Consider the following 55763-nt stretch of genomic DNA (forward strand, 5'->3'; position numbering starts at 1 on the left):
TTCGGCTTGCTGTTCGAGCGCTTCCTCAATCCCGACCGCGTCTCGATGCCGGACTTCGACATCGACTTCTGCCAGTACCGGCGCGAAGAGGTGATCGAGTACGTCAAGCATCGCTATGGCGAGGAGCGCGTCGCCCAGATCATCACCTTCGGCACCTTGCAGGCGCGCGGCGTGCTGCGCGACGTCGGCCGCGTGCTGGAGATGCCCTACGGCCAGGTCGACAAGCTGACCAAGCTGGTACCGCAGAATCCGGCCAAGCCGATCACGCTGCCGGAAGCCATCGCCGGCGAGCCGAAGCTGCAGGAGGCCGCAGCCGAGGAGCCGGTCGTCGGTCGCCTGCTCGAAATCGCCCAGAAGCTCGAAGGCCTGCACCGCCACGCCTCGACCCACGCCGCCGGCGTCGTCATCGGCGACCGGCCGCTGGAGCAGCTCGTCGCGCTCTCGGTCGATCCGCGCACCGGCATGCGCGTCACCCAGTTCAACATGAAATGGGTCGAGCAGGCCGGGCTGGTGAAGTTCGACTTCCTCGGCCTGAAGACACTGACGACGCTGACCATCGCGGTGCAGCTCATCGCCCAGCGCGGCATTTCGGTCGACCTGGCGCAATTGCCTTTCGACGACCCCAAGACCTACGAGATGCTGGCGCGCGGCGAGACGGTCGGCGTGTTCCAGGTGGAATCGGTCGGCATGCGCAAGGCGCTGGTCGAGATGAAAGCCGACCGGATCGAGGACCTGATCGCGCTGGTGGCGCTCTACCGTCCCGGTCCGATGGACAACATCCCGACCTATTGCCGCCGCAAGCTCGGGCTGGAGGAGCCGACCTATCTCCATCCCGGCATGGAGCCGTTCCTGTCCGAGACGCATGGCATCATCGTCTACCAGGAACAGGTGATGCAGGTGGCGCAGGCGCTGTCGGGCTATTCGCTCGGCGAAGCGGACCTGTTGCGCCGAGCCATGGGCAAGAAGATCAAGGCCGAGATGGACGCCCAGCGTGACCGCTTCGTGAAGGGCGCGATCGAAGGTGGGCTGAAGCAGGACGTCGCGTCGGAGATATTCGACCTGCTGGCGAAGTTCGCCGACTACGGCTTCAACAAGAGCCACGCGGCGGCCTATGCCGTCGTCGCCTTCCAGACCGCGTATCTGAAGGCCAACTACCCTGTAGAGTTCCTCGCTGCGTCGATGACGCTCGACATCGGCAATACCGACAAGCTCTCGGAATTCCGGCGCGATGCGGAGCGTCTCGGCATCAAGGTCGAACGGCCCTCGATCAACCGCTCCGGCGTCGATTTCGACGTTGCCGACGGGGCGATCCGCTATGCGCTCGGCGCGATCAAGGGCGTCGGCCGCGCCGCGGTGGAATCGATCGTTGCGGCGCGCGCCAAGGATGGCCCGTTCCGCGACCTTGCCGATCTCGCTCGCCGGATCGATACGCGCCTGGTCAACCGCCGCACGATCGAGGCGCTGATCTCGGCCGGTACGCTCGACGAGATCGAGCCGGAGCGGGCGAAGGCGATGGCGGCGGTCGACGGCATGCTGGCGCTCTCGAACCGCGTTCGCGACGAGGCCGCAGCCGGGCAGCTCGATATGCTCGGCAGCAGCGGGAGCTCGGAAGCCTTCCGCATCCCGCCCTTCGAGCCCTGGGCCCCGGCCGAGCGACTGAAGCGCGAGCACGAAGCGGTCGGTTTCTTCCTCTCCGGCCACCCGCTCGACGAATACGAGCATGTGCTCAAGCGCCTGCGGGTGCAGAGCTATGCCGACTTCGCCCGCAATGTGCGCGCCAGCGGCACCTCGATCGCCAAGGTCGCGGCCTCCGTCATCGACCGGTCGGAGCGGCGGACCAAGTCCGGCAACAAGATGGGCATCGTCCAGCTCTCCGATCCGACCGGCCAGTTCGAGGCGATCCTGTTCTCGGAAGGGCTGCAGCGCTATCGCGAGTTGCTCGAGCCGGGCGCAGCGCTGGTGATCCGGCTCTCGGCTGTGCTCGACGGCGAAGAGGTCAGGCCTCGCATCGAGGACGTGGAGCGGCTTGATGATCTCGCCGGCCGGCAGAAGCAGGACCTCTGCATCTTCCTGCGCGACGACAAGGCGCTGTCCTCGATCGCCGAGCGGGTGAAGCCCCGCGACGGCGTACGCTCCGATGGCAAGATTTCGCTGGTGATGATCCTCGACGACGGCGCCCAGGAGATCGAGATCGAGTTGCCGGGGCGCTATCCCGTCAACCAGCAGCTCGCCAATGCCGTGCGCGCCGCGCCGGGGGTGGTGAACGTCGAACTGCGCTGACCGGCCTCGTCAGCGCAGAGCCTTGCGCTGCCGGCGGCCAAGGCATCACAGTGCGCGCGAGACAACGATGATGTCCGGGGGGACGATGAAGCAATATGTCGCGCGCATTCCGATGAGCCTTGCAGTGCCCGAGGCAATGCACTGGGCGATCAAGGACGTGCTCGAAGGCGAATACGAATGTGGTTTCGATGGCGTCGGCCTCGACATTCTCGACATCGGGGCGAATGTCGGCTCGTTCGCGCTCTGGGCGAGCGCGCGCTGGCCGGGCAGCACCGTGACCTCCTATGAGCCGCATCCCGGCACCTACGAGCTCTTGAAGCGCAACACCGACCGGCGCCGCGACATCGTCACGATCAACGCGGCGCTGTTCCCCGGCGGCCAGACAACCGCGACCTTCCTCAGCCGCTTCGCCGGCGACGGCGAGTCCGGGCTCGCCTCCTATGCCGGCGACACCTTTGTCGCCGGGGCCATGGTCGAGCGCTATCAGGTCGCGGTCGTCGACCCGGCGAGCCTGCCCTCGGCGGATATCGTCAAGATCGACATCGAAGGCGGGGAAGGCGACGTGCTCGACCATCTCGACCTCTCGAAGACCTCGCTGGTGCTGCTCGAATACCAGAATCGCAAGAATCGCCTGCAATTGGAGGCGCGTCTTGAAGCCGATTTCGAGTTGATCGACACGGTCGAGCACATCTGGGACCCGCTGCTCGAACAACGGTGCTATCGCCCCGATCTCGCCGGCGACGTCTATGGCCGCATGTTCGCCGCGCGCAAAGGCATCACCCGGATGGCGCGGACCGCAGCGGCGTCAGGGTGAGGGCACGCCCGTGATCGATGTCTGGACCGCGCTGATCGTCGTCGACGTCCAGAATGATTTCTGCCTCGGCGGCAGCCTGGCGGTCGCCGGCGGCGACGAGATCGTTCCGCTCGTCAACGACCTCGGCAAGCGCTTCGCCACGGTCGTGCTGACGCAGGATTGGCACCCGGCCGGGCATTCCTCGTTCGCATCGAGCCATCCCGGCAAGTTGCCGTTCGAAAGCATCGCCATGCCCTATGGAACGCAGGTGCTGTGGCCGGATCATTGCGTCCAGGGCAGCGCGGGCGCGGCCTTCCATCCGGGGCTCGACCTTTCCATGGCGCAGGCGGTCATCCGCAAGGGGCTGCCACAGCAAGGTCGACAGTTATTCCGGCCTGGTCGAGGCCGACCGCACCACGCCGACGGGCCTTGGTGGCTATCTCAGGGAGCGCGGCATCGCCCGTGTCGTGCTCGCGGGCCTCGCCACCGATTTCTGCGTCAGCTGGACGGCACAGGACGCAGCCCGGCAAGGCTTCGAGACCATCGTCGTAGAGGAAGCCTGCCGCGCCATCGATCTCGACGGCTCCCTGGATCGGGCATGGGCCGAGATGACGGCGCTCGGCGTCAGGCGGGCGCGGCTCACCGAGCTGAACGGCTGAGCCATGTCGCGTTCCGAGCGCCTGCTCGACCTCGTTCAGGTGCTGCGCCGGCATCGCCGGCCGGTCAGCGGTCGGAAGCTCGCCGAAGAGACCGGTGTCAGCATCCGCACGCTCTATCGCGACATCGCGACCTTGCAGGGGCAGGGCGCCCCGATCGAGGGCGAGCCCGGGCTCGGCTATGTGCTGAAGCCCGGCTTCATGCTGCCGCCCCTGATGTTCGACGAGGACGAGATCGAGGCGCTGGTGCTTGGCTCGCGCTGGGTCGCGGGGCGGGCGGATGACCGTCTCGCCGGCGCGGCGCGCAACGCCATGGCCAAGATCGTCGCGGTGCTGCCGGCCGATCTGCGCGAGAAGGCAGACGCCTCGGCCCTGCTCGTCGGCCCCGGCGCCAGGATCGCCGACACATCCGGCGTCGATCTCGTGCTGGTGCGCAAGGCGATCCGCTCCGAGCGCAAGCTGGCTCTGACCTATCAGGACGGCAAGGCGGCGGCTTCGCAACGCCTGATCTGGCCGTTCGCCCTCGGCTTCTTCGATCATGTCCGCGTCGTCGTCGCCTGGTGCGAGCTGCGCAACGACTTCCGGCATTTCCGCGCCGACCGCATCGCGCAGGCCGAGCTGGTCGACATCCGCTATCCGCGCCGGCGCCAGGCGTTGCTCAAGCAGTGGCGCGAGCACGAGGGAATACCATCGCCGGCTTGAGATACACTGCCGGAAATTGGCAGCATCTGCAGCGATCATGCACCGGTCCTCAAAACCGGAGACCGCCCCCATGCTCGATGCCAACTTCATCATCCTCTATGTCGACAGCCCCGAAGCCAGCGCCCGCTTCTATGCCGACCTGATCGGCTCAGAGGCACTGGAGACCTCGCCGACCTTTGCCATGTTCGCGCTGCCGTCAGGGGCGAAGCTCGGCCTGTGGTCGCGCCATACCGTCGAGCCGGGCGCGCAAGCCGCCGGAGGTGGTGGCGAGATCGCGATGGTGGTCGGCAGCGGCGAGGCTGTCGATGCGACCCATGCCGACTGGCAGCGGTGCGGCCTTGCGATCCTGCAGGCGCCGACAGATCTCGACTTCGGCCGAACCTTCGTCGCGAGCGATCCGGATGGCCACCGGCTACGTGTCTTCCACCCGTTCGGGAGATAGGACGCTCACCGCGCCAGGGCGCGAATCTGGACCTGGACCCGGTCGCGGCCGAGGCGCTTCGAGCGGTAGAGCGCTTTGTCCGCCTGCTCCAACAACGCTTCGAGCTCATTGCTCGCGGCATTTCCCTCGGCGACGCCGATGCTGAGCGTCGGCTGGAGGGTGACGCCGTCCCTGTCGGCGAGGGCGCGTCCGAAGGCGGATCGGATCCGGTTGGCGACGCGCACCGCGTCCCTGGTCGACATATGCGGGAGGAGGGCGACGAACTCGTCGCCGCCATGGCGCGCCAGGACGTCGCTGGCGCGCAATTCGCTTCGGGCCGCCTCGGCGAAGAGCTGCAGGATGCGGTCGCCGGCGGCATGGCCATGCGTGTCGTTCAGGCTCTTGAAGTGGTCGATGTCGATCAGCAGCAGGGTCAGCCGGCCCGGGCGCTTGCCTGCATCGGTTGCGATCCGGGCCATGGCGCGCTCCAGGCCGCTGCGGTTCATAGCGCCGGTGAGCGGATCGTGCTGGGCGATCGCGACCAGCGTGTTGCGGTTGCGCTCGGCGGCGAGCAGCAAGAGTGCGCTGCCGCGCAGGAGCAGGAAGGCGGTGCCTGTGGCGGCAACCCACTGGTTGGCATCGTTGGCGGGGAACAGCTCGGTTCCAAGCTGCCCTATCGCGGCGAGATAGCCGCGGATGGCGAACAGCACCACGGTCGGCGCGAACAACGCCGCCAGGATCGCGCCGGAGGCCAGCCGCTCGCGCCGCCATAGGAGCAAGCCTTCCCGGACCAGCAACATGTCGCAAGCCATGACCAGGACGGCGACGAGGACGACCCGTTTGACGAAGCCGTCCGGCTCGTTCCACAGGAACAGCGGGAGGGCGGCGGCGGCGACCGCAAGAAGATAGAGCGGCAGGCGCGCCGGCCGCCCGGCGAAGCTCCTCACCCCGAACAGGATCAGCAGATAGCCGATCCAGCTGACGGTGTTGGCGAGCGGGATCGAGACGATGTCGGGGATGATGCCGCGCAGGCCCACGCCGATCAGGCCGAGGCCGATCAGGATGTTGCTCAGCCCCCACCAGAGCGGCCAGCGCTCGAATCGGCCGGTGGCATAGGCGGACAGCTGCACGAGGCCGAGAATCACGCAGGTGAGAGCCCCTGCCAGATAGATTGTCCTCAGATCGAGCAACACGTCAGGCCATCCAAGTCGACTGGCTCGAACGCCTACCAGGTCGGCGTGAACGGAGAGTTCACAGACCGGTTGCGTCGGTGCGACCAGCCTGGGTTTCGGCCAGCATGTCCATGAGCCAGCCACGGAACAGCCGTGCCTTGCGAGGCAGCTCTGCTCCGGCCGGGTAGTTCAGGAAGTAATCCGCACCGATATGGACCTTCATGGGAAAGGGTTGTGCCAGCCGGCCCTGCGCCAGGTCGTCTTCGACCAGCGCGGCGAAGAACAGCGCAACGCCATGTCCGTCGCAGGCGACGCGGCGCAGAGCTTGAGAATCGCTGAGCCGCAAGCTCTCGCCCAGCGTTGTATCGGCCCTGCCTGCGGCCTGCGCCCAGGCACGCGCCACGGCTGTCGGCGAGGTTCGCTTCGATGCAAAGGGCGACAACCTGCAACCAGGCTTCGTCGTCTATCGCTGGCAGGGTGGTAAGTCGGACTATGCAGAGGGCATGGGCCGGCAAGGCAACTGACACGACCTGTCACCGCTCCGACGGACCCAGGTCTTGACCTCAACCGTACTCGAGGTTGCATAGACCCGGCTCCTGCATCTGCCTCGAAGGAGCTGGGCATGCCCGATCAACCGGTCGTCAACATCAGCGTCATCACGCCGAAGCCCGAGCGCTTCGCCGAGTTCATGGAGCTGCAGCTCGCCCAGCACCATGCCGTCCGCGGCAAGGTCGAGGGTTTGATCGGCGGGCGATTGTTCCGCTCGCGCGAGGATCGCGATGTCGTCCTGGTGACGATGTTCGAATCCGAGGAGGCAGCGCTGCGCTTCGCCCATGACGAGCGTTTCACCAGTCATATGGCACGCGTTCGCCCCCTGCTGGAACGCGCCGTGCCGGGAGCCTATGACGTCGCCTACGAGGTCGGGTCGCTCTGACGAGCCGACTGCAAGCCTTGCATTCCGGCGCCATGGCGTGTAAGGCGCGCCTTATCCCACATGGGGAGCATCACCTCGACACCGAGGCGTTCCGGTGACCGGCCAGCTTATGGCCGGCTCATTCGCTCCCCAGAGGCTCAACCGGAAGGACAAGAATACCATGGCTCTGCCCGATTTCTCCATGCGTCAGCTGCTCGAGGCCGGCGCCCATTTCGGCCACCAGTCGCACCGCTGGAACCCGAAGATGTCGCCTTTCATCTACGGGACCCGCAACAATATCCACATCCTCGACCTGTCGCAGTCGGTGCCGATGCTGTCGCGCGCCCTGCAGGCGGTCAGCGACACCGTCGCCCGCGGCGGCCGCGTCCTCTTCGTCGGCACCAAGCGCCAGGCGCAGGACGCCATTGCCGATGCCGCCAAGCGCTCGGCCCAGTACTATGTCAACTCCCGCTGGCTCGGCGGCATGCTGACCAACTGGAAGACCATCTCGGCTTCGATCCAGCGCCTGCGCAAGGTCGACGAGCTGCTCTCCGGCGGTGGCTCCGGCCTGACCAAGAAGGAGCGCCTGATGCTGGCGCGCGAGCGCGACAAGCTCGAGAAGGCGCTCGGCGGGATCAAGGACATGGGCGGCACGCCCGACATGATCTTCGTGATCGACACCAACAAGGAAGCGCTCGCGATCAAGGAGGCCCAGCGCCTCGGCATCCCGGTCGCTGCCATCATCGACTCCAACAGCGATCCGGACGGCATCACCTTCCCGGTCCCGGCCAATGACGACGCCGGCCGCGCGATCCAGCTCTACTGCGACCTCGTCGCCCGCTCGGCCATCGACGGCATCTCGCGCGCTTCGGGCGACCATGGCATCGACCTCGGCGCCGCCGAGACCCCGATCGTCGAGACGGCCATCGACGAGCCGGTGGCTGTAGAAGGCCAGGCTCAGGCCTTCGAGCTGCTGACCGGGCCGCGCGGCGCGCCGGACGACTTCATGAAGCTCTCGGGCATGGGCCCGGAGATCGTGCAGAAGCTCAACGATGGCGGCATCTTCCACTTCTGGCAGCTCGCTGCCATGAGCCCGGCGGATGTCACCAAGGTCGATCACGACCTGAAGCTCGCCGGCCGCATCGAGAGCCAGGGCTGGGTTGCCCAGGCGCGCGATCTCGCCGACGCCTGATTGGTCGAGACCGCGGCGCGTCATCGGGGCGTCGCAGTTCGATACCTGATTGAAGCTCAAGCAGCGCCGACGCCGGAAACGGAGCGTCGGCGTTTGCCGATCGAGGCTTCGCTTTTTCGACGATGCGGCGCGCCGACGGGTGAAGGCCGCACGAGCGGGATGCGGGAAAGTGGGAACCGGTTTTCCGCGTCAATCCCGCTCTCATTTTTGGAATCGATCACGTTCATGGCTTTGGATCGATCCGATCCACAATCATCGTGATCCAAGACAGCAAGGACGACGCAAATGGCTGCGATCACCGCCGGCATGGTGAAGGAACTCCGCGACAAGACGGGCGCGGGCATGATGGACTGCAAGACTGCACTCTCGGCCACCGACGGCAACATGGAAGCCGCCATCGACTGGCTGCGCGCCAAGGGCCTGTCAAAGGCCGCCAAGAAGGCCGGCCGCGTCGCCGCCGAGGGCCTCGTTGCCGTCGCCGTGCGCGGCCATAGTGGTGTCGTGGTCGAGGTCAACTCCGAGACCGACTTCGTCGCCCGCAACCTCGAATTCCAGGCTCTGGCCCGCACCATCGCCGATGTCGCGCTCGAGCGCGGCGGCGATGTCGAGGCGCTGGCTGCCCATCACTACCCGGGCGGCGGCACTGTCGCCGACGCGATCGCCAACGCCATCGCCACGATCGGCGAGAACATGACGCTGCGCCGCGTCGCGCAGGTCTCGGTTTCTGCCGGCGTGATCGGCTCCTATGTCCACGGCGCCGTCGCCGACGGGCTTGGCAAGATCGGCGTCATCGTCGGCCTGGAGACCAGCGGCAAGGGTGACGAGCTCGCCGCGATCGGCCGGCAGATCGCCATGCACATCGCCGCGACCAACCCCATCGCGCTCGATCTCGCTTCGGTCGATCCGGCGGTGCTGGAGCGCGAGAAGGCGATCCTGGCCGAGAAGAACGCCGGCAAGCCCGAGCATGTGCTCGCCAAGATCGTCGAGAGCGGCCTGAAGAGCTACGCCAAGGAGTACTGCCTGCTCGAGCAGGCCTATATCCATGACGGCTCGAAGTCGGTCGCCCAGGTGCTGAAGGAGGCCGAAGGCAAGGTCGGCGGTCCGCTCAAGCTCACCGGCTTCGCTCGCTTCGCGCTTGGCGAGGGCATCGAGAAGGAAGAGACTGACTTCGCTGCCGAGGTCGCGGCCGCCGGCGGCACCACGGGCTGACAAGCCCGTTGATAGGACACAGAAAGGCCGCGCCTCGCGCGGCCTTTTTTGTAAGTAGAGAAGGTCGGCCCGCCGATTCGGTTGGGCTGGACGATGTGGCAAGGAGTGGAGAGCCCCGATGAGACCTAAACGCGTTCTCGTGAAGCTCTCCGGCGAAGCCCTTGCCGGACCTCAAGGAAACGGCCTCGACGGCGCGACGCTCACCGCGCTTGCCGCCGACATCTCCCATGCCTCGCGCGAGGGTGTCGAGATCGGCATCGTGGTCGGCGGCGGCAATTTCTTCCGCGGCGTCCAGGGGCTCACCAAGGGACTGGACCGCACCAGCGCGGACTCGATCGGCATGCTGGGCACGGTGATGAACGCGCTCGCGCTCGAACATGCGATCGAGAGCGCCGGTGCTCCGGCGCGCGCCATGTCGGCGGTACCGATGCCCTCGCTCTGCGAGAGCTATGCCCGCAAGCGGGCGCTCGACCATCTCAGCAACGGCAAGGTCGTCATCCTTGGCGGCGGCACCGGCAATCCTTATTTCACGACCGATACCGGCGCGGCCTTGCGCGCGGCCGAGCTCGATTGCAGCCATCTCCTCAAGGCGACGCAGGTCGACGGCGTCTATTCGGCCGATCCGAAGAAGGATCCGAGCGCGACCCGCTACGACACCCTGACCCATGAGGACGCGATCAAGCGCGACCTCAAGGTGATGGACACCGCCGCCTTCGCATTGGCGCGCGACGCGGCGCTCACCATCGTCGTCTTCTCGATCGCCGCGCCCGGCATGCTCGCCGCGGTGCTGCGCGGCGAGGGCAGGGCCACCTACGTCACGCCTTGACGGATCAGTAGTTCGGCCAGTTGCCGGGCGTCATGATCTCGAGCAGATGGCCGTCGGGATCGCGGAAATAGAGGCTTGTCCCGCCGCGATTCCAGCGCATGCGGCCCTCGATCGCGACGCCGTGCTGCCCGAGCCGTTCCTCCCATGAGGCGAGATCGTCGGCGTCGACGGCAAAGCAGATATGGAGCGGGCCAGTGCCGTCATGCGGCGGGATGCTGCCGCGCTCCGACACTTGCGTCTCGACCGAGGCTCCGCGCAGAAACAGCAACAGGACGTTCTGGCCGCCGATGTCGTAGGCGAACAGCGTCCTGGTCCTGAGCATGGACGAGAGTCCGAGCTTTCCCTCGTAGAACGCGGCGGCGCGGTCGAGATCGTCGACATAGAGCGCAGTTTCGACGATGCGGTTCAGCCGGGGCATGGGATCCTCCTAGCGGGGCCGGGACCGTTCGTGCGGCCCTGAGCTTGAGCTAGGATGTGCTTCTGGTCTCGGCCAGAACTCAGGCGATCCTGCCGGCCATGCGAAAGCCGCGGAATTCCGATTCCGCTTGCGGACCAGTCGAGGAAAATGCTGTTGACGCATAAATCCTTGACCCTGCGGCGGCTGCTCGCCATGGTCGCGCGCATTTCCGGCGTTGCGTTTGCCGGGTTTCGACAAGGTTTTGAAGACGATGGCCCAGACCACTTTCGATCTCGCCGACATCAATCGCCGCATGGACGGCGGCGTGCAGAAATTCAAAAGCGACCTGGCTTCGCTGCGCACCGGCCGCGCTTCGGCCAATGTGCTCGATCCGATCACGGTCGAGGCTTATGGCGCGCGCACGCCGCTGAGCCAGCTCGCCACCGTCAGCGTACCCGAGCCGCGCCTGCTCTCGGTGCAGGTCTGGGACCGCAGCATGGTCCAGGCGGTCGAGAAGGCGATCCGGGAATCCGATCTCGGTCTCAACCCGCAGACCGAGGGGCAGGTGCTGCGCATCCGCATCCCGGAGCTCAACGAGCAGCGCCGCAAGGAGATGGTCAAGGTCGCGCACAAATATGCCGAAGACGCCAAGGTGGCCGTCCGGCATGTGCGCCGCGATGGCATGGACCTGATCAAGAAGCTGGAGAAGGACGGGCATATGCCCAAGGACGACGTCAGCAAGCAGACCGACCTCGTCCAGAAGGCGACCGACAAGCATATCGGCGATATCGACCAGGCGCTTGCCGCCAAGGAAAAGGAAATCCTGCACGTCTAAAGTGCGAGGCAAAGCGCTGTCCTGTATCATCGACGCATGAACGTTCGGCCCAGAAGAGGCATTTGATGTCAGACGGCGCGCGCCCGGCAGTTCCCGCCCATGTCGCCATCATCATGGACGGCAATGGCCGCTGGGCGCAGATGCGTGGCCTGCCGCGACAGGAAGGGCATCGGCGCGGGCTCGAAGCGCTGCGGCGGACGGTGCGCAATGCCGCCGATCTCGGCATCGGCGTCCTGACGCTCTATTCGTTCTCCACCGAGAACTGGCGCCGGCCGATCACCGAGGTCTCCTTCCTGATGGGGCTGCTGCGCCGCTTCGTCGAGAACGACCTCGCCGAGCTGAACGAAGCCGGCGTACGCGTGCGGATCATCGGCAACCGCGAGAACCTCCCGCCCGACTTGCGCGCGCTCGTGGAGCGTGCCGAGACGATGACCGAAGGCAATAACGGCCTCACCCTGGTCGTCGCCTTCAACTACGGCTCGCGCGACGAGATCGTGCGCGTGGCGCGGCGTTTGGCGCAGGAGGTGGCGGCTGGCCGGCTCGCTCCCGAGACGATCGACGAGGCGATGCTGTCCTCGCATTTCGACACCGGCGCGCTGCCGGATCCTGATCTGGTGATCCGGACCTCGGGAGAGACCCGCATCTCGAACTTCCTGCTCTGGCAGGCGGCCTATGCCGAGTTCATTTTCACGCCGGTGCTCTGGCCGGATTTCGACCGCAAGGCGCTGGAGGATGCGCTGGCCGAGTTCCATAGCCGCGAGCGCCGCTATGGCGGCGTCGGCCAACCGGCCGAAACCAAGAAGGTGGGGGTCGCGTGAATGCGGCCGGCGCCGGCGCGGGCGCATCCGAGCTTCGCCTGCGGGTCATCTCCGCGCTGGTGCTCGCCGTGGTCATTCTCGGCGTCACCGTGCTCGGTGGCTGGCCCTTTCGCCTGATCTGGACCGCCGTCGCCGGCGTCGTCGCCTATGAATGGCTGACCATGGTCGGCCGCACGAACGCGGTCGCGGCTGGGATCGGCGTCGGGCTGGCCGGGCTCGCGCTCGGCTTCCTGCCCGTGAGTGGCGCGGCGCTCGCGGGGGTGTCGGCCTTCGCCGGTCTGATCGCCGCGATCGCGACGACGCAGACCGGCAACCGGCGCCTGCTCGAAGCCTGCGGCGTCGCCTATGCGCTCTGCTTCGCGCTGGTGACGCCGGCGCTGCGCGAGACGCCCGGGCTCGGGCTCGCCTTGATCATCTGGACCTTCGCGGTGGTCTGGCTCACCGATATCGCCGCCTATTTCACCGGGCGCGCGCTGGGCGGGCCGAAGCTGCTGCCGCGCGTCAGCCCGAAGAAGACGTGGTCGGGCGCGCTCGGCGGCGCCCTGGCGGGGACCTTGTGCGCCACGGCGGTCTGGGCCTGGTTCTTCCCGGGGTTGCCATCGGGCCTCTGGCCGGTGCTCGCGGTCTCGCTCGCGGCGTCCGTCGCGAGCCAGGCCGGCGATCTCTTCGAGTCGTCGATCAAGCGGCGCTTCGGCGCCAAGGATTCGGGCCACCTCATTCCCGGCCATGGCGGCTTCCTCGATCGGCTCGACGGCTACTGGGCCGTGCTGGTCTTCGCCGGCCTGCTGCTTTATCTGGCGCGCCTGGGACACTGAGCACCAGATGCCTCGCACAGTCACGATATTGGGGGCGACCGGCTCCATCGGCCGCTCGACGCGCGCCGTCATTGCCGAGAATCCGGGGCGGCTGCGGATCGCTGCGCTGGTCGCCGGTCGGGATGCGGCCGGGCTGGCGCGGATTGCCCGCGAGACCGGTGCGAGCTTCGCCGCGATCGCGGATGAAGGGCAGGCCGCGGCGCTCGCCGCAGCGCTGGCCGGCAGCGGCATCCGTCATGGCGCCGGCCGTGAGGCGGTGCTCGAGGCGGTTTCGCTCGATAGCGACATCGTGGTCAGCGCCATCTCGGGGGCGGCCGGGCTGGAGGCGACCTTTGCGGCGCTGACGCCGGGCCGGGTCGTCGCGCTCGCCAACAAGGAGAGCCTGGTCTGCGCCGGTGCCGCGGTGATGGCGCGGGCAAGCGCCGTCGGCGCCCGCATCCTGCCGCTCGATTCCGAGCACAATGCCCTGTTCCAGGTGCTGGGGGCCGAGCCGATCTCGGCCATCCGCACGATGACGCTGACTGCCTCGGGCGGGCCGTTCCGGACCTGGCCGGCGGAGAAGATCGCCGCCGCCACGCCCGAGCAGGCGCTGGCTCATCCGAACTACGCGATGGGCGCCAAGATCACGATCGATTCGGCCAGCATGATGAACAAGGGGCTGGAGCTGATCGAGGCCTCATTCCTGTTCGGGTTGGGCGCCGACCAGCTCGACGTGCTGGTCCATCCGCAGCAGATCGTGCACGGGCTCGTTACCTTCCGCGACGGCTCGGTCAGCGCCGGCATGGCCGTGCCGGACATGCGCGTCGCGGCGGCCCATTGCCTCGGGGTCGATGGCAGGCTCGATGCGCCGCCAAGCCGCTTCCTTGATCTGGTCGCGGCCGGCCCGCTGGCTTTCGAGCGTCCCGATCTCGCCCGCTTCCCGGCGCTGCGCCTCGCCATCGCGGCCCTTGCGGAAGGGGGCGCCATGCCGGCCGTGCTGAACGCCGCCAACGAGATCGCCGTCGAGGCCTTCCTCGAGCGACGCATTGCCTTTCCTGCCATTCCGGCCCTGGTCGAGGCCGTCTGCGTGCAGATGACGGGTGCCTTCCTGTCGCCGCCTTCCGATGTCACGGAGGCGCTCGCCGTTGACCACGATGCGAGAAACCGGACCCGCTCGCTCTTGTCCGGGGGCCGTTTCACTGTCACTTAGTGGCGGAAACCCGGAGAGTTTTATGGATATCGTCGGATCGGTCTGGCACGCGGCGAGCTTTCTGCTGGGCTATCTGCTGCCGTTCCTGTTCGTGCTCACCCTCGTCGTGTTCGTGCACGAGCTCGGCCATTTCCTGGTCGGGCGCTGGTGCGGCGTCGATGTGAAGACCTTCTCGATCGGATTCGGCCGCGAACTGTTCGGTTTCAACGACCGGCACGGCACGCGCTGGCGCTTCGCGATGATCCCGCTCGGCGGCTACGTCAAATTCTCGGGTGACGCCGACGCCACCAGCTCGACCACATCGGATTCGCTTGCGACCATGAGCCGCGAGGAACATGAGCGTACCTTCCCGGCGCAGTCGATCGCGGAGCGGGCGGCGATCGTCGCCGCGGGGCCGATCGCCAATTTCCTGCTCGCCATCCTGATCTTCGGCGGGACGGCCTATTTCGTCGGCAAACCCGTGCTGGCGCCGCGCGTCGATGCGGTCACGGTGGGTGGAGCCGCCGCGCGCGCCGGCCTTCAGTCGGGCGATCTGATCCAGCTGGTCGATGGTCGGGAGGTGAAGAGCTTCGCCGATCTGCAGCGGGCGATCTCGATCCGCCCGGGCGAGACCTTTCCGGTGACGGTCGAGCGGGGCGGCGCCCCGGTCGTCCTCTCGGTGACGCCCGATCTGGTCGAGACCTCGTCGCCACTGGGCAAGCAGCGGCTCGGGATCATTGGGGTCCAGGCCTCGGCCAAGCCCGAGGACTGGACGACGCAGCACTTCAGCCTGGGCCAATCCGTGCTGCTCGGCATGAGCGAGACCTGGTTCGTGGTCGAGCGGACCTATGATTACATCGCCAAGCTGATCAAGGGGAAGGAATCGACCGACCAATTGTCGGGGCCGATCCGTATCGCCCAGGTCTCGGGCATGGTCGCCTCCAGCGGCGGGCTCCTGGCGCTGATCAACCTGGCGGCGCTGCTTTCGGTCTCGATCGGGCTGATGAACCTGTTCCCGGTGCCGATGCTCGATGGCGGGCACCTGCTGTTCTATGCGATCGAGGCGTTGCGGGGAAAACCGCTGAGCGAGCGCGCGCAGGAACTCGGATTCCGGCTCGGACTCGGGCTCGTCCTGATGCTGATGCTGTTCGTGACCTGGAACGACCTCGTCCACGTCCGCTCATTGCTGTGAGCCCCGTCAGCCTCGTGCAAACCAGCTTGCACGGGGCGGACGCGATCGGCGGCCAAGGCCGCCTGAAGCGATGGATTGTGGCTTTTTATGGCCTGTTTTCGCAGGCTGGGGCGGTTTTTCGGCCGGCGCGCGTGACCTACCAGCAACGACCCCCGCAAAAATCTTTTGTTAACGACAATGGCGGTTTGCACCCCGCGGGAAACTTTGTAGAAGCGTTTGGTCTTCAATGTCACCGAACCTCGCCCGTAGCGGGGTTCCCCGTTCGCGGGGAGGTGACCCAAAGAATGGAATAGGCGACCCGATGACGTCGACGCTTCAGAGCCGGTCCTTGCGCATGCGGCTCTCTCGATCAGTCGGACTTGCGGCCGTCATGGTGGCCGTCAGCGGCGGCGTGGTGTTCGCGCAGTCCGTGATTGTCCAAGGCAACCGTCGTGTCGATGCGGAGACGATCCGCTCCTATGCGACAGGTCAGGGATCGGGCAGCCCGCAGGAGATTCGCCAGAGTCTCATGGCGACGGGCCTGTTCTCCAACGTTCAGGTCAGCCGCCGCGGGGCGCAGACCGTTGTCTCCGTCCAGGAGAACGACACGATCAATCGCGTCGCCTTCGAGGGCAACCGTCGCCTCAAGGGCGAGGTGCTGCTGGGTCAGGTCCAGTCCAAGGCGCGTGGTCCGCTGAGCCAGCAGCTCATCGATGCGGACGTCGAGCGCCTCAAGGAAGTCTATCGCCGCGCCGGCTATGGCCTCGCCACGATCAGCGGCCGCATCCAGCCGCTGCCGAATGGCCGCTCGGACGTGGTCTTCACCATCTCTGAAAGCGGCAAGACCGGCATCAAGTCGATCAATTTCAGCGGCAATGGCGTCTATTCGTCGTCGCGCCTGCGTGGCTTGATGACCTCGACCGAGTCGAATTTCCTGAGCTGGATCAAGACCTCCGACGTCTATGATCCCGATCGGATCAATTCCGATCTCGAGCTGATTCGCCGCTATTACCTGAAGAACGGCTATGCCGACTTCCGCATCGTCTCGAGCGATGCGCGTTTCGACGATGCGGCTGGCGGCTGGGTCGTCGACGTCACCGTCGATGAAGGCCCGCAATACAAGGTCGGCAATGTCGCGGTCGATTCCCGTCTGCGCGACGTCGATCCGGCTGCGCTGCAGTCGCTGGTCAACACCTCTGCCGGTGACACATACAATGCCGAAGCCGTCGAGCGCTCGCTGGTCACCTTGACCACCGAGGTGGCCAAGCGCGGCTACGCCTTCGCGCAGGTCCGCCCGCGCGGCGAGCGTGACGCGGCCGGTCAGCAGATCGGCATCACCTATGTCGTCGAGGAAGGTCCGCGGGTCTATGTCGAGCGCATCAACGTGCGCGGCAACACCCGGACCCGTGACTATGTCGTTCGCCGCGAACTCGATCTCGGCGAAGGCGACGCCTACAACAAGGTCTTCGTCGACCGCGCCGAGCGTCGCCTGAACAATCTCGGCTTCTTCAACAAGGTCCGCATCACCAACGAGCCGGGCAGCGCGCCCGACCGCGTGATCGTCAACATCGACGTCGAGGACAAGCCGACCGGATCGTTCTCGATCGCCGGCGGCTACTCGACCTCGGACGGCATCATCGGCGAAGTCTCGCTTTCGGAGTCGAACTTCCTCGGTCGCGGCCAGTTCGTCCGCATCGCCGGCACGCTGGGCCAGCGCACCCAGGGTGTCGACTTCTCGTTCACCGAGCCGTATTTCCTCGGCCATCGGATCGCGGCGGGCTTCGATCTCTTCTCGAAGTTCAACGACAATACCAATATCGGCTATTTCGAGAGCCGGGTGACCGGCGGCCAGGTCCGCTTCTCCTTCCCGATTACGGAGGAGTTCTCGATCACGCCGCGCTATTCGATCTACACGACCGAGATCAAGATCCCGAACACCGCTGCGAAGCCGTATAACGACTGTTCCATCCCGCTCGAAGGGATTACCCCCGGGACGACGGGCGCCTCAGCGGCTTCTGTGAACGGTTTCAACTGCTTGACGAACGGTGAAGCGACGGTCGCGGTCAAGGAGGCTCAGGGCTCGACCCTGACCTCGCTGGTCGGCCTGAACTTCAACTACAACTCGCTCGACAACTACCAGAACCCGCGCAATGGCTTCGTTGCCGAGATCAAGCCGGAGTTCGCGGGTGTCGGTGGCGACTCGAAGTTCCTGCGCGTCAGCGCCGATGCCCGCTACTACAGGGAGTTCCTGGAGGACTTCGTCGGTATCGCGCGCATCCAGGGCGGCCATGTCCAGGCGACCAGCGGCGATCTGCGCATGATCGACCACTACTTCCTCGGACCGACACTGGTGCGTGGCTTCGCGCCGTCCGGTATTGGGCCTCGCGACGTTTCGAACGACCCGACCGCGAACGCACTCGGTGGCACTACCTATTTCGGTGGCTCGCTCGAGGTTCAGTTCCCGATCTTCGGTCTGCCGCGCGATCTCGGCCTGAAGGGTGCGATCTTCGCCGATGCCGGCACGCTGTTCAACTATGACGGCGGCTCGAAGAGCATCACCAACGGAGCTTTCCTGGGCTGCCCGGCCGGTTCGGAGGGGCGTCAGTTCAACGTGTCGACCAACTCGGTCTACCAGAACAACATCGCTTGCGTGCGTGACAAGAACGTCATCCGCTCGTCGATTGGCGTGAGCTTGCTCTGGCAGTCGCCGCTTGGCCCGATCCGCTTCGACTACGCCTACGCGCTGTCGAAGGATGATGGTCAGATCGGAACCGATCCGCGCACTGGCATCACTGCCAAGTACGGCGGCGACCGTACGCAGGCCTTCCGTTTCTCGGGCGGCGCCCGCTTCTGACCGGCGGGGCGCTTCCGCGCCCTGCAACGGATCAATTTATGGCAGATCCCAACTTCTTTCCGATTGCGACCTCGCTGTCCTTCAGCGAGGTCGCTGCCTTGTCGGGTGTCGCCTTGCCCGAAGGCGTCGATCCCGAGCGCCGGATCGAGGGCATCGCGCCGCTCGAAACGGCAGGTGGCAGCGATGCCGCCTATATGGACAACCCGAAATATGTCGCGGCGCTGACCGCGACAGCGGCCGGGCTCTGCTTCGTCTCCCAGCGCTTCGCCGAGCGGGTGCCGGCCGGCACCGTCGCGCTGGTCACGCCGACGCCCTACCATGTCTTCGCGAAGCTGCTGTCGACCTTCCATCCGCAGGCGCTGCGGCCGGGCTCGATGTTCGGCTCGGCCGGTGTCGCTCCCGGTGCCTTCGTGCATGCGACGGCACGGCTCGAAGCCGATGTCACGGTCGATCCCGGCGCGGTGATCGGCCCGGGCGCGGAGATCGGCGCCGGCTCGGTGATCGGCCCGGGCGCCGTCATCGGCCCTCAGGTCCGGATCGGGCGGCAATGCTCGGTCGGCGCCGGCGTGGCGCTGCAGGCGGCCTTGATCGGCAACCGCGTCATCATCCATCCCGGCGCACGGATCGGTCAGGACGGTTTCGGCTTCGCCATGAGCCCGAAAGGGCACATGAAGGTGCCGCAGGTCGGCCGCGTCATCATCCAGGACGACGTCGAGATCGGCGCCAACACGACGATCGACCGCGGCGCCAGCCGTGACACGGTGATCGGCGAGGGCAGCAAGATCGATAACCTTGTGCAGATCGGCCATAACTGCGTGGTCGGGCGCCATTGCGTGATCTGCGCCCAGGTCGGCATGGCCGGGTCCAGCACGCTCGAGGATTTCGCCGTGCTCGGCGGGCAGGTCGGACTGGCGGGCCACCTGACCATCGGCATGGGCGCGCAGATCGCGGCCCAGAGCGGTGTTGCCGGCGATGTCCCGCGCGGCGCGCGGTATGGCGGCTATCCGGCGCAGCCGGCATTGAGCTGGGCGCGCGAGGCTGCCTTGCTCAAGCAACTCGTGGCCAAGCGCGGCAAAGGGCCGAGCGGCGGCGAAAACGCTTGATCTCACGCCGACTTCCGGCAAAAGCAGCTTGGCATGACAGGTGACGTGCTTTTAGCGCGGGCGCAGGGCGTTCGAGGAGAAACGACACGATGACGGATGCGACCAAAGCGCTCGGCGTGGCCGATATCCAGAAGATCATGGCCTGCATCCCGCATCGCTATCCGTTCCTGCTGGTCGACAAGGTCGTCGAGATCGACGGGGACGCGTCCGGCGTCGGCATCAAGAACGTCACGTTCAACGAACCCCAGTTCACCGGGCATTTCCCTGGCCGCCCGGTCTTCCCCGGCGTATTGATGATCGAGGCGATGGCGCAGACGGCGGGCGTGCTCGTCGTCAGCGCGCGCGGCAGTGACGATCTCGCGGTCACGACCGTGCTGTTCACGACGATCGACAAGGCGAAGTTCCGCAAGCCCGTCATTCCGGGCGATACGCTGCGCTTCCACCTGACCAAGCTGGCGCATAAGCGCAACATCTGGTTCTACCGCGGCGAGGCCAGGGTCGACGGCGTGCTTGTCGCCGAGGCCGAGCTGTCGGCCATGGTCGTGTGAGCGGGGGACCGCGATGAACGCTCCCGCTTCCGACCAGCCGCAGGATTTTGCCATGAGCACCTCGATCCATCCGATGGCGATCGTCGACCCGTCCGCCAAGCTCGGGGCCGGCATCAAGATCGGCCCGTTCTGCACGGTCGGTCCCGATGTCGCCCTTGGCGACGGCGTCGAGCTGATCAGCCATGTCGTCGTCGCCGGCCGCACCACCATCGGGCCGCGCACCAAGATCTATCCCTTCGCCTCGATCGGCCATCCGCCGCAGGATCTGAAGTACAAGGGCGAGCCGTCGACGCTGACGATCGGCGCCGACTGCGTGATCCGCGAAGGCGTGACGATGAATCCGGGCACCGAGGGCGGCGGCATGAAGACCGTCATCGGCGATCGCGGCCTGTTCCTGGCCAACTCGCATGTCGGTCATGACAGCGTGATCGGCAACAACGTCATCTTCTCGAACAACGTCATGTGCGCCGGGCACGTCACGGTCGGCGATTTCGTCATCGTCAGTGGCGGCACCGGGCTGCAGCAGTTCGTCCGGATCGGCGATCACGCCTTCATCGGCGGCGGCTCGGGTGTCCTGCTCGACGTCATCCCGTTCGGAATGGTGCGCGACAATCCGGCCCATCTCGCCGGGCTCAATCTCGTCGGCCTCAAGCGCCGTGGCTTCTCGCGCGAGCAGATCCACGAGCTTCGCCGGGCGTATCGCCTGCTCTTCGCCGATGAAGGCACGCTCTCGGAGCGGGTCGAAGACGTCGCTGCCGAGTTCGCCGAGCATCCGCTGATCCACGAGATCCTCGACTTCATCCGCGCCGGCGGCGATCGGGGCATTTCCGTGCCGCGCGACGTGAACGCGCCCGAGCGGTGAGCACAAAGGCGGCCGATGCGGCAGGACGGCCGCAGGGGCGGCGTATCGCTGTCCTGGCCGGTCGTGGTGACTATCCGGTACGGGTTGCGGGCGCGGCCGTGGCGCAGGGCGCCAGCGTCTATGTCGCCGTGCTCACCGGTGCGGGCGATCCGGCCGACTATGCCGCCTACGATGCCAGGGAGTACCGCCTGGGTCAGCTCGGGCGCTTCCTCGACGAGATCAAGCGCCGCCAGATCGACGAGATCGTCATGGTCGGCGCCTTGCCGCGGCCGAGCTTCGGCTCGCTCGCGCCAGAACTGTCAACGCTGAAATATCTGCCGCATTTTGCCCGCGCCTTCCAGGGCGGCGACGACCATCTGCTGCGCGGCGTCGTCTCGTTCTTCGAAGGCCAGGGGCTGCGTGTCGTCGGGCCGGTCGATCTCGCGCCCGATCTCGTCGCGCCGGTTGGAGCGCTCGGGCGCCACAAGCCAGCGGCCGTCGCGCGCGAAGCGATTGCGACCGGCTTCAACCTGCTGGCGGTGCTCTCGCCCTTCGACATCGGGCAGGCGGCGATCATCGCCGACCATCGCGTCGTCGCGGTCGAGGCGGCGGAAGGAACCGATGCGATGATCGAGCGCGTCGCCGGTCTGGTTCAGGCGGGGCGCCTCAAGCCTGGCAAGGGCGACGGCGTGCTGGTCAAGGCGCCCAAGCTCGGGCAAGACCTCAGAGTCGACATGCCGGCGATCGGCCCGGAGACGGTGGCGCGCGCCGCCGCCGCCGGCCTGGCCGGCATTGCGGTCAAGGCCGGCAGCGTGCTGATCGGCGATCGCGAGCGCCTGGCGACGCTGGCGGATGCCTCGGGCCTGTTCATCGAGGGCGTGGCGTGACCCGCCCGTTCAGGCTGTTCGTCGTGGCCGGCGAAGCCTCTGGCGATGCGCTGGGCGCGCGTTTCGTGGCACGGCTGCGCGACGTCCTGGGCGAGCGATCGCTCAAGCTTTCGGGCGTCGGCGGCGAGGCCCTGATCGCGGAGGGGCTGCATAGCGCCTTTCCGCAGGAAGATATCGCCGTAATGGGCTTTGGCCCGGTGGTGGCGCGCCTGCCGCTGCTGTTGCGCCGGATGGCGGACGCCGCGCGCGCCGCAGCCGCCTTCGAGCCCGATCTGCTGCTCACCATCGATGCGCCCGATTTCAGCCTGCGCGTCGCGAGAAAGGTCAGGCGGCTCGCTCCCGCCGTGCCGATCGCGCACTGGGTCTGCCCGAGCGTCTGGGCCTGGCGGCAGGGCCGGGCCAAGCGGATGAAGCCGCATGTCGACCGGATCCTGGCGCTTTTGCCGTTCGAACCCGCTGCGCTCGAGCGGCTTGGCGGGCCGGAAACCGTCTATGTCGGCCATCCCCTGATCGAGCGGCTGCAAGAGTATCGCCCGGGGCCGGACGAAGCCATATGCCGCGACGATCTGGACGCTCCGACAATCCTGATCCTGCCAGGCAGCCGGCGTTCGGAGATCCGGCATCTGCTGCCGCCCTTCGGCGAGGCAGTCGCGCTCGTAGCAGAGCGGCTGCCGCAGGCTCGCTTCGTGCTGCCCGCCGTGCCGCGTCTGGTCGAAGCGATTACGCAACTCACCGCCGATTGGCGGGTCAAGCCGGAGATCGTGACGGGCGAGACGGCCAAGCTCGCAGCCTTTCGCAAAGCGAGAGCGGCCTTGGCGGCCTCCGGGACCGTGACGCTCGAACTGGCATTGGCGCAGGTGCCGACGGTCGCGGCCTATCGCGGCGCGGCCTGGGAGGCCGCACTGGCGCGGCGCCTGATCAAGCTGCCGAGCGTGATCCTGCCGAATCTGATTATCGGCGAGAGCGTGGTACCGGAGTTCATCCAGGACGAGGCTTCGCCGCAGGCCCTGGCAGGGGCGCTTCTCGCCGCGATCGCTGAAGGCCCGGCACGCCAGCGCCAGCTCGATGGCTTCGCGAACGTCGAGCAGAATATGCGCAGCGCCGGCCCGAGCCCGGCGGCGAGCGCCGTCAGCGCGGCGCTCGCCCTTGTTCGTCAGCCGACAGACGGCTGACAGCCGACTACTCGACCACGGCGCCAGACGCCTTGGCGATCGGCGCCCATTTCGCCAGCTCGGCCTTCACGTGCTCGCCGAGCGCCTCCGGCGTCGAGCCGACGATCACCGCGCTGACGTCTTCCAGGCGCTGCTTCACATTGGCGTCCTTGAGCGAGTCGTTGGCGGCGGTGTTGATCTTGTCGACGACAGGGCGCGGCATGTTGGCCGGGCCGAACAGCGCGTTCCAGGTATAGGTCTCGTAGCCCGCGAGGCCGCCCTCGGCGATGGTCGGCAGGTCGGGGAAGGACGAGACGCGCTCCTTGGTGGTGACGCCGATGGCGCGCAACTGGCCGCTGCGGATGAACTGGGCCGAGGAGGGCAGGTTGTCGAACATGATCGGCACGGCGCCGGAGACGACGTCGTTCAGCGCCGGGCCGGCACCGCGATAGGGCACATGGTTCATGCTGACGCCGCCGAGCGACTTGAACAGCTCGCCGGAGAGATGCAGCGGCGTGCCGACGCCGGACGAGGCATACGAGTATTTGCCCGGATTGTCCTTCAGCAGCTTCAGCACCTCCGGCACTGTCTTGGCCGGGAAGCTCGGGTGCACGACCATTACGTTGGGCACCACTGCGAGCAGCGAGATCGGTGTGAAATCCTTGACCGCGTCGAAGGTGACGGTCTTCAGGATCGCCGGGTTCAAAGCATGGGTCGAGATCGTGCCGAGCAGCAGGGTGTAGCCGTCGGGCGTGGCACGGGCGACCGCGGTCGAGCCGATATTGCCGCCGGCGCCGGCGCGGTTGTCGATCACGATCGATTGGCCGAGCAGTTCGCCCATCTTCTGGCCGACAAGGCGCGCGACGATGTCGGTCGAGCCGCCGGCGGCGAAGGGGACGATCAGCGAGATCGGCCGCGTCGGGAACGGGGCCTGGGCGAAGGCGGTGCCGGCAAGAGGCAGGGCCGATGCACCGGCCAGGAAGCCGCGGCGGCTGAGACCTTCGGTTTTCGACATGGGCGAGGACACTCCATTGTGGGTCGGCGACTGTAGCGCTCTGCGTGCAACCGTCATCTGCATTGGATGCATCAATCTCGAGAAACAATAAAGGCCGCGACGGGGTTCCGTCGCGGCCCTTCTTATTCCAGCGTGGCGCGTGTCGCTGATCAGCGACGGCCGATCGGCGTGTAATCGCGCTTGGGCGAGCCGGTGTAGAGCTGACGCGGGCGGCCGATGCGCTGGGACGGATCCTCGATCATCTCCTTCCACTGCGCGATCCAGCCGACGGTGCGCGCGAGCGCGAACAGCACGGTGAACATCGAGGTCGGGAAGCCCATCGCCTTGAGGGTGATGCCCGAATAGAAATCGATGTTGGGATAGAGCTTCTTCTCGACGAAGTACTCGTCGTGCAGGGCGATACGCTCGAGCTCCATGGCAACATCGAGAAGCGGATCGTCCTTGACGCCGAGCTCGGCCAGGACCTCATGCGTGGTCTTCTGCATGATCTTGGCGCGCGGGTCGTAGTTCTTGTAGACCCGGTGACCGAAGCCCATCAGGCGGAACGGATCGTTCTTGTCCTTGGCCTTGGCGATGTATTTCGGGATGTTGTCGACGCTGCCGATCTCCTCGAGCATCTTCAACGCCGCCTCGTTGGCGCCGCCATGCGCCGGGCCCCACAGGCAAGCGACGCCGGCGGCGATGCAGGCAAAGGGGTTCGCGCCGGAAGAGCCAGCGAGCCGGACCGTCGAGGTCGACGCGTTCTGCTCATGGTCTGCGTGCAAGGTGAAGATGCGGTCCATCGCGCGCGAGAGAACCGGATTGACCTTGTAGTCCTCGGCCGGCACGGCGAAGCACATGCGCAGGAAGTTCGAGGTGTAGTCCAGCGAGTTGAGCGGGTACACGAAGGGCTGGCCGATCGTGTACTTGTAGGCCATTGCCGCCAGCGTCGGCATCTTCGCGATCATCCGCATCGAAGCGATCATGCGCTGCTGCGGATCGGAAATGTCGGTCGAGTCGTGATAGAAGGCCGACATGGCGCCGACCGAGGCGACCATCACGGCCATCGGGTGCGCATCGCGGCGGAAGCCCTGGAAGAAGCGGGCCATCTGCTCGTGCACCATAGTATGGCGCGTGACGCGATAGTCGAAGTCAGCCTTCTGCGCCGCAGTCGGCAGCTCGCCGTAAAGCAGGAGATAGCAGGTCTCGAGGAAGTCGCCGTGCTCGGCGAGCTGTTCGATCGGGTAGCCGCGATGGAGCAGGACGCCCTCGTCGCCATCGATATAGGTGATCTGCGACTCGCAGCTGGCGGTCGAGGTGAAGCCGGGGTCGTAGGTGAACATCCCGGTCTGGCCGTAGAGCTTGCTGATGTCGATGACCGACGGTCCGATCGAACCCGCTTTGACCGGCATGTCGACGGTCTTGCCTTCGACAGCCAACTGGCTGGTATTTCCGCTCATGGGTCCGATCCTTTCAGGCTCGTTCTTCAGTCATGTGCCCGGTCGAACGGGGGCACCGGCTGCGTGTCGCGTTCCGGCATCATCCGAACGGCCCACGATGACGGCTCCATGACGGGAATGTCGGGACGTCCGGGCGGGCAGGGTTCATCAAACTGATTTTGAAGCATTTTTTATGCCGGACCGGCAGCGGGAGCTGCCAGTCCGCAGCGCGTTGCTAGACCAATTCCGCGAGGGGTTCAACCGAGCGGTCATTAGCCTTTCCGACGCGTCAGGCCGCGTCGGCGAGGCGCGCCAGCACCTCGTCGCGGCCGAGCACCGCCATCACGTCGAACAGGCCGGGCGAGGTGGTCTTGCCGGTCAGCGCCGCGCGCAGGGGCTGCGCCACCTGGCCGAGCTTGACGCCGCTTTCTTCGGCGAAATCGCGGATCGCGCTCTCCAATGGCGGCGGCGCCCAATCCGCCACCGCCGAGAGCTTTTGCGCCAGTTTCGGCATACGCTGCCGCGCAGCCTCGTCAAGCAAGGCGGCCGCCTTGGGCTCGAGCGCCAGTGGACGCTGGGCGTAGAGATAGGAGGCGCTGTCGATCAGCTCGATCAGTGTCTTGGCGCGTTCCTTCAGGCCGGGCATCGCCGCCATCAGCTTGGCCTCCAGCTCGGGAGACGCCTCGGTGCCGATGCCGCGCGGCGGGCCGATTTCAGACCAGATCGCCTTCAGCGCCGTCATCAATTCGTGATCGGCGGACTCGCGCATATAGAGACCGTTGAGGTTCTCGAGCTTGGCGTAGTCGAAGCGGGCCGGCGAGCGGCCGATCGAGGAGAGGTTGAACAGCGAGATCATCTCTTCGGGGGAGAAGATCTCCTGGTCGCCATGGCTCCAGCCAAGGCGCAGCAGGTAGTTGCGCAGTGCGATCGGCAGATAACCCATCGAGCGATAGGCCTCGATGCCAAGCGCGCCATGCCGCTTCGACAGCTTGGCGCCGTCGGCCCCGTGGATCAGCGGGATATGCGACATGCTCGGCACGGTCCAGCCGAGCGCCTGGTAGATCTGCGTCTGGCGGGCGGCATTGGTCAGGTGATCCGAACCGCGAATGATGTGGGTGACGCCCATGTCGTGATCATCGACGACGACGGCGAGCATGTAGGTCGGGTTGCCGTCCGAGCGCAGCAGCACGAGATCGTCGAGATTCTCGTTCTGCCAGGTGACGCGGCCCTGGACCTCGTCCTCGACTACGGTCTCACCGGTCTGCTCCGCCTTGAGGCGGATCACCGGCTTGACGCCTTCGGGCGCGGTCGACGGGTCGCGGTCGCGCCAGCGTCCGTCATAACGCCACTGCTTGCCCTCGGCGCGTGCCGCTTCGCGCTCCGCATCGAGCTCCTGCGGCGTCGCATAGCAGTAATAGGCCTTGCCGGCGGCGAGCATCTGTTCGGCGACCTCGCGATGGCGGGCGGCGCGCTGGAACTGATAGACGGTCTGCCCGTCCCAATCGAGGCCGAGCCAAGCGAGGCCGTCGAGGATCGCGGCGATTGCGCCCTCGGTCGAACGTTCGCGGTCGGTGTCCTCGATGCGCAGCAGCATCTTGCCGCCATGGCGGCGGGCATAGAGCCAGTTGAACAGCGCGGTGCGGGCGCCGCCAATGTGCAGGAATCCGGTAGGCGACGGCGCGAAGCGCGTGACGACCGTGTCACTCATGAAGGAAGGCTCCGGCGGAACGGGTAAGCGTGAGGCGAGGGCGATCGTGATACGGGCCTCGGCCGGGGCTGACATCCGGCGCCGCCGCTGTAACATGGCTTGCCGGCTGCCGTTAAGAGCCTCCTGCGGGGAGGGGGCGCGATCATCGCGCGGCCGCGACGGGGGATGGATGCTCTCCTACGGGCCAGAACAGCGCCGTAGCAGGGTGGGCGTGCTGGCTCTGCCTGCGCGCTTGCGGCGCGGCGCCCATTTTTCCCAGCCATTATCTGCTTTCCTGCCCGATTGGGGCGGCCGCCTCCGCCAGGCGTTCGAAACCGAGATCGAGCGCCGCCGGCTGTTCAACTGGCTTCCGGTCTGCATGGGGGCCGGCGTGCTGCTCTATTTCCTGGCCGATCGCGAGCCAGGGCTGGCCGCGCCCCTGGCCGGGCTGGTGCTGTGTGCGCTCGCCGCGCTGCTGATGCGGCAACGGCGGGCCATCATGGCGATCTGCATCGCGACCGCGGCGGCCTTTGCCGGCTTCACGGCCGCGACCTGGCGGACGGCGAACATCGCGGCGCCGGCGCTCGCCCGCAATCATGTCGGCAAGCTCACCGGCTTCGTCGAGGCGCTGGAGCAGCGCGAGAAGGGCGTGCGCATCGTCATCCAGGTCACGGACCTGCCGGGCGTCGATCCCGGGCAGCGGCCTCGGCGGGTGCGCGTCACCACGCCGGTGACGACGCTGAAGCCCGGCGACCATATCAGCGCGACCGCCCGCCTGTTGCCGCCGCCAGGCCCGGCGCGCCCAGGCGGTTACGACTTCGCCCGCGATGCGTTCTTCCAGGGCGTCGGCGCCGTCGGCAACATCGCCGGCAAGATCGCGCTCGCGCCGCCGCCCGTGCCGATGCCGCGCCGGCTCGCCCTGGCGGTCGCGATCGACCAGGCCCGTAACGCGCTGACCGAGCGCATCGCGACCAGTGGCGGCGGGCAGGCGGGAGCGATGGCGGCGGCCCTCGTCACCGGCAAGCGCGGGCTGATCAGCGAGCAGACCAACAACGACCTGCGCGCCGCCGGCATCTACCACATCGTCTCGATCTCCGGCCTGCACATGGTGCTGGCTGCCGGCACGATCTTCTGGCTGGTGCGGGCCTTGCTCACGCTGTCGCAGACGGTGGCGCTGCACTGGCCCGTGAAGAAGCTCGCGGCGCTCGTCGCCATGCTCGGTGCCACCGCCTATTGCATCTTCTCCGGTGCCGATGTCGCAACCGAGCGCTCGCTGATCATGACGCTGGTCATGCTCGGGGCGATCCTGGTCGACCGGCCGGCGCTTTCCATGCGCAACCTCGCTCTGTCCGCGATCATCGTGCTGCTGCGCGAGCCGGAGGCACTGCTCGGGCCGAGCTTCCAGATGTCGTTCGGAGCGGTCGCGGCGCTGATCGCCTTCGCCGAGCGCTGGCAGGAGCGGGCCCCCGATGCCGCGGCCGCCGCATGGCCCTGGCCGCTGCGCCCGCTCTGGCTCTCGGCCGTGGGAATCCTGACCACCACCATGGTCGCGACCGCGGCGACGGCGCCCTATGGCGTCTACCATTTCCAGACCTTCAACCCGTTCGGCCTGCTCGGCAACGCGCTGGCGCTGCCCTTCGTCTCGCTGATCGTGATGCCGGCCGCGGTCTTCGGCGTGCTCGCCTATCCGTTCGGACTCGACTGGCCGGCCTGGGCGCTGATGGGCTGGGCCTCCGGCTATGTACTCCAGCTCGCCCATTGGGTCGCCGGCATCGACCGCTCGACCGTGGTGCTGCCCGCTTTCGGCTCGACCGCGCTGATCCTGTTCTCGCTGTCGTTGCTCTGGCTGACCTTGTGGACGACGGCGCTGCGCTTCCTTGCCGCGCTGCCCTTGGTCGGCGGGCTGGCGCTGGCCTCGGCCCCGTCGCGGCCCGACATCCTGATCGAGCGAGACGGCTCGGGTGTGCTGGTGCGGGGGCCGGAGGGCAAGATGGTGCTGGCCGGCAAGCCGAGCCGCTTCGTGCTGACGCAATGGCTGCATGCCGACGGCGATTCGCGTGCGCCCGACGATGCGGCGCTGCGTAATGGCGCCGCTTGCGATCCGCGTGGCTGCGTCATCCGCCTCCCGGATGGCCGCTCGGTAGCCTATACGCGCGACCGGATCACCTTGGTCGAGGACTGCCTGCGCGCCGATCTCGTGGTGACGTCGCTCTACTGGACAGCACCTTGTGCAGCCCGCCTGATCGACCGCAGCGCGCTCATGCGCGACGGCGCGACCGCCTATCACGCAGCTCGCGGCGGCTGGCGCGCCTATACGGCCGACGAGGTCACGCGTCTGCGCCCCTGGACCCGGGCGCGACCGGAACCGAAGCCGGCGTCAGAACCAGCGCCTGCTCCGGCAACTGCAGCCGCAACTGCGGAGCCGGCACAGGATGCCGAGGCGATTCAGTAGCGCCGCATCAGGTTGACGAGCCGGCCCTGGATCTTGACCCGGTCGGGCCCGAGCACGCGCGTCTCATAGGCCGGGTTGGCGGCTTCGAGCGCGATCGAGGAGCCGCGCTTGCGCAACCGCTTCAGCGTCGCTTCCTCGTCGTCGATCAGGGCGACGATGATGTCGCCGGTATTGGCGGTGTCCTGCTTGCGGATGACGACGGTGTCGCCGTCGAGGATGCCGGCCTCGATCATCGAATCGCCGCGGACTTCCAGGGCATAATGCTCGCCGCCGCCGAGCATGTCGGCCGGCATCGTGACGCTGTGGCTGCGGTCCTGGATCGCCGAGATCGGCGTGCCGGCGGCGATGCGGCCCATGACCGGGATCGAGACGGTCGAGCGCCCGCTGTCTTCCGCAGCCGATGGTCGCGGCTTCGTCAGATTGGCTGCCGGCGTCGGGGAAGGCGGGGTCTGACCGAGGCCGCCCTGGACAACGGAGGGGCTGAAGCGGCCGCGCTGTGCCTGCGGCCCGCCGATGCCGTCCGGCATCTTGATGACTTCGAGCGCACGTGCCCGGTTCGGAAGCCGGCGAATGAAGCCGCGCTCCTCCAGCGCCATGATCAGCCGGTGGATGCCGGATTTGGAACGCAGATCGAGCGCATCCTTCATCTCGTCGAAGGAGGGCGGCACGCCGGATTCCCGCAGGCGCTCCTGGATGAAGCGAAGCAGTTCAAACTGTTTGCGTGTCAGCATGGTCGCGCCGCTCGCCTCTCGGGCTAGAATCGAAACAAAGCACGAACACCATACGCGTTCGCCTTGTGTTCCGCAAGGGGAGCGCTGTGATGAGAACTGGTCCTATTTGAGACATGTCGTCCCGGGCGACTGCATGGAGACCGGGATCCCGAAAGAGGTTCCGGAATGGATCCGGATCGGCGCCGCTGCGCGGCTTGTCCGGGATGACAACCTGAGAGCGGGAGAGTTGACTAAAGCAATTCCGCAATTCTCCGAACCGCGGAATTGCTCTAGGTCTTTGCTTTATCGCATTTTCTTCACGCGAACCGGTGTCCACTTCGCTCGAAAATGCTCTAGCGCAGCCGGATGATGCGGCAGGGATCGCCGGCCTTGGCAGGCTCGGCGAAAGCCGGGCGGATCACCAGCGCCTCGGCCCGCGACAGGTTCGCCAGCATCGAGGAATCCTGCTTGGCGAAGGGCCTGACCCGTCGCTCGCCCTCAATGATCTCGGTGGTGGCACGCAGATAGTCCTGGCGCTCGTCATTGGCCGGCAGGTCGACGGCCAGGGTGGCGGGCTCGCTGCGGTCGCGCTCGGGATCGGCGATGCCGAGCAGCGCCTCGACCAGCGGCATGGCAAAGAGATGGCCGCAGACGATCGAGGAGACCGGGTTGCCAGGCAGGCCAAGCGCGACCATCGGGCCGAGGCGGCCCATCATCATCGGCTTGCCCGGGCGCATCGCGATCTTCCAGAAACCGAGCGCCATGCCCTGCGCCTTCAGGGCCGCCTGGACGAGATCGTGCTCGCCGACGGAAGCACCGCCGAGGGTGATCAGGACATCGGCGCCGGCGGCGCGCGCCGCGTCGATCTTGGCGGCCAGATCCGGGTGGTTGTCGCGGGCGATGCCGAGGTCGAGCGCCGTGCCGCCGGCCTCCTCGATCAGCGCGGCGAGCGCGAAGCTGTTCGAGGCGACGATCTGGTCGGGGCCGACCGGCTCGCCCGGCAGGACGAGTTCGTCGCCGGTGGCAAGGATCGCGACCAGCGGCTTGCGGCGGACCGAAAGCGTCGGATGTCCCGCTGCTGCGGCGAGGCCGAGCGCGGCGCTGTCGAGCCGGCGGCCTGCCTTCAGCAGAATCTCGCCAGTCTGAAAATCCAGCCCGGCCGGGCGGATGAACTGGCCCTTGCCCGCTGGCTTGACGACGCGGATGACCGGGCCGCCGACGCCCTCGGCATGCTCCTGGATCACGATCGCATCGGCACCGTCGGGGATCGGCGCGCCGGTGAAGATGCGTACCGTCTCGCCGGGCCCGACCTGGCCGGAAAAGCCGCGGCCGGCAGCGGATTCGCCGACGACTTTTAGCTCTTTGCCCAGGGTGAGATCCGTAGCGCGTGCGGCGTAGCCATCCATGGCCGAATTGGCGAAGGGCGGCTGCGTCCTGAGCGCCGCGACGTCCTCAGCCAGCACCCGGCCGGCGCAGTGCGCCAGCGCCAGCGTCTGCGCCGGCGTCGGGCCGGGCACGCTGTCGAGCAGGGCCTTGAGCGCGACCGGGACGGGGGTGAGGCTCATGCCTATGGTCCTGCGATCTCGTAGGTTCCGGACTTGCCGCCGGATTTATGCACGAGTCGGACGCCCTCGATATGCATGGCGCGATCAACCGCCTTCACCATGTCGTAGACGGTGAGACAGGCGACACTGACGGCGGTCAGCGCCTCCATCTCGACTCCGGTCTTGCCGGTCAGCTTGACCTCGGCGCGGACGCGCACGCCCGGCAGGGCCTCGTCGATCGACAGGTCCACGGAAATCTTGCTCAGGAGCAGCGGGTGGCAGAGCGGGATCAGCTCGTGCGCGCGCTTGGCCGCCATGATGCCGGCGAGGCGGGCGGTGCCGAGCACATCGCCCTTCTTGGCCTCGCCGTCGCGGACGATCGCCAGGGTCTCGGCTTGCATCACCACATGGCCTTCGGCGATCGCCGTGCGGACAGTCTCGGCCTTGTCGCCGACATCGACCATATGGGCCTCGCCCTTCTGGTCGAGATGGGTGAGGCGGCTCACGCCGCCGCCTCGGCAGTCTTGCCGGTCAGAAGCTGGCGGGTCGCGGCCGCCACGTCCGCCTGGCGCATCAGGCTTTCGCCGACCAGGAAGGTGTTGACGCCGCAGGCCTGCAGACGGGCGATGTCGTCATGCGTGAAGATACCGCTCTCGCCGACGAGCAGGCGATCCTTGGGCACGCGCGGCGCTAGCCGCTCGGTGACGGCGAGGTTGAGCTCGAAGCTGCGCAAATCGCGGTTGTTGATGCCGACGAGCCGGGTGTCGAGCTTCAAGGCGCGCTCCAGCTCGGTTTCGTCATGAACTTCGGCGAGCGCGGCCATGCCAAGCGCTTTCGCCGTCGCGACGAGCTCGCGCGCGGCGGCATCGTCGAGCGAGGCCATGATGATCAGGATGCAGTCGGCACCCCAGCTGCGCGCCTCGAAGACTTGGTAGGGCTCGAACATGAAGTCCTTGCGCAGACCGGGCAGGCCTGAGGCGGCGCGCGCTTCGCCAAGATATTCCGGCCGGCCCTGGAACGAGGGCATGTCGGTCAGCACCGAGAGGCACGCGGCACCGCCTGCGGCATAAGCCTTGGCCAGCGCGGGCGGGTCGAAATCGGGGCGGATCAGCCCCTTGGAGGGCGAGGCCTTCTTGATCTCGGCGATCAGGGCCGGGCCGCCGGCGCGGTGCTTGGCTTCGAGCGCACCGACGAAGTCACGCGGCACGGGCTCAGCCGCTGCGCGCTTCTCGATTTCGGCCTGAGGAATCGCCAGCCGAGCAGCCGCGATCTCCTCGCGCTTATAGGCCTCGATCCGCCTGAGAATATCGGACATGGATGGCCTCACGCATTGGAACTGGCGACGAGGGCTGCGAGCGCGGCCTTGGCCTTGCCATTGTCCAGCACCGCATAGGCCTGCGCCAGCCCTTCGCCGAGCGTAGCCGCCTTGCCGGCGACGACGAGCCCGGCGGCGGCATTGAAAGCGGCGATGTCGCGGAAGGCGCTCTTCGCACCGCCGAGCACCTCCTGCAGCGCCTGCGCATTCTGCGCCGGCTCGCCGCCGCGCAGATCCTCGGGCTTTGCACGCGGAATACCGACATCCTCGGGCGCGATATTGAAGCTCTCGATCTTGCCGTCCTTCAGCGCGACGACGCGGGTCGGGCCGGTGGTGGTGATCTCGTCGAGGCCGTCGGAGCCGTGGACCGCCCAGACGGTATGCGAGCCCAGCGATTGCAGCACCTTGACCATCGGCTCGAGCCAGGTCTCGGAGAAGGCGCCAATGAGCTGCTGCTTGACGCCGGCCGGGTTCGAGAGCGGGCCGACCAGATTGAAGATGGTGCGGGTGCCGAGCTCGGTGCGCACCGGCGCGACATGGCGCATCGAGGCGTGATGGGTCGGTGCGAACATGAAGCCGACGCCGGCCTGCGCGATGCAGCGCTCGGTGCCGGCCGCCTCCAGCCCGACCTTGACGCCGAGCGCGGTCAGCACGTCGGCGGCGCCGGAGCGCGAGGAGGCCGCGCGGTTGCCATGCTTGGCGACCGGGACGCCGCAGGCCGCGACGATGATCGAGGCAAGCGTCGAGACATTGTAGGAACCGGAGGCGTCGCCGCCGGTGCCGACGATGTCGATCGCGTCGGCCGGCGCCTCGACGGTGAGCATGCGGGCGCGCATGGCGGTGACGGCGCCGGCGATCTCCTCGGTGGTCTCGCCGCGCACGCGCAGCGCCATCAGGAAGGCGGCCGCCTGCGCATTCGTGACCTCGCCGGAGAGCATCGATTCGAAGGCGTCGCGGGCTTCCTCGCGCGACAGCGAGGCGCCGGTCGCGACTTTGGCGATGAAGGGTTTGAAGTCGTCCATGGGAACTCGATCGATCAGGCTGTCGCGGAAAGGGCGGCTTTGGCGTTCTGGCGCGACCATCGCTCGGCGAGATCGAGGAAATTGCGCAGGATCGTCGCGCCATGCTCCGAGGCGATGCTCTCGGGATGGAACTGGACGCCATGGACCGGCAGGTCGCGATGCGACAGCGCCATGATCATGCCGTCGCCGGATTCGGCCTCGATCGAGAGCTCGGCCGGGCAGGTCTCGCGCCGGACGACCAGCGAGTGATAGCGCGTCGCCTCGAGCGGGCCGTTGATGCCGTGGAACAGGCCGCGGGCCCGGTGGGTGATGGTCGAGACCTTGCCGTGCATCGGCAAAGGTGCGCGCACCACTTCGCCGCCGAAGACCTGGCCGATCGTCTGCAAGCCCAGGCAGACGCCGAAGATCGGCTTCCTGTCGGCGCCCTGGCGGACGAGATCGAGGCAGATGCCGGCTTCGTTCGGGGTGCAGGGGCCGGGCGAGAGCACGATCGCGTCATGGTCGCCGGCGAGGGCCTCATCGACCGAGAGCGTGTCGTTGCGGCGCACGTCAACCTTGGCCCCGAGCCCGCCGATCAGGTGGACCAGGTTCCAGGTGAAGCTGTCGTAATTGTCGATCAGCAGGATGCGCATCGCGTCTAGGCCGTTCCCACCCAGTTTCTCAGGGCTGCACATGCCCCCGAACGCGCGCCCCGGTCAAGCGCGAGGGCGCGGAGCTGGTCGCTCCGCGCCCTCGGTTGTCGTCAATTGTGCCGGCGCTCGGCCGTCACTTCACCCGGCGATAATGCGCCGTCATGAACTGGACCCACTGGCCATCCTCGCCCTTGGCGCGCGAGGACAGGATGTGATGGTCCGGGCTCTTGACCTCGACGATGTCCTGATAGGCGGCCGTCTGGCCGGGCTTGGTGAAGTCGGGGCCTTCGGTGTCGAGGGTCAGCACTGTGCCATCGGCGCTGCGCGTGCCGGAGTAGACCCATTGACCGCTCATCATCGAGCCGATGAAGGAGCCGACATAGCGTTCCTTGAGCGGATCGTAGCCGAGCGTGATCCGGGTCTTCGCCGGGCTGCCATCGGGCATGCAGCCGGTGCCGTCGCCGACGAGCCAGAGCTCGCCGATCGACGAGTAGGACTGCGTGCCGGTCGATTTCATCGGAGGCTGGTCCGGACCCATCATGCATTCGCTCTCATAGGTCCATTCGCCGATGAGCTGGAGGAGCCAGTCATGCTCCGCCTGGGGCTTGGATGGCATGCAGCCGGAAAGGTCGCCGGCCTGCGGCTTGTCGAGTTCTGCTGCGTTGCTCATGGTTCTTCCTCCTTGGCTTTGCTTCTCTGGGGTGGACAGTCGAATGCGCCGTGGTCAGGCGGCGGCAGCAACCAGCTGCGGGCGCTCCGTGGCCTGCTTGAGCGCGGCGAGGCCCTTCTCGAAATCGCCGCCGACCATGCGGTCCATGTTGAAGATCGTGCCCATGACCTTGCCCATGAACGGGCAGGCGCCCTGCATGTGCCAGGTCACCAGCGTGCCGCCCTCTGCCGGGGTGAGGCTGAATGTGATCAGGTTGTGGCAGGCCATGGGCTTGGTCATGTCGAGCGTGATGGCGAGCTTGGTCGGCGCCTGGACCTCGACGATCGCAAGTTCGCCGGTGCCGGCCTGCTTGTTGCCGTCGAAGGCGTAGACGGCGCCGACGCCGGAGGTCTCGCCCTTGAAGCTGCGCTTCATCGCTGGATCCTTCTTCTCGTAGGGCGACCAGGCGCCCCATTCCCGGAAGTCCGAGAGCAGGGCGAAGATACGCTCGGGCGTCGCCCGGATCGTCGCGGAACGGCTGACCTCGAAGAGATCGGGCTTGCGTGCGGCGACAATGAGGAGGCCGGCGACAAGGGCGAGCACGGCGATGGCGAGATAGGTAAGCATGGCACTCTCCTGTGTGGGGTGGGTTCGCGGGTCAGGCGCCGAGACGGACGGGGATCAGGCGGCGCAGCCGCGGATCGCGCAGGTAAAGGCCGCCCCAGGCCAAGAGGCCGAGATAGAGGCCGAAGAGGAGATGGCTGAAGAGCGGGCTGCCGACGCGCAGATGCGTCGCCATGGCGCCGCCGAGCAGGCCGGTCAGCAGGATGGCCCCGAGCACCGACGTGCGCGGCAGCGCATACAGCAGCGCGATGACGAGCGTCATCAAGCCGAGCCCGCGCGCCAGCTCCTGCGAGCCGGAATAGCCAAGCTGCTGCATCGTCTCGGTGACAATGGCGAGTGGCGCCAGCTTGATGCCGCCGTCGAAGATCAGAAAAGCGACGATGATGCCGCTCATGATGCGCCCGGTCCAGAGCTGTCCGGCGGGCGTGGTGGGCAGGGTGGTGGACTGCATGGAAGCTCCGATTTGATAGGGCTCCGCCGGCCCGGATGTGCGGGCAGGTTTCGTCCGAGGTTCGGGGCCGGCGTATCCGGTATCTGCCACGAGGACGTTGGCGGTCCGGACGTGCCGACAGAGCGAGATGAACTTTTTTCGAGCCGTCGGTTTGGTATTTATCTTGATGACAAGATAAATCTGATGTTGTCTCGATGTCAAGATATATTCATGATGCCCGCCACATGATCAGCGGAGGCCGCGATGAGCGATGATGCAGGGCAGGGCAGCGACCATATCGACCGGTTGCGCGGACAGTGGCAGCGCGAGTTGCCGGAGCTGGATACCTCGCCCATGGCGGTGCTCGGCCGGGCCCGGCGGATCACGCTGCGGGTGCGGCCGGGCATCGAGGCGGTTTTCGCTCGCCATGGTCTCGATACCGGCGAGTTCGACGTGATCTCGACCTTGCGGCGGGCCGGAGCGCCCTGGCGGCTGACGCCGACCGAGCTCTACCGCACGCTGATGATCTCCTCGGGCGGGCTCACGGCCCGTCTCAATCGTCTGGAGGCGGCCGGCCTGATCCGGAGGCGCGAGGCGGAGGAGGACAAGCGCAGTCTCCTGGTCGAATTGACTGAGGCCGGCCGCGCCAAGGCCGAGACCACATTCCGCGAGGACATGGCGCTGGAGAAGCGTATCCTCGCAGGCCTGAGCGCCCATGAGCAGGAGGATCTGGCGGCGCTGCTGCGCAAGCTCGCGCTCAGCCTGGAGGACGATGGCGCTGGCGCGAGCTAGCGTGGCCCGCTTCAGCCCGCCGCGGCCTGCCCGCTCTCGCGCATCAGCCGGTCGATATGCTGGCGGATATGGGCGGCCTCACTGGCCGAGCCTGCGAGCGCTATGGCGCGGTCGAAAATGGTACGCGCCTCGCGGTCGCGGCCGAGCTGCATCAGCAGCCAGCCCTTGAAGCCGAAGAAGTAGAAATAACCCGAGAGTTGCTGTTCCAGCGGCTCGACCATGGCGAGCGCAGCTTCAGGCCCTCGCAGCTTGGCGACAGCGACGGCGCGGTTGAGCGTGATGACCGGCGAAGGCTGGATGTGCTCCAGCGTGGCGTAGAGGATGTCGATCTGGGCCCAGTCGGTCTCGCCCGGCCGCGCTGCGCGACTGTGGACGCCGGCGATCGCTGCCTGGACCTGGTAGGGGCCGGGCCGGCGATGCCGCATCGCCTTGTCGACCAGCGCCAGACCCTCCGCGATCATCTCGCGGTCCCAGAGCGTCCGGTCTTGATCGTCGAGCAGGACGATCTGGCCGTCGGCGTCGAGCCTGGCCGGCGCACGGGCGTGCTGAAGCAGCATCAGCGCCAGCAACCCCATGATTTCCGGCTCGGTCGGGAACAGTCGCAGCAGCAGCCGCATCAGCCGGATCGCCTCCTCGCTGAAGGGGCGCCGCCGGTCGGCCTCGGCGCCGCTGGCCGAATAGCCCTCGTTGAAGACGAGATAGAGCATCGCCGCGACCGCTGCGAGCCGTTCGGCGCGCTCGATCGGGCCGGGAGTCTCGAAGGGGACGTGGGCTGCGGCAACCCGCGCCTTGGCACGGGTGATGCGCTGCTCCATCGCGCTCTCGCCGACGAGGAAGGCGCGGGCGATCTGCCTGACGCTGAGCCCCGAGACGATGCGCAAGGCGAGCGCGACCTGCTGCGTCGACGGCAGGTCGGGGTGGCAGCAGATGAACAGGAGGCGCAGGATGTCGTCGCGGTAATGGCCGCCGTCGAGCCGCTCGGCGACCTCGCTCTCGGCATCGCCGAGATCGGAGAGCCGATCCTCGTCAGGCAGCGCTTCCTGCTTCTTCTGGCGCCTGACCTGATCGAGCGCGACATTGCGGCCGACAAAGATCAGCCAGGCGGCGGGATCGCGCGGCGGGCCGTTCTGCGGCCAGGTCTTGAGCGCCCGGAGGCAGGCCTCCTGATAGGCCTCCTCGGCGATGTCGAGATCGCGGAAATAGCGCAGCAGGGCGCTGATCGCCTGAGGGCGCGCCGAGGTCAGCGCCGCATGGATCCAGGCGATCTCCGCCATGATCAGACTCCGGCCGGATAGTAGACAGCGAGCGGACGGACCTCGAAGGCCCCGCCCGGATTGGCCTCGCCGAGCTCGCGTGCGATGCCGAGCGCCTCGTCGAGATCGGCGACGTCGACGATGTAGAAGCCGAGGAACTGCTCCTTGGTCTCGGCGAAGGGGCCGTCGATGATCAGCGGCGGGTCGCGATCCTTGCGCAGGGTCGTCGCGGCCGTGGTCGGCAACAGGCGCGCAACCGGGCCGAGCTTGCCTTCCTTGGCGATGCGCTGGCGGACCTTTTCGAGGCGGCCCATGACCTCCTCGTTCTGCTCCTTCGACCAGGCCGTGACGACCTCTTCGGAATGATAGCAAAGGATGGCGTAGTGCATGCGCAGCGCTCCGGTTCAGGCCAAGGACGTTCGGCCGGGCCGGCAGCCGACAATCGCGGAGCAAAAAAATCAAGCTGCGTCGATCTTCCTTCAAAGCAGGTCGTCCCGGGCGACCGAAGGTAGACCCGGGACCCATTCCGGAACCTTGATCGGGAAGGCTCCGGCACGGATCCCGGATCTCCGCTTCGCTGCCTCCGGGATGACCAAGAAGGGTTTTGAGACCTAAACGACAGGCGGGTTGAGCCGGGCGAAGCCCTCCTGGCGATGATAGGGGAAGGCCGGGTAGGGCGGCACCGTCGCGCTCGCCCTGTCGAGCCTTGCGATCTGCTCCGGCGTCAGCGCCCAGCCGACGGCGCCGAGATTGTCGCGCAATTGCTGCTCGTTGCGGGCCCCGATGATCACGGATGCGACGGTCGGACGCTGCAGCAGCCAGTTGATCGCGATCTGCGGAACCGTCTTGCCGGTTTCCCCGGCGAGCGCATCGAGCACGTCGACGATATCGTAGAGCTTCTGATCGTCGACAGGCGGGCCGAAATCGGCAGTCTGGTGCAGGCGGCTGCCTTCCGGCAGGGCTTGTCCGCGCCTGATCTTGCCGGTGAGGCGTCCCCAGCCGAGCGGGCTCCAGACGAGGGCGCCGACGCCCTGATCGAGGCCGAGCGGCATCAGGTCGAACTCGTAGTCGCGGCCGACCAGCGAATAATAGACCTGATGGGCGACATAGCGCGGGAAGCCGTGTTTCTCGGCGATAGCGAGCGACTTCATCAACTGCCAGCCGGCGAAGTTGGAGACCCCTACCTGGCGGATCTTGCCGGCGCGGACCAGCGCATCAAGCGTCGACAGCACCTCCTCGATCGGCGTGAAGGCGTCGAAGGCGTGGAGCTGAAGCAGGTCGATATGGTCGCTGCCGAGCCGGCGCAACGCCGCGTCGGTGCCGTCGATCAGCCGGCTGCGCGAGGAGCCGGCATCGTTCGGGCCGCCGCCCATCGGCAGGGTCATCTTGGTCGAGATCAGGACCTTGTCGCGCCGGCCCTTGATCGCCGCGCCCAGGACCTCCTCGGAGGCGCCGTTCGAATAGACATCGGCGGTGTCGAACAGGTTGACGCCCGCCTCGAGGCAGATGTCGACGAGGCGGGTCGCTTCCTTCGCGTCGCTGGTGCCCCAGGCGCTGAAGAGCGGGCCCTGGCCGCCGAAGGTGCCGGCGCCGAAGCTGAGGGCGGGAACCTTGAGGCCCGAGCGGCCGAGATATCTGTAGTCCATGGTCGAAGTCCTTCTGTGAAGTCTTTGATATTCAAGCCTGCGGGCAGGAGGCGGGGGCGGGCTGCAGCGCCACCTGCGGGCGCCTGTCGAGGCGCAGGCTGATCACGGCCAGGACCAGGCTCGCCAGCGGCACCAGGGCGGCGACCCAGGTCACGGCGCCCAGCCCCGGCCCGTGCTCGATGGTGACGCCGCCGAGCCAGGCGCCGAAGGCATTGCCGAGATTGAAGGCAGCGATGTTGAGGCTGGAGGCGAGATTACGCCCGGCAGGCCCGGCCTTGTCGAGTACACGCATCTGCAAGGGTGCGACGGTGGCGAAGGCGGCGGCCCCGATCAGGCCGACGAAGATCGTGACGGCGACGGGCGAGCGCAACGCCGCCGTCATCGCGAAGAGCACGATGGCGAGCGTCGCGGTTGTCGCGAGCAGGGCGACCGGCAGGTTGCGGTCGGCGAGCTTGCCGCCGAGCATGTTGCCGACGATCAGGCCGAGGCCGAAGAGCAGCAGGATCGGCGACACGGCCTCCTGCGAGAAGCCCGTGATCTCGACCAGGATCGGCTGGATATAGGTGAAGACCGCGAAGACCCCGCCGAAGCCGAGCACGGTCATGGCGAGGCCGAGCAGCACCTGCGGGTCGGCGAGCGTCGCGAGCTCCTGGCGCAGCGGCGCGACCTCGACCTTGCCCTTGTCGGCCGGGACGAAGCGGGCGAGCACCAGCATGGCGATGACGCCGATCGCGGCGATGGTCCAGAAGGTGGCGCGCCAGCCGAAGTTCAGGCCGAGCCAGGCGCCGGCGGGCACGCCGAGCAGGGTCGCGATGGTGAGGCCGGTGAACATCACGGCGATGGCCGAGGCCTTCTTGTCCTCGGGGACGAGGCTGGTCGCGACGACCGAGCCGACGCCGAAGAAGGTGCCGTGCGCCAGCGAGGTGACGATGCGCGCCGCCATCAGCAAGCCGTAGCTCGGGGCGAGCGCACAGGCGATGTTGCCGAGGGTGAAGATCGCCATTAGCAGGATCAGCACCTGCTTGCGCGGTAGCTTGCGGGTGGCCAGCGTCAGGACGGGCGCGCCGACGAAGACGCCGAGCGCATAGCCGGAGATCAGCAGGCCGGTCATCGCGACCGAGACCTGCAGGTCGGCGGCGACCTGCAGCAGCAGGCCCATGATGACGAATTCGGTGGTGCCGATGCCGAAGGCACCGGCGGTGAGGGCATAGACGGCAATGGGCATGGCAGGCTCCGCGCCAGGGGAGAGGAGATGATGCCCAGCCAGATGGTGCAATGCAGCGGATTGAACTAGGATGCCGCCCGTAACATCACTTGTGACTTGAGTTCACCATGGCAGCCCTGCTCAGCAACCGCTCCGGCGAGATGGAAGTGTTCGCGGCCGTGGTCGAGCGCGGTGGCTTCTCCGCCGCGGCCAAGCTCTTCGGCATGACGCCGTCGGCCGTCAGCAAGCTGGTCACGCGGCTGGAGGCAAGGCTCGGCGCCAGGCTGGTCAACCGCTCGACGCGCAAGCTGCAGCTGACCGCGGAAGGACAGGCCTTCCACCAGCGCTGCGTCACCATCCTCTCCGATATTGCCGAAGCGGAATGCGAGGCCGCCGCCGGGCGGGCGCCGCGCGGGCGGGTGCGGGTCAACGCCAATGTCGCCTTCGGCAACCAGGTTCTGCTGCCGCTGGTGCCGACCTTCCTGGCCGAGCATCCCGACCTCTCGGTCGATCTCGTCTTCACCGACCAGGTCGTCGACCTGATTGAGGAACGGGCGGATATCGCGATCCGCGTTGCGCCCGGGCCCTTGCGCGGCAACCAGCTGATGGCGCGCAAGATCGGCGAGAGCGGCGTTGCCGTGGTCGCTTCCCCCGACTATCTCGCGCGCCATGGCGAGCCGAGGACGCCGGCCGATCTGGCGAAACACAACCTGATCGGCTTCAACTTCGCCCGCTCGGTCGAGGGCTGGCCGTTCCGAGTCGACGGCGCGCTGATCTCGATCGCCGCCGTCGGCAACACCCAGGTCGGCGACGGCGAGATCGCGCGCCAGCTCGCGGTTGCCGGAGTTGGCCTGGTACGGCTGGGGCGCTTTCATACCCAGGCCGAGGTCGCCGCCGGCCGGCTGGTCACGGTGCTGGAGGACTTCAATCCCGGTGACATCGAGGTCATCCACGCCGTCTATCTCGGGCAGGGCGGATTCGTGCCGGCGCGGATGCGGGCCTTCATTGATTTTCTGGCCCGGAATGTGAAGATCCGGGCCTGACAGCCTGAAACCTCAGCTCAGCAACAGGCTGTCGTCGGAGAGTTCCTCGCCGCGCACCTGCTTGAACAGGCGCAAGAGGTCGGGAACGTCCATCGCCTTGCGGCGCTCGCCGGCGATGTCGAAGGCGACCTTGCCCTCATGCAGCATCACGGTACGGCTGCCATGGTCGAGCGCGTCGCGCATCGAATGGGTGACCATCAGCGCGGTCAGCTTCTGTTCCTGGACGATGCGCCGGGTCAAATCGAGCACGAAAGCTGCGGTGCGCGGGTCGAGCGCGGCGGTATGCTCGTCGAGCAGCAGGGTCTTGGTGCCCGCCAGCGTCGACATCAGCAGGCTGACCGCTTGGCGCTGACCGCCCGACAGCAGGCCCATCGAGTCGCCGAGGCGGTTCTCGAGGCCGAGGCCGAGGACCGCCAGCTTGTCGCGAAACAACGCGCGCCGCGAGCGGTCAAGCGCCGCGCCAAGGCCACGGGCACGGCCGCGCGCCTGAGCCAGCGCCATGTTCTCCTCGATGGTCAGGCGCTCGCAGGTGCCGGCCATCGGGTCCTGGAAGACACGCGCGATCAGGCTGGCGCGCTTTGGTGTCGGCCAGCGCGTCACGTCGATGCCGTCGATCTCGACCGTGCCGCGCTCGGCCCTTGCGTCGCCGCTGAGGACATTGAGCAGCGTCGACTTGCCGGCCCCGTTCGAGCCGATCACGGTGATGAACTCGCCCTCGGGCACGGTGAGATCAAGGCCGCGCAGAGCGCGGTTCTCCAGCGGCGTGCCGCGCCCGAAGGTGACATGGACGTCCCGGACGCTGATCATGGCGCGCTCCGCTTGAACAGGCTGCGCAGCGGATTGGCGACGCCCGGCAGCATCAGCGCGATGCCGACCAGCACGGCGGTAACGAGGTTGAGATCGGAGGCGCGCAGGCCGAGCCAGCCGGCGTTCAGCGCAAGCGCGATGGCGAGGCGATAGGCGATGGCGCCGATCAGGCAGGAGAAGACCGCAACGACGATCGATCTGGTGCGGAAGATGGTCTCGCCGAGGATGACGGCGGCGAGGCCCGCGATGATCGTGCCGGTGCCGATACTGACGTCGGCGAAGCCGGCCGTCTGCGCGAACAGAGCGCCAGCCAGGGCGACGAGGCCGTTGGAAAGGGCGACGCCGACATAGATGTACATGTCGGTGCGGATGCCCTGCGCCCGCGCCATGCGCGGATTGGCGCCGGTTGCACGCATGGCGAGCCCGAACTCGGTCTTGAGGAAGCGGGCGAGGAGGGCGGCGATGAAGGTGACGATGATCAGCAGCGCGAGCACGCGCAGGGTCGGGCGGGCGGGCAGCCCCATGGCTGCGATGAACGGGTTCAGCCAGGTGAAGAAATCGATCACCGTCGGCCGGTTCATCAGGGGGATGTTGGGCACGCCCATGACCCTGAGATTGATCGAAAACAGCGCCGTCATCGTCAGGATGCCGGCGAGCAGATGCAGGATGGAAAAGCGGATGTTGAGCCAGGCGGTGACCGTTCCGGCGAGGCAGCCGGCGACGATCGCCGCCAGCGTCGCAAAGACCGGATTGACGCCACCTGCGATCATCGCCGCCGCGACGGCGGCGCCGAGCGGCAAGGTGCCGTCGACCGTGAGGTCGGGAAAGTCGAGGACGCGGAAGGTGATGTAGACGCCGAGCGCCACGAGAGCGAACACCAGTCCGATCTCGATGGCGCCCAGGGTGGCGATGAGACTCATCGGTCGCCCTGCTTGCTCTGTTCCGGAATAGATTAGGCGGCCGGTCGCGGCGGCGCGGGAACGCTGCCGCGCCTCAGATCAGTTGATCACCTGCTTGGCGCGGGCCTGAACGGCCGCCGGGATCGTCACGCCCATGGCGGCGGCCGCCTTGGCGTTGATGACGAGGTTGCTGCCGCTGGCGTTCTTGACCGGGATCGTGCCGGGCTTCTCGCCCTTGAGGACGCGCACGACCACAGCGCCGGTCTCGACGCCGACCTGAAAATAGTCGAAGCCGATCGAGGCGACCGAGCCCTTCTGGACCGACTCGGTGTCACCGGTGAAGACCGGCAGCTTGTTGTCGGTGCCGACGGCGAGCACGGTGCCGAGCGCCGAGATGATGGTGTTGTCGGTCGGCAGGTAGATTGCGTCGACCTTGCCAACGAGATTCTGCGCTGCGCCGGAGACATCGGCGGTGCGGCCGGCCGAGGCCTCGACGATCTGGAGGTTGCGGGCTGGCGCCAGCGCCTTCACGGCGTTGAGCAGCGCGACACTGTTGGCCTCGCCGGGATTGTAGACGACGCCAATCTTCTTGGCAGACGGCACCAGCTCCTTGATCAGGTCGAACTGGGCCTCCAGCGGCGAGAAGTCGGAGATGCCGGTGACGTTGCCGCCGGGCGCCTGCCTGTCCTTGACGATCTGGGCGGCGACCGGGTCGGTCACGGCGGTGAAGACGACGGGAATCGTCTGCGTTGCCGTGACCATCGCCTGGGCCGAAGGGGTCGCGATCGCGACGATCACGTTCGGGTTCTCGCCAGCAAACTTCTGGGCGATCTGGGCTGCCGTCGCCGGCGAGCCCTGCGCCGATTCATAGCGGAAGGTCAGGTTGGTACCGTCCTTGTAGCCGGCCTCATCCAGCGCCTTCTTGACGCCGTCACGGGCGGCGTCGAGCGCCGGGTGCTCGACGATGGCGGTGACCGCGACCGTCACCTTCTGGGTCTGCTGGGCGATGGCGGCCGTGCCGGCCAAAAGCGCCAGGGCAAGACCGCTGCCGATCATGGTTGCGCGCAAACGCATGGTTTCCTCTCCATTTGTCGCCGAGCCCTGTCTGTCCGCGTCAGGCATCCGCGCGAGCGGGCAGGGCCGGTTCTGATTGCTGAGTGGCCACCCACGACAACCTTGAGGCTAGTGAGCGGCGATCTCGACTACCGGCAATATGCGCGGGCCAAAACACGCCGCGCAAGTGAGCGGACATGCGTCTTCGGGGTGCGCGTATGCAGGCTATTGCTACCGGCTCATTGGCCTCGCCGGCTACGGGCGGCGAAGCGCACGGCCTCTTCGGCCGCCTTGAACAGGGCTTTCGCCTTGTTGATGCATTCGAGCTGTTCGGAGGCCGGGTTCGAATCGTAGACGATGCCGGCGCCGGCCTGGACCTGCATGCGGCCGTCCTGGACGACCGCCGTGCGCAGGACGATGCAGGTGTCCATCTCGCCATTGGCGCCGAAATAGCCGATGCAGCCGCCATAGGCGCCGCGCCCGTCCTTCTCCAGCTCGTCGATGATCTCCATGGCGCGCACCTTCGGCGCACCTGAGACGGTGCCGGCAGGGAAGCCGGCAGCGAGGGCCGAGAGCGCGTCGTGCTCGCCGGAGATGCGTCCCTCGACGTTCGAGACGATGTGCATCACCTGGCTGTAGCGCTCGATGAAGAAGGAATCGGTGACATTGACGCTGCCGATCTCCGCGACCCGGCCGACATCGTTACGGCCGAGGTCGAGCAGCATCAGATGCTCGGCCCGCTCCTTGGGATCGGCCAGCAATTCGTCGGCGAGGGCTTCGTCGGCCTCAGGCGTCGCGCCACGCGGGCGGGTGCCCGCGATCGGCCGGATCGTGACCTTGCCGTCGCGCAGCCGGACCAGAATCTCGGGGCTCGAGCAGACGATCTGGAAGGCCTCGAAATCGAGATAGCAGAGAAAGGGCGCCGGATTGACCCGCCGCAGCGCCCGGTAAAGCGCGAAGGGCGGCAATTCGAACGGCGCTTCGAAGCGCTGGGAGAGCACGACCTGGAAGATGTCGCCGGCACGGACATATTCCTGCGCCGTCGCGACCATCGCGTGGAACTCGGCCTCGCTGGTGTTCGAGGTGGATTCCGGATGCGGGATCGCCGCAATGTCGATGCCGGCTTCATCGGGCAGGGGGCCTTCGAGCGCCCGTACCACCGCGTCCAGCCGCTCCTGCGCCCGTTCATGCGCCGCGCGAGCCGGGACGTTCGCCAGCGGGCGCACCGGCGTCACCACCGTGATCTCGTCGCGGATCGAATCGAACACGACCATCAGCGTCGGGCGGGTCAGGATCGCGTCGGGCACGCCGGGGCCGGTGGCTTTCGCTTCCGGCAGGCGCTCCATCAAGCGCACCATGTCGTAGCCGAGATAGCCGAAGACACCGGCGGCCATAGGCGGCAGGCCGTCGCGATCGGGGATGGCACTCTCAGCGAGCAGGGCGCGCAGCGACTCGAAGGCCGGGCGCGGATCGGCGACGAAATCCTCATCCTGAGCGAGGCGGTGAAGCGAGGCCTGCCCGCGATGGCAGCGCCAGATCAGGTCGGGATCGAGCCCGATCATCGAGTAGCGGCCGCGCACGGCGCCGCCCTCGACGGATTCAAGCAGGAAGGCCGGGCCCCCATAGGTATGGCGCAGTTTCAGGAAGGCGGCGACCGGCGTCTCGCAATCGCCGACCAGCGAGAGCGTCAGCAATTGCGGCTCGCCGGCCTGATAGGCGGCGGCGAAGCGGGCGAAATCGGCGGCCGGATCCATGCGTCCTGCTTCAGTTCTGGCCACCGGTGGCGTTGCGCAACGCCGCCTGGTTGAGCTGGACGCCGAGATCGTTCTGCAGCTTGCCGACATATTGGGCGAGGAGATCCTCGCTGATGCTCGACGTCAGCAGCCTGACGAAGTTCTCGGCATCCTCGGTGGTGCGGGCATAGGGGCTGACCGTCGCCGACTTGACCTGGAAGACGACGCGGCCGGTGTTCTCGACCGCGGCCGAGCCCGCCTTGCCGGCCGGCGTGCCGAAGACCAGCGAGACGACATTGCGCGGCAGGGCGTCGCTCTGGTCCTGACGGCCGAGCGTCGCATCCTCCAAAGCAAGTCCCTGGGCGAAGGCGAGCGCGTCGAGCTTCTCGCCGGCGTCGAGCTTCTGCACGATGTCGCGGGCCTGGGCCGAGAGGCGCGAGGCGACCTCGTCGGAGCGCCATTGCTTCTCGACCTCTGCCTTGACCTCGTCGAAGCCGCGCTCGCGCGGCGGATCGATCTTGGTCACGTCGAACCAGACATAGCCGCCATTATTGGGCAGGCGCACCGCTTCGTTGTCGACGCCGATATCAGTGCGGAACAGCGCCTGCAGCGTCGTGTCGCCGCCGGGGAGGGAGGTCTCCTGCGTGCCGTCGGCCTTGCCGAGGCTGGCATCGGCCGGGCCGAAATTGCGTAAGGCGAGATTGAACTCCTTGGCGATTTCCGGCAGCGGCCTGGCCGAGGCGCGCTGGTCCTCGACCTTGTCGTGCAGATCGGTCAGCTGCTCGGAGGCGCGGCTCGTCGCGACATCGCGACGGACCTCGTCGGCGACCTCTTCGAAGCTCTTCAGACGGGCCGGCTCGATCGCCGGGACGCGCAGCAGCACGACGCCGAAGCCGCCCTGCACGGGCTCGCTGACGGCGCCCTGCGCCAAAGCGAAGGCGGCATCGCGCACGGCCGGATCGAACAGGCCCTCGCGGGTGAAGGTGCCGAGCGTCAGATCGGCCTCGGCGACATTGCGGCTGGCACCGATCGCCTCGAAGGTCTCGCCGGCGTCGATCCTGGCCTTGGCGGCCTTGGCCTCCTCCATCGAGGGGAAGCCGATCTGCTGAACGGTGCGGCGCTCGGCGGAGCCGAAGCGCTGGGTCTTGATCTGCTCGTAGCGGGCGCGGGCGTCGGCATCGCTGACCTTGCTTGGGTCGGCAAGGCTGGCCGCCGTCAGGACCAGTACGTTGGCGGTACGGTACTCGGGCGCGCGGAAGGCGGCCTTGCGTTCGTCGAAATACTTGCGCAGCACCTCGGCGCTCGGCGCCGGGATCTCGCCGGCGGCGCTCTCGGGCAGGGTGATATAGGCGATCTCGCGCTGCTCATGGCGCAGGCGATGGCCGAGCTCCTGCAGTGCGACCGGGGCCGTGACCGCGCCGACGACCATCTCGGCGATCTCCTGGCGCATCGTCGCGGCGCGCTGCTCGCGCACGAACTGCTGCTCGGTCAGGCCGATCGCGCGCAGCAGCTCGTTGAAGCGGGCCGGATCGAACTGGCCGGCAGCGTTCTTCAGGTTCGGATCGGTGAAGAGGATCGTGCGCACGGTCTCGTCGGAGACGGCGAGACCCAGCTTCGCTGCCGTCTGGTCCAGGGTCGCGTCGGTGACGAGGCGCGAGAGCACGCGCTGGTCGAGGCCGAGCGCCCGGGCCAGATCCGGGCTGATCTGACGGCGCTGCTGGCGCTGCAGCTGCTGGATCTCGTTCTGATAGGCCGTGCGCACCTGCTCGAGGCCGATCTCGGTCTTGCCGACGACGGCGACGGCGTTGCGGCCATAGCCGCGGAAGATGTCGCCGATGCCCCAGACCGCGAAGGAGATGATCAGGAAGCCGAACATCACGGCGATGATGAGCTTGCCGATCAAGCTCTGCCCCGCCTTGCGGATGCCCTGCATCATCATGGTCTTATCTTCCCGATCCTCTCGCGGCCGTGCCGCTGCGCGCCGCTTATAGGAAGAGCGACGCCTTCCGGCAATCGCTCTGGATCGCCTTGATTGCGATCGGGGTACGGCATTGCTAGAGCCAGATGGACAAGATTTGGAGAGCAGCCGTGACGCGAACGATCAAACCGCTGGTGGCGGGCAACTGGAAGATGAACGGGCTGAAGGCCGACCTCGCCATCGCAGCCGAGGTCGCCAAGGGCCACGACGCCACGCTGCGGCGGGCCGTCGACCTCGCGATCTGCCCGCCCGCGACGCTGCTGTTCACGCTGACGGCTTCGCTGATCGGCTCGCGTATCGCGACCGGCGGGCAGGATTGCAGCGCCCATGCCAGCGGCGCCTATACCGGCGAGGTCTCGGCGCCGATGCTGGTCGATGCCGGTGCGACCTATGCGATCGTCGGGCATTCCGAGCGCCGGACCCTGCATGGCGAGAGCAATGCGCAGGTGAAGGCCAAGGCCGTGGCGGCGCTGGCTGCGGGATTGACGCCGATCGTCTGCGTCGGCGAGACCAAGGACGAGCGCGAGGCCGGCAAGGCGCTGGCGATCGTGAAGAAGCAACTGCGCGGCTCGGCGCCGGACGGCGCGAGCGCAGCCTCGCTGGTCGTCGCCTATGAGCCGGTCTGGGCGATCGGTACCGGCCTGACCCCGACAGCGGCCGATGTCGCGCAGATGCATGAGGCGATCCGGGCCGAGCTCGGGCGCATCCTCGGCAAGGCTGTGGCCGCCGGCGTCAGGCTGCTCTATGGCGGCTCGGTCAAGCCGAGCAATGCCGCCGAGCTGATGAACGTCGCCAATGTCGATGGCGCGCTCGTCGGTGGCGCCAGCCTCAAGGCCGAGGACTTCCTCTCGATCGCGCGCGCCTGCGCCTGATCCGAAGGGAGATTGAAATCGCAGGTGGCATGGGCGGAAAGCCCATGCTATGGCCAGCGCCGTTCCGCGGGATGCCGCCATCTTGGCAGGCGCCCGCGCCATACCCATTTCGAGAGCCATGCAGAACGTCCTCATCGTCATTCACCTGCTGATCGTGATCGCGCTGGTCGGCGTCGTGCTGCTGCAGCGCTCCGAAGGCGGCGGCCTCGGCATGGGCTCGGGCGGCGGAGGCGGCGTCGGCGGCTTCATGACCGGCCGCGGCCAGGCCAATGCGCTGACCCGCGCCACGGCCATTCTCGCCGGTCTGTTCTTCATCACCTCGATCGCGCTGGCGGTGATGGCGACGCATGGCCGCACGCAGCGCTCGATCATCGACGGCGCCCCGGCGCCTGCGGGCACGACCGCCCCGGCCGCTCCGAGCGGGCCTTCCGCGCCGAATGCCGGCGGGGTGCTCGACCAGCTCCGGCAGATGCAGAACCAAGGCGGGTCGCAACCGCCGCAGCCGGGAACCCCGACGCGGTGACCGGAACGAGACAAGGGCAGGGGCCGGGAAACCGGCCCTTCTCTTTTGTGGACAAGCGTAGAGTGCAGGATCGGTCTGCGCCGACCCGCTTAGCGAATCGAAATCCTAGCGTTAAAGGTGATCTCCCATGACGCGGTATGTTTTCATCACCGGCGGCGTGGTGTCCTCGCTTGGCAAAGGCCTGGCGGCGGCTGCTCTGGCTGCTCTCCTGCAGGCGCGTGGCTATAAGGTCCGCCTGCGCAAGCTCGACCCCTATCTCAATGTCGATCCGGGCACGATGAGCCCGTATCAGCATGGCGAGGTCTTCGTCACCGACGACGGCGCCGAGACCGATCTCGACCTCGGTCATTACGAGCGCTTCACCGGCCGGCCCTGCAACAAGGGCGACAACATCACCACCGGCCGCATCTACATGGACATCCTGACGCGCGAGCGCCGGGGCGACTATCTCGGCGCCACCATCCAGGTGATCCCGCACGTCACCAACGCCATCAAGGAATTCGTCCTCTCCGGCAATGACGGCTACGACTTCGTGCTGGTCGAGATCGGCGGCACGGTCGGCGACATCGAGAGCCTTCCCTTCCTCGAGGCGATCCGCCAGACCAACCAGCAATTGCCGCGCGGCCAGTGCATCTTCCTGCATCTGACGCTGCTGCCCTATATTCCGACCGCCGGCGAGCTGAAGACCAAGCCGACGCAGCACTCGGTTGCCGAGCTGCGCTCGATCGGCATCCAGCCCGATATCCTGCTCTGCCGCACCGATCGCGAGATCCCGGTCGAGGAGCGGCGCAAGCTCGCGCTGTTCTGCAATGTCCGCGAGACCGCAGTGATCGAGGCCCGCGACGTTGCCTCGATCTATGATGTGCCGCTGTCCTATCACGCCGAGGGGCTCGATACCGAGGTCCTGGCCGCCTTCGGCCTGGACGACAAGACCGCCCCCGACATCAGCAACTGGCGGCGGATCTCCGAGCGGATCAAGAACCCGGAAGGCGAGGTCACCATCGCCATCGTCGGCAAGTACACCGGGATGAAGGACGCCTATAAGTCGCTGATCGAGGCGCTGACCCATGGCGGCATCGCCAACCGGGTCAAGGTCAATCTCGACTGGATCGAGTCCGAGGTGTTCGAGAAGGAGGACCCGGCGCCGTTTCTCGAGCATGTCCACGGCATCCTCGTCCCCGGCGGATTCGGCCATCGCGGCGCCGAAGGGAAGATCAAGGCGGCGAGCTTCGCAAGGCAGCGCAAGGTGCCCTATTTCGGCATCTGCTTCGGCATGCAGATGGCGGTGATCGAAGCGGCGCGCTCGCTCGCCGGTGTCAAGGACGCCAATTCGACCGAGTTCGGCCCGACCGAGCAGCCCGTCGTCGGCCTGATGACCGAGTGGATGCGCGGCAACGAGCTGGAGCAGCGCTTCTCCGGCGGCGATCTCGGCGGCACGATGCGGCTCGGCGCCTACCAGTCGAAGCTGTCGGACGACACCAAGATCGCGCAGATCTACGGCTCGACCGAGATCTCCGAGCGGCATCGCCACCGCTACGAGGTCAATATGGGCTATCGCGAGCTGCTCGAGGCCAAGGGCCTGCGTTTCAGCGGCGTCTCGCCCGACGGCCTGCTGCCGGAGACGGTCGAATATCCCGACCATCCCTGGTTCATCGGCGTGCAGTACCATCCCGAGCTGAAGTCGCGGCCTTTCGAGCCGCATCCGCTCTTCGCCAGCTTCATCGAGGCGGCGGTGGTGCAGAGCCGCCTGGTCTGATCCTTGGCGATCAATCGACCGGCACCGCGACCCAGGGGTGGCGGTGCTGGGTGTAGACCTGCTTGCCCGGCGCCGGAAAATCCGGGTCGGCGAAGGCGCCGACGGCGACCGCAATCATCTCCGGCTTGCGCAATGGCTCCCAATAGACCGTGCTGCCGCAGCGCGGGCAGAAGTGCTGAGTAACGTCGAAGCCGCTGTCGGCCTCGCGGCTATAAGATTTCGCTTCGCCGCTGATCTCCACCTCTGAACGCGGGAAGAAGGCGGCGATGCCATAGGTGCTGCCGGTGCGCCGCTGGCATTCCCGGCAATGGCAGAGCGAGACGAGCGCCGGCTCGCCGCGGCAGATCAGGCTCAGAGCCCCGCAAGAGCATTGCGCATGTCTGTCCTTCATGGAGCGTCTCCGTGACGTCGTCCGCGTGTTCACAGCCCAAGACGCGACAGTCTGGCGCGCCGGCGCCGCTGACGTATAGTGATCTCCTTGAGCATCATGGCATGCAAGGGGCGGCAGCATGACGATCTCGATGGCCGGGTTGCCGGCGTTCATTCTGTATTTCTGCGTCGGGTTCGCGCTGATCGCCGGTTTTGCCGCGGTCTACATGCGGCTCACCAACCATGACGAGATCGCGCTGATCCGCGGCGGCAATCTCTCCGCCGCGATCGCCTTCGGCGGCAATCTGGTCGGCTTCTCGGTGCCGCTGGAGACGGCGATCGAGCAGGCGGCGAGCATTCCCGACCTGGTGATCTGGGCGGTGATCGCCATGGTCGTCCAGTTTGGCGCCTATGGCTTTGCCCGCATCGTCATCCCCGATCTCTCGCGCAAGATCGAGGAGGACCGGATTCCCTCGGCAGCGATGCTGGCAGTGATTGCCGTGATCAGCGGCACGCTTGCCGCTGCCAGCATGAGCTTGTAGGAGGCCGCAATGAAGCGCTCGACCCAGATCGGGCTCGCCGCGGCAGGCGTGGTGCTTGTCGCGACCTACTGGTCGCTCTCCGGCGGCGAGACCGATGATTCGCTGGTCTACAGCAATCTCGCCGAGTGCCGGGCTGCCAACCTGCTCGGCTCCAGCCAGTGCGAGCAGCGCTTCAACGAGGCCTCCGCCAATCATCTGCGCGATGCCAAGAAGTTCACCAGCAGTGCTTCCTGCGAGCAGGAATACGGCGCCAGCGGTTGCCAGAGCGCGGTCTGGAACAATGCCCAGGTCTTCATCCCGGCCTTGGCGGGGATCATGCTGGCGCGGCAGTTCATGTCGGGCGGCGGCGCGGCGCAGCCATTGCTGCCGCCGACCAGCGCGGCCTGTCCGCCAGGTACGCGCCAGCCCGGCTCCGGGCGTCCCGAATGCGAGCAGCCCGCCCGGAGCTCGTCCTCGTCATCCTCATCGTCCAGTGGCGGCTATTATGGCGGCAGCAGCAGCCGCTCGCGCGCCTATACGACGACCTCCGGCCAGGCGATGGTCGCACGCAACATCTCCTCGACCGGCATGGCGAGCACGCCGAGCGTCGCCTCCCGCGGCGGTTTCGGCTCGACCTCGCGCTCCTTCTCCTCCTCGTCGTCGTCCTGACCGATGCAGCGCCTTCGCCCATCACCACGCAAGAATTGGCAGGCGGAGGCCGAGCGTCTCGGCTTCGCCTATCACACGCTCGACGGCGAGACCTATTGGGACGAGAGCGTCGCCTATGCCTTCTCGCTGAAGGAGATCGAGGAAGACATCGAGGCTCCGACCAGCGAGATCGAAGGCCTGTGCTTTGCCTTCGTCGAGCGTGCCCTCAAGGACGAGGCCATCCTGCGCCGGCTCGCTATCCCGGAGCCGCAATGGAGCCTGATCCGCGACAGCTGGCAGCGCGGCGATCGCAATCTCTATGGCCGACTCGACCTCGCCTATGACGGCAAGGGGCCCGCCAAGCTGCTTGAGTACAACGCCGATACGCCGACCTCGCTGTTCGAGGCGGCTGTGGTGCAATGGGACTGGCTCGAGCAGGCGATGGCGCAGGGCCTGATCTCGCGCGGCTGCGACCAGTTCAACTCGCTGCACGAGCGCCTGATCGCCGCCTTCGGCCAGCTGCGCAGTCCGAAACCGGAACGCATGCACTTCACCTGCGTGCAAGGCAGCGTCGAGGACAAGGGCACGGTCGACTATCTGATGGATTGTGCCGGCCAGGCGGGAATCGACGCCCGTTTCACCTTCATCGAGGAGATGGGCCTGCTCGCCGACGGGCGCTTCTGCGATGGCGCCAGCCTGCCGATCGAGATGCTGTTCAAGCTCTATCCCTGGGAGTGGCTGTTCCGCGAGCAGTACGCCTCGGCGCTTGCCGGCTCGCGCTGCCAGTTCGTCGAGCCGCCCTGGAAGGCGCTCGTCTCCAGCAAGGGGCTGCTGCCCTATCTCTGGGAGATGGCGCCCGGCCACCCCAACCTCCTGCCTGCCTATTTCGAGGACGATCCGCGCTGCGCGGAGCTGGGCGCGAACCACGTCCGCAAACCGCTCTATTCGCGCGAGGGCGCCAATGTGACGCTCATCGAGGGCGGTACGGTGCGCGACAGCGATGATGGGCCCTATGGCGCCGAGGGCTTCATTCTGCAGGCGACCGCGATGCTGCCGAACTTCGACGGCAATTATCCGGTGCTCGGCTCCTGGCTGGTGGCTTCGCAGCCTTGCGGGCTCGGCATCCGCGAGGACACGACTCCGATCACCAAGAACACCTCGCGCTTCGTGCCGCATTTCATCGAGCCTTGACCCTCTGGGAAGCTCCCAGTCGTCCCGGGCGGAGCGAAGCGGAGACCCGGGACCCATTCCGGAACGGTTCAGGCATGGATCCCGGATCGGCGCCGCTATCGCGGTTTGTCCGGGATGACCCTCAGGATGAGATCACAATGACCACGACCTCCGAACCACGCGGCCTCGACCATCTCGTCATCGGCGTCGCCGATCTCGATGCGGCCGGCGCCTTCTACGCCGATCTCGGCTTCCGTGTCGGCGCACGCAATCGCCATCCCTGGGGAACCGAGAACCGGATCGTCCAGTTTCCCGGCGCATTCCTCGAACTGATCACCGTCGGCGACCCGACACTGATTCCGCCGCATGCGCCGCGGCAGTTCTCCTTTGGCGCCTTCGTGCGCGACGCGCTGGCGCGGGGCGAGGGGATGTCGATGCTGGTGCTGGAGAGCCGCGATTCGACTGATGATGCCGAGGGCTTTCGCAGCGCCGGCATTGGCGACTTCGAGCCCTTCTTCTTCGAACGGCAGGCACGCCGGCCGGATGGCAGCGAGGTCCGTGTCGCCTTTTCGCTCGCCTTTGCCGAGAATCGGACGGCGCCCGAGTGCGGCTTCTTCGTCTGCCAGCAGCACGAGCCGCAGAACTTCTGGAACCCGGCTTTCCAGCAGCACGAGAACGGCGCGAGCGGGCTTTCCACCGTGTTCCTGGTGGCGCAGGAGCCGGCCGCGCAAACGGCTTTCCTCAGCGCCTTCTCCGGCGCCGAGAGCTTCGCGACGCCGGAGGGGGGCTTGCGCCTGCCGCTGCCGCGTGGACGGCTGGAGGTGCTGACTCCCGGGGCCGCCGAGACCGTGCTTGATGGCGAGAGCCGTCGGCAACAGGCTCATTTCGCCGGCTTTGCGGTCACGGTGCCGGATTTCGAACCTCTTCGGCAGCGGCTCTTGGAGCGCGGCATCGCTCACCGCCAGGAGGGCGCCCGCTTCGTCGTTCCGGGGAGTGCGGCCTTCGGCTGCGCCATCATCTTCGAGCGCGGCTGACCCTTCGCTCAGCTCGCTCTGGGCTCGGCGCCCGCACGGGCCGGCCCTTCGGGCAGGTTGGCCAGCAGGCCGAGCAAGGCGCGGTCGTGCAGGACGACCATGCGTTCCTTCGGCTTTAGCCAGATCATCGCGTCGGCGATCGTCTCGGCATCGATCAGCTTGGCCTGCGCCACGGCGCGGTCCGGCTCGATCTCGCCGCGCCGGCGCGACTG

At 67.2% G+C, this 55763-nt stretch carries 57 protein-coding genes and 1 pseudogene (2 of these 58 only partly in view); 30 read left to right on the forward strand and 28 right to left on the reverse strand.

All coding sequences use genetic code 11. The features are described 5' to 3' along the window. Positions 1-2280 carry the 3' portion of a DNA polymerase III subunit alpha gene (dnaE, locus tag BMZ21_RS00785; RefSeq protein ID WP_091828713.1) on the forward strand. Its footprint begins 1188 nt before the window's first position, so only the last 2280 of its 3468 coding nucleotides appear in the window; the start codon falls outside the window, past its left edge; it ends in the stop codon at positions 2278-2280. A gap of 85 nt (positions 2281-2365) precedes the next feature. Continuing rightward, complete coding sequence (locus BMZ21_RS00790) at positions 2366-3094, forward strand: FkbM family methyltransferase (RefSeq protein ID WP_208862202.1); 729 nt, start codon at positions 2366-2368, stop codon at positions 3092-3094. Here the strand turns inward: BMZ21_RS00790 and BMZ21_RS30710 are convergent. After that, on the reverse strand, positions 3057-3272 hold the full coding sequence (locus BMZ21_RS30710) for a hypothetical protein (protein WP_244543716.1): 216 nt from the start codon (positions 3270-3272) through the stop codon (positions 3057-3059). The two genes, BMZ21_RS00790 and BMZ21_RS30710, sit on opposite strands and share 38 nt — an antisense overlap. On the opposite strand from BMZ21_RS30710, the pseudogene BMZ21_RS00795 reads away from it, so the two are divergent. The 3 genes and pseudogenes from BMZ21_RS00795 (at position 3171) to BMZ21_RS00805 (ending at position 4873) form a co-directional block, all read left to right on the forward strand. Further along, positions 3171-3732: pseudogene (locus BMZ21_RS00795) on the forward strand (nicotinamidase). The gene BMZ21_RS30710 and the pseudogene BMZ21_RS00795 sit on opposite strands and share 102 nt — an antisense overlap. Positions 3733-3735: 3 nt before the next feature. Beyond that, positions 3736-4431, forward strand: coding sequence for a helix-turn-helix transcriptional regulator (locus BMZ21_RS00800; protein ID WP_091828715.1), 696 nt, complete (start codon positions 3736-3738; stop codon positions 4429-4431). A gap of 70 nt (positions 4432-4501) precedes the next feature. Continuing rightward, positions 4502-4873 (forward strand): VOC family protein, encoded by a 372-nt coding sequence (locus tag BMZ21_RS00805; RefSeq protein WP_091828719.1) that lies wholly within the window; start codon positions 4502-4504, stop codon positions 4871-4873. Between the two features lie 5 nt (positions 4874-4878). Here the strand turns inward: BMZ21_RS00805 and BMZ21_RS00810 are convergent, their stop codons facing one another. Further along, positions 4879-6045, reverse strand: coding sequence for a GGDEF domain-containing protein (locus BMZ21_RS00810; RefSeq protein ID WP_091828721.1), 1167 nt, complete (start codon positions 6043-6045; stop codon positions 4879-4881). A gap of 58 nt (positions 6046-6103) precedes the next feature. Beyond that, positions 6104-6427, reverse strand: coding sequence for a LysR substrate-binding domain-containing protein (locus BMZ21_RS00815; protein ID WP_167561482.1), 324 nt, complete (start codon positions 6425-6427; stop codon positions 6104-6106). 219 nt (positions 6428-6646) lie between these two features. Between BMZ21_RS00815 and BMZ21_RS00820 the strand changes: the two genes are divergently transcribed. Beyond that, complete coding sequence (locus BMZ21_RS00820) at positions 6647-6958, forward strand: putative quinol monooxygenase (protein WP_091828725.1); 312 nt, start codon at positions 6647-6649, stop codon at positions 6956-6958. 160 nt (positions 6959-7118) lie between these two features. Then, positions 7119-8129 carry a 30S ribosomal protein S2 gene (locus tag BMZ21_RS00825; RefSeq protein WP_091830447.1) on the forward strand — a complete coding sequence of 337 codons (1011 nt, stop codon included), beginning with the start codon at positions 7119-7121 and terminating at the stop codon, positions 8127-8129. A gap of 56 nt (positions 8130-8185) precedes the next feature. Here the strand turns inward: BMZ21_RS00825 and BMZ21_RS30165 are convergent, their stop codons facing one another. After that, positions 8186-8356, reverse strand: coding sequence for a hypothetical protein (locus tag BMZ21_RS30165; RefSeq protein ID WP_167561483.1), 171 nt, complete (start codon positions 8354-8356; stop codon positions 8186-8188). A gap of 58 nt (positions 8357-8414) precedes the next feature. Here BMZ21_RS30165 and tsf point away from each other — a divergent pair, with 58 nt between their 5' ends. Both tsf and pyrH read left to right on the forward strand, forming a co-directional pair. Beyond that, positions 8415-9338 carry a translation elongation factor Ts gene (tsf, locus tag BMZ21_RS00830; protein ID WP_091828727.1) on the forward strand — a complete coding sequence of 308 codons (924 nt, stop codon included), beginning with the start codon at positions 8415-8417 and terminating at the stop codon, positions 9336-9338. Positions 9339-9456: 118 nt separating this feature from the next. Continuing rightward, a complete protein-coding gene (pyrH, locus tag BMZ21_RS00835; protein ID WP_091828728.1) occupies positions 9457-10164 on the forward strand; it encodes a UMP kinase in 708 nt (235 codons plus the stop codon). Between the two features lie 4 nt (positions 10165-10168). Here pyrH and BMZ21_RS00840 read toward each other — a convergent pair whose 3' ends face one another. Further along, positions 10169-10582 (reverse strand): VOC family protein, encoded by a 414-nt coding sequence (locus tag BMZ21_RS00840; protein ID WP_091828729.1) that lies wholly within the window; start codon positions 10580-10582, stop codon positions 10169-10171. A gap of 250 nt (positions 10583-10832) precedes the next feature. On the opposite strand from BMZ21_RS00840, the gene frr reads away from it, so the two are divergent. The 11 genes from frr to lpxB all read left to right on the forward strand — a co-directional run bounded on the left by frr (position 10833) and on the right by lpxB (position 22773). Continuing rightward, on the forward strand, positions 10833-11396 hold the full coding sequence (frr, locus tag BMZ21_RS00845; RefSeq protein ID WP_091830448.1) for a ribosome recycling factor: 564 nt from the start codon (positions 10833-10835) through the stop codon (positions 11394-11396). Positions 11397-11458: 62 nt separating this feature from the next. Continuing rightward, entirely contained in the window at positions 11459-12214 is a 756-nt protein-coding gene (locus tag BMZ21_RS00850; RefSeq protein ID WP_280141460.1) for an isoprenyl transferase, read from the forward strand. Further along, complete coding sequence (locus BMZ21_RS00855; protein WP_091828731.1) at positions 12211-13029, forward strand: phosphatidate cytidylyltransferase; 819 nt, start codon at positions 12211-12213, stop codon at positions 13027-13029. Before BMZ21_RS00850 ends, BMZ21_RS00855 begins: the two co-directional genes overlap by 4 nt. Positions 13030-13036: 7 nt before the next feature. Then, on the forward strand, positions 13037-14218 hold the full coding sequence (dxr, locus tag BMZ21_RS00860; protein WP_091828732.1) for a 1-deoxy-D-xylulose-5-phosphate reductoisomerase: 1182 nt from the start codon (positions 13037-13039) through the stop codon (positions 14216-14218). A 22-nt stretch (positions 14219-14240) separates the two neighbouring features. Then, the gene (gene rseP / locus BMZ21_RS00865) at positions 14241-15389 is read left to right on the forward strand and encodes an RIP metalloprotease RseP (RefSeq protein WP_091828733.1); all 1149 of its coding nucleotides are present in this window, start codon (positions 14241-14243) and stop codon (positions 15387-15389) included. Between the two features lie 301 nt (positions 15390-15690). Continuing rightward, positions 15691-18222, forward strand: coding sequence for an outer membrane protein assembly factor BamA (gene bamA / locus BMZ21_RS00870; RefSeq protein ID WP_425285391.1), 2532 nt, complete (start codon positions 15691-15693; stop codon positions 18220-18222). A 38-nt stretch (positions 18223-18260) separates the two neighbouring features. Beyond that, positions 18261-19325 carry a UDP-3-O-(3-hydroxymyristoyl)glucosamine N-acyltransferase gene (lpxD, locus tag BMZ21_RS00875; RefSeq protein ID WP_091828734.1) on the forward strand — a complete coding sequence of 355 codons (1065 nt, stop codon included), beginning with the start codon at positions 18261-18263 and terminating at the stop codon, positions 19323-19325. An 89-nt stretch (positions 19326-19414) separates the two neighbouring features. Continuing rightward, positions 19415-19873, forward strand: coding sequence for a 3-hydroxyacyl-ACP dehydratase FabZ (fabZ, locus tag BMZ21_RS00880; RefSeq protein WP_091828735.1), 459 nt, complete (start codon positions 19415-19417; stop codon positions 19871-19873). Between the two features lie 52 nt (positions 19874-19925). Continuing rightward, a complete protein-coding gene (lpxA, locus tag BMZ21_RS00885) occupies positions 19926-20735 on the forward strand; it encodes an acyl-ACP--UDP-N-acetylglucosamine O-acyltransferase (RefSeq protein ID WP_091830452.1) in 810 nt (269 codons plus the stop codon). Next, positions 20732-21601, forward strand: coding sequence for an LpxI family protein (locus BMZ21_RS00890; protein WP_091828736.1), 870 nt, complete (start codon positions 20732-20734; stop codon positions 21599-21601). Before lpxA ends, BMZ21_RS00890 begins: the two co-directional genes overlap by 4 nt. Beyond that, the gene (gene lpxB, locus BMZ21_RS00895) at positions 21598-22773 is read left to right on the forward strand and encodes a lipid-A-disaccharide synthase (protein WP_091828739.1); all 1176 of its coding nucleotides are present in this window, start codon (positions 21598-21600) and stop codon (positions 22771-22773) included. Before BMZ21_RS00890 ends, lpxB begins: the two co-directional genes overlap by 4 nt. Positions 22774-22780: 7 nt before the next feature. Here the strand turns inward: lpxB and BMZ21_RS00900 are convergent, their stop codons facing one another. The 3 genes from BMZ21_RS00900 to gltX form a co-directional block, all read right to left on the reverse strand. Further along, positions 22781-23767: a Bug family tripartite tricarboxylate transporter substrate binding protein gene (locus BMZ21_RS00900; RefSeq protein ID WP_091828741.1), complete on the reverse strand. Its 987-nt coding sequence runs from the start codon at positions 23765-23767 to the stop codon at positions 22781-22783. Positions 23768-23916: 149 nt separating this feature from the next. After that, entirely contained in the window at positions 23917-25206 is a 1290-nt protein-coding gene (gene gltA, locus BMZ21_RS00905; RefSeq protein ID WP_091828742.1) for a citrate synthase, read from the reverse strand. Positions 25207-25474: 268 nt separating this feature from the next. Further along, positions 25475-26893 (reverse strand): glutamate--tRNA ligase, encoded by a 1419-nt coding sequence (gltX, locus tag BMZ21_RS00910; RefSeq protein ID WP_091828743.1) that lies wholly within the window; start codon positions 26891-26893, stop codon positions 25475-25477. 211 nt (positions 26894-27104) lie between these two features. Between gltX and BMZ21_RS00915 the strand changes: the two genes are divergently transcribed. After that, the gene (locus tag BMZ21_RS00915) at positions 27105-29324 is read left to right on the forward strand and encodes a ComEC/Rec2 family competence protein (RefSeq protein WP_244543644.1); all 2220 of its coding nucleotides are present in this window, start codon (positions 27105-27107) and stop codon (positions 29322-29324) included. Here BMZ21_RS00915 and lexA read toward each other — a convergent pair. The 9 genes from lexA to BMZ21_RS00960 form a co-directional block, all read right to left on the reverse strand. After that, on the reverse strand, positions 29318-30055 hold the full coding sequence (gene lexA, locus BMZ21_RS00920) for a transcriptional repressor LexA (RefSeq protein ID WP_091828745.1): 738 nt from the start codon (positions 30053-30055) through the stop codon (positions 29318-29320). The two genes, BMZ21_RS00915 and lexA, sit on opposite strands and share 7 nt — an antisense overlap. A gap of 332 nt (positions 30056-30387) precedes the next feature. Then, positions 30388-31599 carry a molybdopterin molybdotransferase MoeA gene (locus BMZ21_RS00925; protein WP_091828746.1) on the reverse strand — a complete coding sequence of 404 codons (1212 nt, stop codon included), beginning with the start codon at positions 31597-31599 and terminating at the stop codon, positions 30388-30390. A 2-nt stretch (positions 31600-31601) separates the two neighbouring features. Next, positions 31602-32084, reverse strand: a complete 483-nt coding sequence (moaC, locus tag BMZ21_RS00930) for a cyclic pyranopterin monophosphate synthase MoaC (RefSeq protein WP_091828751.1) — start codon at positions 32082-32084, stop codon at positions 31602-31604. Beyond that, positions 32081-32893, reverse strand: a complete 813-nt coding sequence (trpC, locus tag BMZ21_RS00935) for an indole-3-glycerol phosphate synthase TrpC (protein WP_091828752.1) — start codon at positions 32891-32893, stop codon at positions 32081-32083. Before trpC ends, moaC begins: the two co-directional genes overlap by 4 nt. An 8-nt stretch (positions 32894-32901) precedes the next feature. After that, entirely contained in the window at positions 32902-33915 is a 1014-nt protein-coding gene (gene trpD, locus BMZ21_RS00940; protein WP_091828753.1) for an anthranilate phosphoribosyltransferase, read from the reverse strand. Between the two features lie 14 nt (positions 33916-33929). Then, entirely contained in the window at positions 33930-34547 is a 618-nt protein-coding gene (locus BMZ21_RS00945; RefSeq protein WP_091828755.1) for an anthranilate synthase component II, read from the reverse strand. 133 nt (positions 34548-34680) lie between these two features. After that, positions 34681-35217 carry a DUF1579 domain-containing protein gene (locus BMZ21_RS00950; protein ID WP_199777381.1) on the reverse strand — a complete coding sequence of 179 codons (537 nt, stop codon included), beginning with the start codon at positions 35215-35217 and terminating at the stop codon, positions 34681-34683. 54 nt (positions 35218-35271) lie between these two features. Further along, complete coding sequence (locus BMZ21_RS00955) at positions 35272-35823, reverse strand: SRPBCC family protein (RefSeq protein ID WP_091828756.1); 552 nt, start codon at positions 35821-35823, stop codon at positions 35272-35274. A gap of 31 nt (positions 35824-35854) precedes the next feature. Further along, the gene (locus BMZ21_RS00960) at positions 35855-36271 is read right to left on the reverse strand and encodes a DoxX family protein (protein ID WP_091828758.1); all 417 of its coding nucleotides are present in this window, start codon (positions 36269-36271) and stop codon (positions 35855-35857) included. A 243-nt stretch (positions 36272-36514) separates the two neighbouring features. On the opposite strand from BMZ21_RS00960, the gene BMZ21_RS00965 reads away from it, so the two are divergent. Further along, a complete protein-coding gene (locus tag BMZ21_RS00965) occupies positions 36515-37042 on the forward strand; it encodes a MarR family winged helix-turn-helix transcriptional regulator (RefSeq protein WP_091828760.1) in 528 nt (175 codons plus the stop codon). An 11-nt stretch (positions 37043-37053) separates the two neighbouring features. Here BMZ21_RS00965 and BMZ21_RS00970 read toward each other — a convergent pair whose 3' ends face one another. From BMZ21_RS00970 to BMZ21_RS00990, 4 genes are all read right to left on the reverse strand, one after another. Further along, positions 37054-38316 (reverse strand): RNA polymerase sigma factor, encoded by a 1263-nt coding sequence (locus BMZ21_RS00970; protein WP_091828762.1) that lies wholly within the window; start codon positions 38314-38316, stop codon positions 37054-37056. A gap of 2 nt (positions 38317-38318) precedes the next feature. After that, on the reverse strand, positions 38319-38684 hold the full coding sequence (locus BMZ21_RS00975) for a YciI family protein (protein WP_091828772.1): 366 nt from the start codon (positions 38682-38684) through the stop codon (positions 38319-38321). Between the two features lie 222 nt (positions 38685-38906). Continuing rightward, on the reverse strand, positions 38907-39941 hold the full coding sequence (locus BMZ21_RS00985) for an aldo/keto reductase (RefSeq protein ID WP_091828774.1): 1035 nt from the start codon (positions 39939-39941) through the stop codon (positions 38907-38909). Positions 39942-39972: 31 nt separating this feature from the next. Next, positions 39973-41166 carry an MFS transporter gene (locus tag BMZ21_RS00990; protein ID WP_091828775.1) on the reverse strand — a complete coding sequence of 398 codons (1194 nt, stop codon included), beginning with the start codon at positions 41164-41166 and terminating at the stop codon, positions 39973-39975. A gap of 107 nt (positions 41167-41273) precedes the next feature. Here BMZ21_RS00990 and BMZ21_RS00995 point away from each other — a divergent pair, with 107 nt between their 5' ends. Continuing rightward, positions 41274-42188 carry a LysR family transcriptional regulator gene (locus tag BMZ21_RS00995; protein ID WP_091828776.1) on the forward strand — a complete coding sequence of 305 codons (915 nt, stop codon included), beginning with the start codon at positions 41274-41276 and terminating at the stop codon, positions 42186-42188. 12 nt (positions 42189-42200) lie between these two features. Here BMZ21_RS00995 and BMZ21_RS01000 read toward each other — a convergent pair whose 3' ends face one another. The 5 genes from BMZ21_RS01000 to BMZ21_RS01020 form a co-directional block, all read right to left on the reverse strand. Beyond that, positions 42201-42995 (reverse strand): ABC transporter ATP-binding protein, encoded by a 795-nt coding sequence (locus tag BMZ21_RS01000; RefSeq protein ID WP_091828778.1) that lies wholly within the window; start codon positions 42993-42995, stop codon positions 42201-42203. Then, complete coding sequence (locus BMZ21_RS01005) at positions 42992-43915, reverse strand: ABC transporter permease (protein ID WP_091828780.1); 924 nt, start codon at positions 43913-43915, stop codon at positions 42992-42994. Before BMZ21_RS01005 ends, BMZ21_RS01000 begins: the two co-directional genes overlap by 4 nt. Positions 43916-43993: 78 nt before the next feature. Next, entirely contained in the window at positions 43994-44968 is a 975-nt protein-coding gene (locus BMZ21_RS01010; protein ID WP_091828781.1) for an ABC transporter substrate-binding protein, read from the reverse strand. Between the two features lie 218 nt (positions 44969-45186). Beyond that, the gene (gene trpE / locus BMZ21_RS01015) at positions 45187-46701 is read right to left on the reverse strand and encodes an anthranilate synthase component I (RefSeq protein WP_091828782.1); all 1515 of its coding nucleotides are present in this window, start codon (positions 46699-46701) and stop codon (positions 45187-45189) included. Between the two features lie 10 nt (positions 46702-46711). Beyond that, positions 46712-48619 (reverse strand): peptidylprolyl isomerase, encoded by a 1908-nt coding sequence (locus BMZ21_RS01020; protein WP_244543645.1) that lies wholly within the window; start codon positions 48617-48619, stop codon positions 46712-46714. A gap of 125 nt (positions 48620-48744) precedes the next feature. On the opposite strand from BMZ21_RS01020, the gene tpiA reads away from it, so the two are divergent. The 3 genes from tpiA (at position 48745) to BMZ21_RS01035 (ending at position 51809) form a co-directional block, all read left to right on the forward strand. Then, positions 48745-49530, forward strand: coding sequence for a triose-phosphate isomerase (gene tpiA, locus BMZ21_RS01025; RefSeq protein WP_425285392.1), 786 nt, complete (start codon positions 48745-48747; stop codon positions 49528-49530). A gap of 118 nt (positions 49531-49648) precedes the next feature. Next, a complete protein-coding gene (secG, locus tag BMZ21_RS01030; RefSeq protein ID WP_091828792.1) occupies positions 49649-50053 on the forward strand; it encodes a preprotein translocase subunit SecG in 405 nt (134 codons plus the stop codon). A 127-nt stretch (positions 50054-50180) separates the two neighbouring features. After that, on the forward strand, positions 50181-51809 hold the full coding sequence (locus BMZ21_RS01035; RefSeq protein ID WP_091828794.1) for a CTP synthase: 1629 nt from the start codon (positions 50181-50183) through the stop codon (positions 51807-51809). A 10-nt stretch (positions 51810-51819) separates the two neighbouring features. Here the strand turns inward: BMZ21_RS01035 and BMZ21_RS01040 are convergent, their stop codons facing one another. Continuing rightward, positions 51820-52200: a GFA family protein gene (locus BMZ21_RS01040; RefSeq protein ID WP_091828796.1), complete on the reverse strand. Its 381-nt coding sequence runs from the start codon at positions 52198-52200 to the stop codon at positions 51820-51822. Positions 52201-52318: 118 nt separating this feature from the next. On the opposite strand from BMZ21_RS01040, the gene BMZ21_RS01045 reads away from it, so the two are divergent. The 4 genes from BMZ21_RS01045 to BMZ21_RS01060 all read left to right on the forward strand — a co-directional run bounded on the left by BMZ21_RS01045 (position 52319) and on the right by BMZ21_RS01060 (position 55551). Beyond that, a complete protein-coding gene (locus tag BMZ21_RS01045) occupies positions 52319-52720 on the forward strand; it encodes a DUF350 domain-containing protein (protein WP_091828798.1) in 402 nt (133 codons plus the stop codon). A gap of 9 nt (positions 52721-52729) precedes the next feature. Further along, entirely contained in the window at positions 52730-53368 is a 639-nt protein-coding gene (locus BMZ21_RS01050; RefSeq protein ID WP_091828800.1) for a DUF1190 domain-containing protein, read from the forward strand. A gap of 3 nt (positions 53369-53371) precedes the next feature. After that, positions 53372-54538: a glutathionylspermidine synthase family protein gene (locus BMZ21_RS01055; RefSeq protein ID WP_091828801.1), complete on the forward strand. Its 1167-nt coding sequence runs from the start codon at positions 53372-53374 to the stop codon at positions 54536-54538. A 137-nt stretch (positions 54539-54675) separates the two neighbouring features. Then, complete coding sequence (locus BMZ21_RS01060; protein ID WP_244543646.1) at positions 54676-55551, forward strand: VOC family protein; 876 nt, start codon at positions 54676-54678, stop codon at positions 55549-55551. A gap of 8 nt (positions 55552-55559) precedes the next feature. Here BMZ21_RS01060 and mdoH read toward each other — a convergent pair whose 3' ends face one another. After that, positions 55560-55763: the final stretch of a glucans biosynthesis glucosyltransferase MdoH gene (gene mdoH / locus BMZ21_RS01065; protein ID WP_244543704.1), read on the reverse strand. It continues 1899 nt past the right edge of the window; the window shows 204 of its 2103 coding nt (coding positions 1900-2103); its start codon lies beyond the right edge, outside the window; it ends in the stop codon at positions 55560-55562.

The sequence above is a fragment of the Allobosea lupini genome, from assembly GCF_900109525.1.
Taxonomy (GTDB): Bacteria; Pseudomonadota; Alphaproteobacteria; order Rhizobiales; family Beijerinckiaceae; genus Allobosea; species Allobosea lupini.

Coding starts and splice junctions, on each gene's coding strand:
- BMZ21_RS01010 (WP_091828781.1), bottom strand. CDS start 44,968: ATGCGTTTGCGCGCAACCATGATCGGCAGCGGTCTTGCCCTGGCGCTT.
- gltA (WP_091828742.1), bottom strand. CDS start 25,206: ATGAGCGGAAATACCAGCCAGTTGGCTGTCGAAGGCAAGACCGTCGAC.
- trpE (WP_091828782.1), bottom strand. CDS start 46,701: ATGGATCCGGCCGCCGATTTCGCCCGCTTCGCCGCCGCCTATCAGGCC.
- BMZ21_RS00945 (WP_091828755.1), bottom strand. CDS start 34,547: ATGCGCATCCTGCTGATCGACAATTACGACAGCTTCACCTGGAACCTG.
- BMZ21_RS00805 (WP_091828719.1), top strand. CDS start 4,502: ATGCTCGATGCCAACTTCATCATCCTCTATGTCGACAGCCCCGAAGCC.
- trpD (WP_091828753.1), bottom strand. CDS start 33,915: ATGGACGACTTCAAACCCTTCATCGCCAAAGTCGCGACCGGCGCCTCG.
- lpxA (WP_091830452.1), top strand. CDS start 19,926: ATGAGCACCTCGATCCATCCGATGGCGATCGTCGACCCGTCCGCCAAG.
- BMZ21_RS01060 (WP_244543646.1), top strand. CDS start 54,676: ATGACCACGACCTCCGAACCACGCGGCCTCGACCATCTCGTCATCGGC.
- bamA (WP_425285391.1), top strand. CDS start 15,691: ATGACGTCGACGCTTCAGAGCCGGTCCTTGCGCATGCGGCTCTCTCGA.
- BMZ21_RS00825 (WP_091830447.1), top strand. CDS start 7,119: ATGGCTCTGCCCGATTTCTCCATGCGTCAGCTGCTCGAGGCCGGCGCC.
- BMZ21_RS00900 (WP_091828741.1), bottom strand. CDS start 23,767: ATGTCGAAAACCGAAGGTCTCAGCCGCCGCGGCTTCCTGGCCGGTGCA.
- rseP (WP_091828733.1), top strand. CDS start 14,241: ATGGATATCGTCGGATCGGTCTGGCACGCGGCGAGCTTTCTGCTGGGC.
- lpxD (WP_091828734.1), top strand. CDS start 18,261: ATGGCAGATCCCAACTTCTTTCCGATTGCGACCTCGCTGTCCTTCAGC.
- secG (WP_091828792.1), top strand. CDS start 49,649: ATGCAGAACGTCCTCATCGTCATTCACCTGCTGATCGTGATCGCGCTG.
- BMZ21_RS30710 (WP_244543716.1), bottom strand. CDS start 3,272: ATGCCCGGCCGGGTGCCAATCCTGCGTCAGCACGACCGTGGCGAAGCG.
- BMZ21_RS00790 (WP_208862202.1), top strand. CDS start 2,366: ATGAAGCAATATGTCGCGCGCATTCCGATGAGCCTTGCAGTGCCCGAG.
- BMZ21_RS01045 (WP_091828798.1), top strand. CDS start 52,319: ATGACGATCTCGATGGCCGGGTTGCCGGCGTTCATTCTGTATTTCTGC.
- fabZ (WP_091828735.1), top strand. CDS start 19,415: ATGACGGATGCGACCAAAGCGCTCGGCGTGGCCGATATCCAGAAGATC.
- BMZ21_RS00965 (WP_091828760.1), top strand. CDS start 36,515: ATGAGCGATGATGCAGGGCAGGGCAGCGACCATATCGACCGGTTGCGC.
- BMZ21_RS00995 (WP_091828776.1), top strand. CDS start 41,274: ATGGCAGCCCTGCTCAGCAACCGCTCCGGCGAGATGGAAGTGTTCGCG.
- BMZ21_RS00925 (WP_091828746.1), bottom strand. CDS start 31,599: ATGAGCCTCACCCCCGTCCCGGTCGCGCTCAAGGCCCTGCTCGACAGC.
- pyrH (WP_091828728.1), top strand. CDS start 9,457: ATGAGACCTAAACGCGTTCTCGTGAAGCTCTCCGGCGAAGCCCTTGCC.
- BMZ21_RS00975 (WP_091828772.1), bottom strand. CDS start 38,684: ATGCACTACGCCATCCTTTGCTATCATTCCGAAGAGGTCGTCACGGCC.
- BMZ21_RS00990 (WP_091828775.1), bottom strand. CDS start 41,166: ATGCCCATTGCCGTCTATGCCCTCACCGCCGGTGCCTTCGGCATCGGC.
- BMZ21_RS00955 (WP_091828756.1), bottom strand. CDS start 35,823: ATGCTTACCTATCTCGCCATCGCCGTGCTCGCCCTTGTCGCCGGCCTC.
- tpiA (WP_425285392.1), top strand. CDS start 48,745: ATGGACAAGATTTGGAGAGCAGCCGTGACGCGAACGATCAAACCGCTG.
- BMZ21_RS00820 (WP_091828725.1), top strand. CDS start 6,647: ATGCCCGATCAACCGGTCGTCAACATCAGCGTCATCACGCCGAAGCCC.
- tsf (WP_091828727.1), top strand. CDS start 8,415: ATGGCTGCGATCACCGCCGGCATGGTGAAGGAACTCCGCGACAAGACG.
- BMZ21_RS01035 (WP_091828794.1), top strand. CDS start 50,181: ATGACGCGGTATGTTTTCATCACCGGCGGCGTGGTGTCCTCGCTTGGC.
- BMZ21_RS00960 (WP_091828758.1), bottom strand. CDS start 36,271: ATGCAGTCCACCACCCTGCCCACCACGCCCGCCGGACAGCTCTGGACC.
- gltX (WP_091828743.1), bottom strand. CDS start 26,893: ATGAGTGACACGGTCGTCACGCGCTTCGCGCCGTCGCCTACCGGATTC.
- BMZ21_RS01020 (WP_244543645.1), bottom strand. CDS start 48,619: ATGATGATGCAGGGCATCCGCAAGGCGGGGCAGAGCTTGATCGGCAAG.
- BMZ21_RS00800 (WP_091828715.1), top strand. CDS start 3,736: ATGTCGCGTTCCGAGCGCCTGCTCGACCTCGTTCAGGTGCTGCGCCGG.
- BMZ21_RS01005 (WP_091828780.1), bottom strand. CDS start 43,915: ATGAGTCTCATCGCCACCCTGGGCGCCATCGAGATCGGACTGGTGTTC.
- BMZ21_RS01050 (WP_091828800.1), top strand. CDS start 52,730: ATGAAGCGCTCGACCCAGATCGGGCTCGCCGCGGCAGGCGTGGTGCTT.
- frr (WP_091830448.1), top strand. CDS start 10,833: ATGGCCCAGACCACTTTCGATCTCGCCGACATCAATCGCCGCATGGAC.
- BMZ21_RS01055 (WP_091828801.1), top strand. CDS start 53,372: ATGCAGCGCCTTCGCCCATCACCACGCAAGAATTGGCAGGCGGAGGCC.
- BMZ21_RS00970 (WP_091828762.1), bottom strand. CDS start 38,316: ATGGCGGAGATCGCCTGGATCCATGCGGCGCTGACCTCGGCGCGCCCT.
- BMZ21_RS00950 (WP_199777381.1), bottom strand. CDS start 35,217: ATGAGCAACGCAGCAGAACTCGACAAGCCGCAGGCCGGCGACCTTTCC.
- BMZ21_RS01040 (WP_091828796.1), bottom strand. CDS start 52,200: ATGAAGGACAGACATGCGCAATGCTCTTGCGGGGCTCTGAGCCTGATC.
- BMZ21_RS00840 (WP_091828729.1), bottom strand. CDS start 10,582: ATGCCCCGGCTGAACCGCATCGTCGAAACTGCGCTCTATGTCGACGAT.
- BMZ21_RS01000 (WP_091828778.1), bottom strand. CDS start 42,995: ATGATCAGCGTCCGGGACGTCCATGTCACCTTCGGGCGCGGCACGCCG.
- lexA (WP_091828745.1), bottom strand. CDS start 30,055: ATGCTGACACGCAAACAGTTTGAACTGCTTCGCTTCATCCAGGAGCGC.
- dxr (WP_091828732.1), top strand. CDS start 13,037: ATGCCTCGCACAGTCACGATATTGGGGGCGACCGGCTCCATCGGCCGC.
- BMZ21_RS00985 (WP_091828774.1), bottom strand. CDS start 39,941: ATGGACTACAGATATCTCGGCCGCTCGGGCCTCAAGGTTCCCGCCCTC.
- BMZ21_RS30165 (WP_167561483.1), bottom strand. CDS start 8,356: ATGAACGTGATCGATTCCAAAAATGAGAGCGGGATTGACGCGGAAAAC.
- trpC (WP_091828752.1), bottom strand. CDS start 32,893: ATGTCCGATATTCTCAGGCGGATCGAGGCCTATAAGCGCGAGGAGATC.